Source organism: Brevibacillus sp. JNUCC-41 (assembly GCF_014844095.1).
GTDB classification, from domain to species: Bacteria; Bacillota; Bacilli; order Bacillales; family DSM-1321; genus Peribacillus; species Peribacillus aracenensis.
Genome location: NZ_CP062163.1, coordinates 5,059,706 through 5,117,376 on the forward strand (window position 1 = coordinate 5,059,706; position 57,671 = coordinate 5,117,376).

General features: G+C 39.8%; 50 protein-coding genes (2 of these 50 running past the window's edge). 10 read left to right on the forward strand and 40 right to left on the reverse strand.

The features are described from left to right. The 5 genes from JNUCC41_RS24410 to JNUCC41_RS24430 form a co-directional block, all read right to left on the reverse strand. Window positions 1-916, reverse strand: partial view of a PDR/VanB family oxidoreductase gene (locus tag JNUCC41_RS24410; RefSeq protein WP_228467443.1) — the 5' portion only. Its footprint begins 50 nt before the window's first position; only the first 916 of its 966 coding nucleotides appear in the window; it begins with the start codon at window positions 914-916; its stop codon lies off the left edge, out of view. 5 nt (window positions 917-921) lie between these two features. Continuing rightward, entirely contained in the window at window positions 922-1,440 is a 519-nt protein-coding gene (locus tag JNUCC41_RS24415) for a hypothetical protein (RefSeq protein ID WP_192205241.1), read from the reverse strand. A 16-nt stretch (window positions 1,441-1,456) separates the two neighbouring features. Further along, window positions 1,457-2,443, reverse strand: a complete 987-nt coding sequence (locus JNUCC41_RS24420) for a heme-dependent oxidative N-demethylase family protein (RefSeq protein WP_192205242.1) — start codon at window positions 2,441-2,443, stop codon at window positions 1,457-1,459. A 45-nt stretch (window positions 2,444-2,488) separates the two neighbouring features. Beyond that, window positions 2,489-3,901, reverse strand: coding sequence for a purine-cytosine permease family protein (locus JNUCC41_RS24425; RefSeq protein ID WP_192205243.1), 1,413 nt, complete (start codon window positions 3,899-3,901; stop codon window positions 2,489-2,491). 84 nt (window positions 3,902-3,985) lie between these two features. Then, entirely contained in the window at window positions 3,986-4,189 is a 204-nt protein-coding gene (locus JNUCC41_RS24430; RefSeq protein WP_192205244.1) for a hypothetical protein, read from the reverse strand. Window positions 4,190-4,385: 196 nt separating this feature from the next. On the opposite strand from JNUCC41_RS24430, the gene JNUCC41_RS24435 reads away from it, so the two are divergent. Next, a complete protein-coding gene (locus JNUCC41_RS24435) occupies window positions 4,386-6,218 on the forward strand; it encodes a sigma 54-interacting transcriptional regulator (protein ID WP_192205245.1) in 1,833 nt (610 codons plus the stop codon). Between the two features lie 288 nt (window positions 6,219-6,506). Here JNUCC41_RS24435 and JNUCC41_RS24440 read toward each other — a convergent pair whose 3' ends face one another. From JNUCC41_RS24440 to JNUCC41_RS24470, 7 genes are all read right to left on the reverse strand, one after another. Beyond that, window positions 6,507-6,845 (reverse strand): VOC family protein, encoded by a 339-nt coding sequence (locus JNUCC41_RS24440; protein ID WP_192205246.1) that lies wholly within the window; start codon window positions 6,843-6,845, stop codon window positions 6,507-6,509. A gap of 209 nt (window positions 6,846-7,054) precedes the next feature. Then, window positions 7,055-8,470: an amino acid permease gene (locus JNUCC41_RS24445; protein ID WP_192205247.1), complete on the reverse strand. Its 1,416-nt coding sequence runs from the start codon at window positions 8,468-8,470 to the stop codon at window positions 7,055-7,057. Between the two features lie 50 nt (window positions 8,471-8,520). Continuing rightward, the gene (locus JNUCC41_RS24450; RefSeq protein WP_192205248.1) at window positions 8,521-9,282 is read right to left on the reverse strand and encodes a dimethylarginine dimethylaminohydrolase family protein; all 762 of its coding nucleotides are present in this window, start codon (window positions 9,280-9,282) and stop codon (window positions 8,521-8,523) included. A 452-nt stretch (window positions 9,283-9,734) separates the two neighbouring features. Then, entirely contained in the window at window positions 9,735-10,913 is a 1,179-nt protein-coding gene (locus JNUCC41_RS24455; protein ID WP_228467709.1) for an amidohydrolase, read from the reverse strand. 51 nt (window positions 10,914-10,964) lie between these two features. Continuing rightward, entirely contained in the window at window positions 10,965-12,308 is a 1,344-nt protein-coding gene (locus JNUCC41_RS24460) for a YfcC family protein (protein ID WP_370662590.1), read from the reverse strand. A 166-nt stretch (window positions 12,309-12,474) separates the two neighbouring features. Continuing rightward, window positions 12,475-14,091 carry a M20/M25/M40 family metallo-hydrolase gene (locus JNUCC41_RS24465; RefSeq protein ID WP_192205251.1) on the reverse strand — a complete coding sequence of 539 codons (1,617 nt, stop codon included), beginning with the start codon at window positions 14,089-14,091 and terminating at the stop codon, window positions 12,475-12,477. Further along, window positions 14,088-14,966, reverse strand: coding sequence for a dimethylarginine dimethylaminohydrolase family protein (locus JNUCC41_RS24470; protein WP_192208322.1), 879 nt, complete (start codon window positions 14,964-14,966; stop codon window positions 14,088-14,090). The genes JNUCC41_RS24465 and JNUCC41_RS24470 overlap by 4 nt, the downstream gene beginning before the upstream one ends. Before the next feature lie 175 nt (window positions 14,967-15,141). Here JNUCC41_RS24470 and JNUCC41_RS24475 point away from each other — a divergent pair, with 175 nt between their 5' ends. Continuing rightward, window positions 15,142-15,882, forward strand: coding sequence for an IclR family transcriptional regulator (locus JNUCC41_RS24475; protein WP_192205252.1), 741 nt, complete (start codon window positions 15,142-15,144; stop codon window positions 15,880-15,882). A 76-nt stretch (window positions 15,883-15,958) separates the two neighbouring features. Here the strand turns inward: JNUCC41_RS24475 and JNUCC41_RS24480 are convergent, their stop codons facing one another. The 4 genes from JNUCC41_RS24480 to JNUCC41_RS24495 all read right to left on the reverse strand — a co-directional run bounded on the left by JNUCC41_RS24480 (window position 15,959) and on the right by JNUCC41_RS24495 (window position 19,763). Further along, complete coding sequence (locus tag JNUCC41_RS24480) at window positions 15,959-16,207, reverse strand: biotin/lipoyl attachment domain-containing protein (protein ID WP_192205253.1); 249 nt, start codon at window positions 16,205-16,207, stop codon at window positions 15,959-15,961. Window positions 16,208-16,224: 17 nt separating this feature from the next. Then, window positions 16,225-16,515 (reverse strand): SAV0927 family protein, encoded by a 291-nt coding sequence (locus JNUCC41_RS24485; RefSeq protein WP_192205254.1) that lies wholly within the window; start codon window positions 16,513-16,515, stop codon window positions 16,225-16,227. Window positions 16,516-16,549: 34 nt separating this feature from the next. Beyond that, a complete protein-coding gene (locus JNUCC41_RS24490; protein ID WP_192205255.1) occupies window positions 16,550-17,827 on the reverse strand; it encodes a Glu/Leu/Phe/Val family dehydrogenase in 1,278 nt (425 codons plus the stop codon). 589 nt (window positions 17,828-18,416) lie between these two features. Continuing rightward, window positions 18,417-19,763, reverse strand: a complete 1,347-nt coding sequence (locus tag JNUCC41_RS24495) for an APC family permease (RefSeq protein ID WP_192205256.1) — start codon at window positions 19,761-19,763, stop codon at window positions 18,417-18,419. Window positions 19,764-20,180: 417 nt separating this feature from the next. Between JNUCC41_RS24495 and speB the strand changes: the two genes are divergently transcribed. Further along, on the forward strand, window positions 20,181-21,149 hold the full coding sequence (gene speB, locus JNUCC41_RS24500; RefSeq protein ID WP_192205257.1) for an agmatinase: 969 nt from the start codon (window positions 20,181-20,183) through the stop codon (window positions 21,147-21,149). 191 nt (window positions 21,150-21,340) lie between these two features. On the opposite strand, the gene JNUCC41_RS24505 is transcribed toward speB, so the two are convergent. The 6 genes from JNUCC41_RS24505 to JNUCC41_RS24530 form a co-directional block, all read right to left on the reverse strand. Then, a complete protein-coding gene (locus tag JNUCC41_RS24505; RefSeq protein WP_228467444.1) occupies window positions 21,341-22,405 on the reverse strand; it encodes a M14 family zinc carboxypeptidase in 1,065 nt (354 codons plus the stop codon). A 230-nt stretch (window positions 22,406-22,635) separates the two neighbouring features. Further along, window positions 22,636-23,829, reverse strand: a complete 1,194-nt coding sequence (locus JNUCC41_RS24510; protein WP_192205258.1) for a M14 family zinc carboxypeptidase — start codon at window positions 23,827-23,829, stop codon at window positions 22,636-22,638. Between the two features lie 764 nt (window positions 23,830-24,593). After that, the gene (locus tag JNUCC41_RS24515) at window positions 24,594-25,310 is read right to left on the reverse strand and encodes a FadR/GntR family transcriptional regulator (RefSeq protein ID WP_192205259.1); all 717 of its coding nucleotides are present in this window, start codon (window positions 25,308-25,310) and stop codon (window positions 24,594-24,596) included. Between the two features lie 847 nt (window positions 25,311-26,157). After that, window positions 26,158-27,525: an MFS transporter gene (locus tag JNUCC41_RS24520; protein WP_192205260.1), complete on the reverse strand. Its 1,368-nt coding sequence runs from the start codon at window positions 27,523-27,525 to the stop codon at window positions 26,158-26,160. 402 nt (window positions 27,526-27,927) lie between these two features. Beyond that, window positions 27,928-29,094: a saccharopine dehydrogenase family protein gene (locus JNUCC41_RS24525; protein ID WP_192205261.1), complete on the reverse strand. Its 1,167-nt coding sequence runs from the start codon at window positions 29,092-29,094 to the stop codon at window positions 27,928-27,930. A 23-nt stretch (window positions 29,095-29,117) separates the two neighbouring features. Continuing rightward, the gene (locus JNUCC41_RS24530; RefSeq protein ID WP_192205262.1) at window positions 29,118-30,068 is read right to left on the reverse strand and encodes a 2-hydroxyacid dehydrogenase; all 951 of its coding nucleotides are present in this window, start codon (window positions 30,066-30,068) and stop codon (window positions 29,118-29,120) included. A gap of 2,016 nt (window positions 30,069-32,084) precedes the next feature. On the opposite strand from JNUCC41_RS24530, the gene JNUCC41_RS24535 reads away from it, so the two are divergent. The 3 genes from JNUCC41_RS24535 (at window position 32,085) to JNUCC41_RS24545 (ending at window position 35,126) form a co-directional block, all read left to right on the forward strand. Beyond that, on the forward strand, window positions 32,085-32,654 hold the full coding sequence (locus JNUCC41_RS24535) for a DUF2238 domain-containing protein (protein ID WP_342614078.1): 570 nt from the start codon (window positions 32,085-32,087) through the stop codon (window positions 32,652-32,654). A 20-nt stretch (window positions 32,655-32,674) separates the two neighbouring features. Next, window positions 32,675-33,250 carry a DUF2238 domain-containing protein gene (locus tag JNUCC41_RS24540; protein ID WP_192205264.1) on the forward strand — a complete coding sequence of 192 codons (576 nt, stop codon included), beginning with the start codon at window positions 32,675-32,677 and terminating at the stop codon, window positions 33,248-33,250. Between the two features lie 517 nt (window positions 33,251-33,767). After that, window positions 33,768-35,126, forward strand: coding sequence for an IS1182 family transposase (locus JNUCC41_RS24545; RefSeq protein WP_192205265.1), 1,359 nt, complete (start codon window positions 33,768-33,770; stop codon window positions 35,124-35,126). Window positions 35,127-35,267: 141 nt separating this feature from the next. Here JNUCC41_RS24545 and JNUCC41_RS24550 read toward each other — a convergent pair whose 3' ends face one another. Both JNUCC41_RS24550 and JNUCC41_RS24555 read right to left on the reverse strand, forming a co-directional pair. Further along, window positions 35,268-35,738: an endolytic transglycosylase MltG gene (locus JNUCC41_RS24550; protein WP_192205266.1), complete on the reverse strand. Its 471-nt coding sequence runs from the start codon at window positions 35,736-35,738 to the stop codon at window positions 35,268-35,270. Further along, window positions 35,728-36,108, reverse strand: a complete 381-nt coding sequence (locus JNUCC41_RS24555; RefSeq protein ID WP_228467446.1) for a hypothetical protein — start codon at window positions 36,106-36,108, stop codon at window positions 35,728-35,730. Before JNUCC41_RS24555 ends, JNUCC41_RS24550 begins: the two co-directional genes overlap by 11 nt. Before the next feature lie 508 nt (window positions 36,109-36,616). Between JNUCC41_RS24555 and JNUCC41_RS24560 the strand changes: the two genes are divergently transcribed. Further along, window positions 36,617-37,063 (forward strand): DUF5392 family protein, encoded by a 447-nt coding sequence (locus tag JNUCC41_RS24560; RefSeq protein ID WP_192205267.1) that lies wholly within the window; start codon window positions 36,617-36,619, stop codon window positions 37,061-37,063. A 175-nt stretch (window positions 37,064-37,238) separates the two neighbouring features. On the opposite strand, the gene JNUCC41_RS24565 is transcribed toward JNUCC41_RS24560, so the two are convergent. From JNUCC41_RS24565 to hmpA, 13 genes are all read right to left on the reverse strand, one after another. Beyond that, window positions 37,239-38,270 carry an aromatic ring-hydroxylating oxygenase subunit alpha gene (locus tag JNUCC41_RS24565; protein ID WP_192205268.1) on the reverse strand — a complete coding sequence of 344 codons (1,032 nt, stop codon included), beginning with the start codon at window positions 38,268-38,270 and terminating at the stop codon, window positions 37,239-37,241. Window positions 38,271-38,335: 65 nt separating this feature from the next. Beyond that, window positions 38,336-39,778, reverse strand: a complete 1,443-nt coding sequence (locus JNUCC41_RS24570) for an aldehyde dehydrogenase family protein (RefSeq protein ID WP_192205269.1) — start codon at window positions 39,776-39,778, stop codon at window positions 38,336-38,338. Between the two features lie 99 nt (window positions 39,779-39,877). Beyond that, the gene (locus tag JNUCC41_RS24575) at window positions 39,878-41,311 is read right to left on the reverse strand and encodes an amino acid permease (RefSeq protein WP_192205270.1); all 1,434 of its coding nucleotides are present in this window, start codon (window positions 41,309-41,311) and stop codon (window positions 39,878-39,880) included. A gap of 99 nt (window positions 41,312-41,410) precedes the next feature. Beyond that, window positions 41,411-42,586, reverse strand: a complete 1,176-nt coding sequence (locus JNUCC41_RS24580) for a Glu/Leu/Phe/Val family dehydrogenase (RefSeq protein WP_192205271.1) — start codon at window positions 42,584-42,586, stop codon at window positions 41,411-41,413. A 78-nt stretch (window positions 42,587-42,664) separates the two neighbouring features. Continuing rightward, window positions 42,665-44,329, reverse strand: coding sequence for a thiamine pyrophosphate-dependent enzyme (locus JNUCC41_RS24585; RefSeq protein WP_192205272.1), 1,665 nt, complete (start codon window positions 44,327-44,329; stop codon window positions 42,665-42,667). Between the two features lie 78 nt (window positions 44,330-44,407). Next, on the reverse strand, window positions 44,408-45,904 hold the full coding sequence (locus tag JNUCC41_RS24590; RefSeq protein WP_192205273.1) for a sodium:solute symporter family protein: 1,497 nt from the start codon (window positions 45,902-45,904) through the stop codon (window positions 44,408-44,410). Continuing rightward, window positions 45,904-46,086 (reverse strand): DUF3311 domain-containing protein, encoded by a 183-nt coding sequence (locus tag JNUCC41_RS24595; RefSeq protein WP_370662591.1) that lies wholly within the window; start codon window positions 46,084-46,086, stop codon window positions 45,904-45,906. The genes JNUCC41_RS24590 and JNUCC41_RS24595 overlap by 1 nt, the downstream gene beginning before the upstream one ends. A 95-nt stretch (window positions 46,087-46,181) precedes the next feature. Continuing rightward, the gene (locus JNUCC41_RS24600; RefSeq protein WP_228467448.1) at window positions 46,182-47,144 is read right to left on the reverse strand and encodes a hydroxyacid dehydrogenase; all 963 of its coding nucleotides are present in this window, start codon (window positions 47,142-47,144) and stop codon (window positions 46,182-46,184) included. Between the two features lie 200 nt (window positions 47,145-47,344). Then, on the reverse strand, window positions 47,345-49,279 hold the full coding sequence (locus tag JNUCC41_RS24605; protein WP_192205275.1) for a sigma 54-interacting transcriptional regulator: 1,935 nt from the start codon (window positions 49,277-49,279) through the stop codon (window positions 47,345-47,347). Window positions 49,280-49,950: 671 nt separating this feature from the next. Beyond that, entirely contained in the window at window positions 49,951-50,385 is a 435-nt protein-coding gene (locus JNUCC41_RS24610) for a general stress protein (protein WP_192205276.1), read from the reverse strand. 80 nt (window positions 50,386-50,465) lie between these two features. Further along, complete coding sequence (locus JNUCC41_RS24615; RefSeq protein ID WP_192205277.1) at window positions 50,466-51,713, reverse strand: glutamate-5-semialdehyde dehydrogenase; 1,248 nt, start codon at window positions 51,711-51,713, stop codon at window positions 50,466-50,468. Between the two features lie 36 nt (window positions 51,714-51,749). Beyond that, a complete protein-coding gene (gene proB, locus JNUCC41_RS24620; RefSeq protein WP_192205278.1) occupies window positions 51,750-52,838 on the reverse strand; it encodes a glutamate 5-kinase in 1,089 nt (362 codons plus the stop codon). Window positions 52,839-53,172: 334 nt separating this feature from the next. Further along, a complete protein-coding gene (gene hmpA, locus JNUCC41_RS24625) occupies window positions 53,173-54,381 on the reverse strand; it encodes an NO-inducible flavohemoprotein (RefSeq protein WP_192205279.1) in 1,209 nt (402 codons plus the stop codon). Window positions 54,382-54,552: 171 nt separating this feature from the next. On the opposite strand from hmpA, the gene JNUCC41_RS24630 reads away from it, so the two are divergent. Further along, window positions 54,553-55,017, forward strand: coding sequence for an RrF2 family transcriptional regulator (locus JNUCC41_RS24630; protein WP_076365790.1), 465 nt, complete (start codon window positions 54,553-54,555; stop codon window positions 55,015-55,017). 12 nt (window positions 55,018-55,029) lie between these two features. On the opposite strand, the gene JNUCC41_RS24635 is transcribed toward JNUCC41_RS24630, so the two are convergent. The 3 genes from JNUCC41_RS24635 to JNUCC41_RS24645 form a co-directional block, all read right to left on the reverse strand. Beyond that, window positions 55,030-55,983: an HD-GYP domain-containing protein gene (locus tag JNUCC41_RS24635; RefSeq protein ID WP_192205280.1), complete on the reverse strand. Its 954-nt coding sequence runs from the start codon at window positions 55,981-55,983 to the stop codon at window positions 55,030-55,032. Between the two features lie 84 nt (window positions 55,984-56,067). Beyond that, complete coding sequence (locus JNUCC41_RS24640; protein WP_192205281.1) at window positions 56,068-56,253, reverse strand: zinc-finger domain-containing protein; 186 nt, start codon at window positions 56,251-56,253, stop codon at window positions 56,068-56,070. A 5-nt stretch (window positions 56,254-56,258) separates the two neighbouring features. Further along, window positions 56,259-56,930 carry a reverse transcriptase-like protein gene (locus tag JNUCC41_RS24645; protein WP_228467450.1) on the reverse strand — a complete coding sequence of 224 codons (672 nt, stop codon included), beginning with the start codon at window positions 56,928-56,930 and terminating at the stop codon, window positions 56,259-56,261. 220 nt (window positions 56,931-57,150) lie between these two features. On the opposite strand from JNUCC41_RS24645, the gene JNUCC41_RS24650 reads away from it, so the two are divergent. Together JNUCC41_RS24650 and JNUCC41_RS24655 are read left to right on the forward strand one after the other, a co-directional pair. Next, on the forward strand, window positions 57,151-57,564 hold the full coding sequence (locus JNUCC41_RS24650; RefSeq protein WP_192205282.1) for a reverse transcriptase-like protein: 414 nt from the start codon (window positions 57,151-57,153) through the stop codon (window positions 57,562-57,564). Further along, a protein-coding gene (locus tag JNUCC41_RS24655) for a DMT family transporter (protein WP_192205283.1) crosses the window boundary here: on the forward strand, window positions 57,548-57,671 show its beginning. It continues 785 nt past the right edge of the window; 124 of the gene's 909 nt are visible here — the first part of the coding sequence; its start codon is at window positions 57,548-57,550; the stop codon falls past the right edge of the window. The genes JNUCC41_RS24650 and JNUCC41_RS24655 overlap by 17 nt, the downstream gene beginning before the upstream one ends.

The window sequence follows — 57,671 nt, forward strand, 5'->3', positions numbered from 1 at the left end:
AGATTGACTTACGTGATTGGCGGTTTTGTTCGCTAAGGAAGAAATCCCGGTGATCCACTTCACCTTCTGCAACATCTACCTCACAACTTCCGCACCCTCCCACTTTACAAGAATAAGGTGCATCAATCCCTTCCCTTAATAGCGCATCAAGCAGTGTTTCACCTTCATGAACCTGGATGGAACGATCGCTGTCTGTAAGGTCGACAATGAAAGGATCTTGCGGCCCATCATTTTTTGTCGCAAAAAATTCGAAGTGGATCGCATGTTCCGGATAACCATAGGAACTGGCGGCTTTTCGATATTCTTGAACCATCTCGATTGGTCCGCAAAAATATACATGCGTGCCAATGCGATGATCCTTCATCGTCTCAGGCATCATTCTGCGTTTATCTTCTGCCTGCGAAAAATAAAAGGTGCATTGATCAGGGTATTTGGCTTTCAATAGATCATAAAAAGCACATAATTCCGGTGTGCGCGCTGCATAATGGAGTTCGAAGGTTTGGCCTTCGGCAGCCATGTCTTCCATCATTGCCAGAAATGGGGTGATGCCGATTCCAGCTGCATAAAAAGCATGATGCTTTGCTCGAAAGCTGAGAGGGAAGTTGTTTTTAGGGAAACTGACTTCCAACCTGGAATCTATCTGTACTTGATCATGCCAGAAAGCGGAACCTCCGCGTGACGCCTCATCACGCCGAATGGAAATTGCATATTTTTTACGGTCCCTTGGGTTGCTGATAAGGGAGTATTCCCTTTCGAATATCGTATCCCCGGCCGGCATGAATGTGGTCAAATGCGAACCGCCTGTAAAAGCAGGCAATGGGTTTCCGTCAACTGGAATCAATTCGAACTGTTTTACGAATGGAGTTTCTTGAATGATCTTGTTTACTTTCATTTGAATATTTCCTACTACCCGCATGATGATCAGCTCCCTACTTCTTCTTTTCCGATTGGAATGAATGGGTAACCAATATAACCTTCCCGTACTACGGAATAAAAAGGTCCTATTTCAAGACTTGCTCTGCAATGGTCACATTCGGCAATCTCTGCTTCTTCTTCGACTTCCGACACTTCAAAACATTTCATGCAATATACGTACCGCCGCTTAGGCCCGATAATCACCGTCTGGATCTCAGCTTCAGATAGACCAGCTTCCACCCCGAGCGAGAAGATCATAACAGCATTGTTCCATGCAGCCGCAATATAAAATTGGGTGCCCATCTTTTGTGACAAGATGAATCTCTTAATCTCCTCTTTATCCTCCATTCCGTTAATGGAAATACATTCAAAATGCACTGTACCTGCAAGCTCAGATGTGAAACTTTTCGCCTTTTCATATCCTGCTTGATCAGAAATGACGACAAACTTTCTTCGTTCATTCCGAGGAGTAAATTGATTTACGATTGTAATTGATTTATCAAACAATACTGGACTATTGTACAAGGCCCTATCCTCCTACTTATTGTTTATCTTCGATTTTTTGTTTTTCATCAATACGCCTCAAATATTCGACCGATTGCGGAAGAAACGGGGCTATTCCTTTGTATGCAGCCATAGGTTCCGGAATATCCTGCAGTACGCTATATGTCAGATCAAACCACTCCTGGCGCAATGTCAAATCCTCCAGTGGCAGGAACTGCGTATTCAATACGAATAGAATGGCGTTGCTTCGTGGCATACGATAAAATTTTTGTTCTTCAACACGCAAACGAACAAGTTTACCTGCATTTTCCGGTGTTATCCCTGAACGCTGCGGTCCCCAGACATCCATCGTTTCATAGTTGACATCCCAACGGTCAGCCATCAGGTTCCAGTTGATGCGTGTCCATGGCTTTCCTGGCTCAATGGATAATAAAAACTTACGAACACGATCTGCCAGTTCATCGCCTTTCCGCGATACAAATGGAACGGGTGCATGGATTTCATCAAAGGACATGCCTTTATTCCAGTTAGCTGAGAAGAGTGCGGCGTATGAAACTTGTCCCACTTCCAAATAGAAATTACTATCGCGATGAACCATTAAAACAAAATCATTGTGGAAATGGCGCCCTATATAATCAAGAGGCTCATTCGGAAGCGTGCTGGCATCGCCATACACGAATGAATCGGATTCCCCGAAAATATGGTTCTTGAAAGTCCAGTTGTCTCCATCTTTAATGACCTCGAAATGCTCCGGATAGCGATCAGTTGCCATGTCGATGAGCATTTCCAACACTTCCCATTGCATTTCCATTGTGTGCGAAAAGGATTGAAACCTTATATGCGGCTGTTCTTGAAGGAGACGACGCTTCGTTTCCACTTGGAGTCTGTATTCTGGTGTAACTTCAATACAGTTAATGTTTGAGAGTCTTTTCAAATCGTTTGAATAACGATAGTTACCTGAAGTGAATGGAAATGGAAATGTCTCTAAATCAGTTGTTTTGAAATCTAAACTTTGTGTAAACATTGAACAATCTCCTCTCGTTCCCTAGATTCTTTAAATTGCGTTTTTCTATTTAGCTTCCTTTAATTCAACGGATGGACGCTCCATGTCAACTTCAAAACGGAAAATGTATTTCGATGAAACATAGTAGGTGACTAAAGCGACAAAGTATGTTGGAATTCCGGCAGCTGTATGAAGGAAAAAGTCACTTGCTTCAAAAGTCAATGGATTATAAAGTGCCCAGTAAACGATCGTTCCAATGACCACCGTCAGAACTGCCGACGGGTTAAGGCCTTTCCAATAAGTATAAGAGCCCTGTGTGTCATACAAATCCCTTATTGAAATGCGTTGTCGCTTTACAAAAAAGTAATCTGCAACGACAATTCCGCCAAGAACAGCCATAATAAAGGAAATGACAGCAATGAATGAACCAAATGCATCGTAGAACGTCGAGCTTAGAAGTAAGAATATGGTCGGTACGGTTGTCCCCATCGCAATCATCCATGACTTTTTCGGGAATACGGTTTTAAAGCTGACAGCTTGTGAGTACATAAGGAAAATGGCTGCACCGACATTCCCAACCGAAAGTAAAATCAAGCCAATGAAGCCGCCCCAACTTCCTGCGATGGAAAACATCCAGTCAGAAGGATTAAGTGAACCAGCGACTAATGCAGCAATGGCCCCAACTAAAGCTGCGATACAAACGATGATTCCATAGCTGTAGAATCCTGCTTTAAATGCTCCTCCTTCTGTTTTAGATAAACGGCTGTATTGACCAAGGTATGGCAGCCATGAGAATCCGAGACCGATATTTAATTCCAGGGCCGTCGCGAATGAACGAGAAGTCGTTTCAAATGGCTCGGAAGGAAGTATTTGAGCGATTTTAGTGAATCCCTGGCCAAACAAGACTATTGCGAGAAGACCAAACATGAGAACCATAAAAACCGGAACGGCTACTGCGGTATATTTTTGAATCGCTATCGGTCCCCTCACCGTTACTAGAAATGCACAAATGAAGAGTAAAATCGAGAAAAACGGCGCTCCAGTTGCTTGGCTTGAGAAAATGGCGGGCATCCCCATCCAATTAGCAGCCTCTGCTAACGCCTGGCCGGACATGAAAAGCGCAATGGAAATGTAGCCGAGAGTTAAAATAAGAAAAACAAAGAAAAAGATATTGGATCCTAGATACCCTAGTGAACTTCGAAACCCTACAAAAGTATCTATGCCATAACGCGCAAAATAAAGGGTAATGGGAACAATCAACAGCAAAGGGAAGGCGTTACCGAATAATATCGCTGCAAGTGACTGCTTCACATCAAGCATTGTACCTGTGTATCCACCAGTTAACAGCCCAAAAGATGAGAGGCCAATAACAACCTGAACCAAAATTAAATCCCGAAGATTAAAAATCCGGTCATTTTTACTTGCCGGTAAAAAACCAAAGGCCACATCCTTTGAAATGGAGGCATTATCTTTACTCACACGCTTCTCTCCCAACTATAAAATAATGATTGTATCGCTTGGAAATAAGACTGTCATTGTTTTGGGTGAGCTAAACAAACTACTTTAGACAAGTGTATAGACCAGGTAAAAGATGATTAATATCATGAGAAAAATAGAACCTGTCGCATCCTTCCATTTCATTTTGTCGATTTTCACGGCATCTTCCTGCTCATACGCATTGATCCGCTCATTCAAATCTGAATATAGATTTTTAATAAAGGGATCTTCAGAATCGATATTCTGTTGGAACTGATTCTCTTTACTCAAAATCGCTTCTCCCTCCTTTGCAATCGCGCTTTCCAGTCCCTTCTCTTTACTTTAATGCAATAAACATGCCAATCAGAAAACACCATGCTTACTGGGTTTCCAATAGGAAGAATATTCATTTTTGAAACTATTGAACAATTGTGAAATTTCTGTAATATAAAAACTAGGAAGTTAAATGAAAGGCAGGTAGACATAAATGGATCACTTCACCTCTGCACTCTTGTCTATTTACGATCAGCTTATTGTGACAGATAAAAATGGCACCATACTGAAATCGACCGGAACAGGAAACCCCTTATTCCAAACAGTCAAATCCGCTAATGTCGGCGGTTCCATCAAGGATGTTGAACAAGATTTGTTTTCCATAAGCGTGGCAGAAGAGATAATGGGCAAAAATGAAAAAAGATCTTTCATGCAGTCCTCATGGCAGGGGCCGGAAATGCTGATGACGGCATACCCGATTGAATCTGGGGCATGGGTGTGGGCCTACAAAGAAATTAAAGACTCGTATCCAGATACATCAAGGGGGCAATCGGGGCCTTTGTTGGAATCGAAGAAGCCATCTTTTCCATTTGTGATCCGCAGTAAACCGATGCTTGATGTTCTGCATAAAATGCAAATGGTTTCCGATGTTAGCGCAACAGTCCTTTTATTGGGGGAATCCGGTGTAGGAAAGGAAATGGCCGCCAGGGCCATACATAATATGAGTAACAGAAGCGACGGTCCGTTCATACCTGTCAATTGCGGTGCAATCCCGGAAAACCTGATTGAAAGCGAACTTTTTGGCTACGTAGAAGGGGCTTTTACCAACGCACGGAAAGACGGCGCCAAAGGGAAATTCACACTCGCCCATAAAGGTATCTTATTCTTGGATGAGGTTGGCGAGTTACCGCCTAACGTACAGGTAAAACTGCTTCGCGTCCTTCAGGAACGCGATGTCACACCAATTGGGAGTACGACATCACACCCTGTTGATATTCAAGTGATTGCCGCAACAAATAAATCGCTCGAAAAAATGGTGAAAAAAGGTGAATTTCGAGAAGACTTATATTATCGCCTTCATGTCGTACCTATCCATCTTCCGCCGCTTAGGAATCGTGTAGATGAAATCCCCCACCTGGTTCAGTTTTTTCTACAAAAGTACAATGCACTATACAATCGAAATGTGGCTTTCACCCCGGATGCAATCGACTTGCTATGTATCTATCAATGGCCTGGTAATGTGCGCGAACTTGAAAATACAGTTGAAAGGCTTGTGATTACTAGCGGAATGCCGGAAGTAGATGTTGCGTTGGTTAAAGAGGTCCTTCCTTTTAAAGGGCCCAAACCCGCTTCAATACCTGTTATCGATTTTCTGATGCCTATGCAGGAAGCAGTCGAGCTTGTGGAGGAACAGCTCATCAATATGGCGATGGAACAATACAAATCATTAAAACTAGCAGCGAAGGTATTGGAAGTCAGCCAGCCTACGATGAGCAGGAAATATAAAAAATTACGTAATAAAATTGAGGAGGCACGCTTTTCACCAGTGGATAAACGGGCCATTTTAGAAGAACAAATAAATCAACGGCTTCGTTCCATTGCCGTTGTAACTGCAGCTATCATTCCAGCTGAAGAGGTTATCAGTCTGCAAAAAAATATGAACCGGCAAACTTCCTATTCCCAGAAATTAAAACAAAAACTTACCATGATTCAAGAAAAGGAAGGCGTAATTGAATGGGTCTTTATATTTATCATGACGGAGGATGGACGTCTGATTCACCTCGTTGCAGACAAAGGCTTTGTAATTGAACCAGGGGAAGAATATATTGGTCCCCCTGAAATGGTTAATGTCGCATACCAGGCGTTTAATGGTAAGGCTGGTGTGACTCCGATATATGAAGACAGGTACGGTGAGTGGAAAACAAGCTTTGCGCCTATTATTGATGATGACGGCAATATCGTTGCTATTGTAGGTTGTGATTACAGCAAAGCCTATTTCAATTCGGAAATGCAACGTCTCCGTAAACAACTCAATATACATGTTTGATTTCAGGATGCAGTCATGCAGGATCAAAACGTTTGGGGAATAAAGCAAAAAAATAAAAGCTGATGACAGGAGCCTTCTTGAACAGGCTTTTGCATTCAGCTTTTTCGGTATTATCAAACCATATATACATCATGAACATAATGCAGGAGTTAAAATGGCATTAACGCCACCCATTTTTCGGATCTAACTGGTTTTTCCCATATTGACCATACTTATAGGCAATAGTATATCTTGTTCTTCCACTATTCTCTTTTATAGTAGTTTTACGATTTATCTCCAAGTAATTCTTTAACATAGTACTTCTACGTTAAATCCTCCAGGCGCTTCTACATAGAACGTATATCTGTGTAAGCGTTGTGGAGGTTTCACCATGAATCCATCATCCTTCAACCGTTGATTGATCCTGTTAACTTGCTCTTCATTTTCTTGTATGAATCCAACATGAAAAGTCTTCGGGTATCGTACATCGCTTCCTTTCATTAGAGTCAATATGGAACCATCATCATCTTTCATTGCAGCGAACCCATCTCCCCGGCTTCCTGCACATGACAATCCAAAGTATCTTTCTAAAAACTCCCTTGATGCTGTAACATCATTAACTGTTAAATTTATATGATTGATTTTCATTACTTCCCCCCATTTTAATATTATTGTTTTCTTTCCGTCTCTCGGTAAAAAAGTTAATTTTCCCTTCCTATTTTGTAAGGTATGCCTTCTTTTTCGTTAAAATGTTAGTATTTCCCTTCCGATTCAGTGTATAATCATCCAAGCTACCGCATTTACAAGATTTAAAAAGGCCAACCAGTAAAAACTGGCTAGCCTTTGGTGCAACTCAATTACAATATTTTTTCATTTTCAAGGCTGGTGTTTGACTCCACTTTCTTAGCCAATTTAAATTTATAGAATAATATACAGGCTATCAAAAATCCTATCCCATAAAACAGTCCGACTCGTTGAGTAGGATCAAAGACAAGGAATACTAGAATCAGCAAACAAAAGCCTAAACAAAACAACGGGACAAATGGGTAAAAGGGTACTATGTATTGTAAATCTTCCGTTTTACCACCCGCTTTTATAAATTTCCTTCTAAACATATATTGCGATAAAGCAATTCCCATCCATGATATCGTGACGGAAATACCAGCTATGGACATAAGTATCACGAACACGGTATCGGCCGCAATGAAGCTAGTCAATAACGATAGAAGCGAAAAACAGATTGTAAAAAGAAGGGCATTCAATGGCACTTTCCGCTTGGATAATAGACCAAACACCTTGGGTGCCATTCCGTCATGAGCCATCGACCAAAGCAACCTTGTGGATGCATAAAGACATGAATTCCCCACAGAAAGAATGGCTGTCAAAATAATGAAATTCATGATACCTGCTGCATAAGGAATCCCGGCTATCTTCATCAAAGTTACAAAAGGGCTTTCCAATAAGCCTAATTCCGAAGAAGGGAATATGGCGGAAAGGATGATGATGGACGAAATGTAGAAAACAATGATTCTAAATAGTACGTTTCGAATGGCTTTAGGGATATTCACTTCGGGTTTTTCACTTTCCCCTGCCGCTATTCCTATTAGTTCTGAGCCTTGATAAGAAAATATTACATTCATCATTGTCACAAAGATAATGGTAATCCCCCCTGCTGGAAATAGACCAGAAGGAGCCAAATTCTCAAAGAATGGGGTTGGACGATCAGATAAAGAGACAAAACCAAAGATGCCTGCGATTCCAATCAAGATAAACAAAATCACTGCAACGATTTTTATTCCAGCGAACCAATATTCCGCCTCTGCAAAACCTCTTGTCGTTAATGCATTCAAAGTAAATAAAAGCACTATGAACACAGCACACCAAATCCAGGTAGGACTATGGGGGAACCACTGTTTCATCAATATCCCTGCAGCCGTGAACTCAACTCCTGCAGTGGCGGCTGAACCTACGAAATACATCCATCCTAGAGAGAAACCAGCGGAAGGCCCTATATATTCGGTAGCATATTTCTGGAATGAACCTGTAACCGGCATATGAACGGCCAGCTCGCCTAGGCAGACCATTACCATATACAAAATAAGACCGCCGGCTAGATAACCGACAAGGGCCCCTCCTGCCCCTGCTTGGTTAATGGTATAGCCTGCATTTAAAAAAAGGCCTGTACCGATTACGCCGCCAAGTGAAAGCATAAATAAATGGCGTCTTTTCATCGAGCGTTGCAGCTGATCATTATTCTCCAGTCCATACCCCATATAATCACTTCCTTATCTTATCTATTAGCCTATCCTTCTCCTAAACTATCTTAGAACCTCAAAGAGAGACAACTAAGTCCGCCATCTTGTTTTTGAAATTCAGTCACCTCCACATCAATCACTGTGTATCCCAAATCTTCAATTTTTTTCTTTGTACCCTCAAACCCTTTAGGGACAATAACGCAGTCGTTCATTCTTACGCAGTTACCCGAATATTCCTCTTCCTGTTTTACGATTATTTGATTGAAGCCAGAAAAAGCCTCGTGATTAATGAATTCCCCGGCTACTAATAAATTATTGTCTCCCAGGTAATTGACACCCGTTTTTAAATGAAAGAACTTCTTAAGGGGAATGATCGTCGTATCATAACCATATTTAGCCATAATATCTTTGAACTGAAGAGCACCTGTTTCATTTGTTCTAGTTGAAAGACCAATATAGAAGTGATCTTCAACTTGCATTACATCTCCGCCATCCAACATACCTGGAGATTGAATATATTCGATTGTGTCATAAAAGTTCTTTAAAACTTCTCTCATTTCATTAATTTCACCATTCCGGCTTTCTGCACCAGGATTCGTTACAAGGGCACATTTTGGCGTCAACACGGCTGTATCTTCCACAAACGTGGAATCAGGGTATCTCTCATCGGGTTCGAGAACGGTCACTTTCACACCGCAGCGTTTTAATGCTTCTACATAAGCATCGTGTTGTATAAGAGCTTTCTCATAATCCGGGTTTCCTAAATCCGATGTTGTTAAGCCATTTACATAACTTTTTCCAATCTTTCTTACAATCGCGTGTTTAAACATATATAATCCTCCTAAATAGGTAGTTTATTTTTTTGGCTGTTTTCGCATACTTTGTTGCTATTTACCAAGTAAAGCGGTGTGGTTGATTTCCCCTCCAGATGCTCGCTTTCCCCGGGGCGGGCGGTGAACCTCCTCGGCGTAAACGCCTGTGGGGTCTCACCTGTCCCGCTGCTCCCGCAGGAGTCTCGCACTTGCGCTCCAATCAACCGTAAAGCGTTTTGTTTTAAAAACAACAATCTTTACGAAAAGAGCCATTTTTTTAAATGTAGGCTATTAACCTTTTTGAACCAGAAGTTCTTTAAATGAAATTTCTTTTCATCACTTTGCTGCACTTAACTATTCCAGAAGCGGAAACCATGGAAAAACCAGTCATGATAGGGAGAAAAGACACCGTAAGTTTTCTTTTAAACTATAACGGGTGTCTACACCAGCCCAATGCTTGCTCAATTATTTTAATGACCGCATAATTTATCCGCTATACCTACAAAATATCTTACTCCGTACCCTAAAGCCTTCTCATCGATTTTAAATTTAGGATGGTGTAAAGGGTAAGCTTTTCCAAACTCATCATTATGAACGCCTAGAAATTGCATGGAAGAGGGTACGATTTCGGAAAAAGCCGAAAAATCTTCTGTCCCGAACATAGGATCATCAACCTGGATGATATTATCTCCTTCAAAAATACCTTCCATGACCGTTCTTGAAATATCGACAGCTGCTTTATCATTTACCACGGCTGGATACCCTAAGTACCAAGTAATTTCACATTTTGCCCCATGCGTTTCTGAAATCCCCTTAACGATCTGCTCTAGATACTCCCTTGCTTTCAATCGGCTATCAGGGTCTAAGGAACGAATGGTACCACCGATTTCCGCATATTCAGGTATGATATTGAGCGCACTACCTGAATGGAACTGAGTGACTGAAATGACGGGTGTCCTAAGAGCCGAAATTTTTCTCGAAACGATATGTTGAAGATTCGTCGTAATTTCTGCACCAATGAGCAGCGGATCTACCGTTAATTCCGGAGTCGACGCATGACCGCCCTGCCCAATGATTTTAATTTCAAAATCATCGGCTGCTGCACAGAATACCCCTTCCCTTAAACATATCATCCCTGTTCGTTCATAAGGAGTAACATGCAGTGCAAATGCATAATCCACCCCTTCCATGACCCCTTTTTTCACCAATTCCTGAGCTCCCCCTGGCAGAACCTCTTCGGCGTGTTGGAAAATAAACCTGATTTCTCCATCGATCGCATCTTTTTTCCCAGAGAGGACTTTAGCAGCACCTAATAACATCGCAGCATGTGCATCATGTCCGCATGCATGCATAATCCCAGGATTTCTTGATTGATAATCAATTTCTGCTTCTTCTTGAATCGGGAGTGCATCAATATCGGCACGAAAGGTGATGGTATTCGGTTTTCGGGCAGATTTTTTTGCTCCTTTGAGAACCGCTAAAACGCTCGTTTCTGTAGGTCTCGTCACTTCTAATCCTGTAAAGGTTTTTAATTTCCTATAGATGAATTCAGAAGTCTGGTACTCCTGATATGAGAGCTCCGGATTTTCGTGAAAATGACGTCGCCATGAAATCACTTCATCGACAACTGTCTCCTGTATTGTCTTCATCATAAATGCCTCCTCAATCATTTAGTGCCAATATTCAGACTTTTAAAGTCTCTAAAAAGGGCCATACTGTATGCTTTGAGCAATGATCAAAAAGATAATTGCTACCGCAACCTGAATCAAAAGATACGGAAACACCCATTTTACCCATTTCGTAAATGATATGCCTGCCACTGCCAGTCCAGCCAATAGCACTCCAGAAGTCGGAAATATCATATTCGAAATCCCATCCCCTAATTGAAAAGCTAACACTGCGGTTTGTCTTGTCACACCCATCAAATCCGCCAATGGAGCCATTATCGGCATCGTCAATGCGGCCTGTCCACTTCCGGATGGAACAATGAAGTTAAGAAACAATTGGACAATGAACATTCCGATTGCATTTATGGCGGGAGGAAGCTGCTCAACCAATCCTGCAGCATAATATAAAATCGTATCCAGCATTCCACCACTTGTAATGATGACCAAGATTGTCTGCGCAATTCCTATTATCAATGCCCCGGAAACCATGTCGCCCGCTCCTGAAATAAAACCATTAGCCATCTTGGATGGAGTCAAGCCACCAATCAGGCCCATTATGATCCCGCTTAATAAAAACAAGCCGCCAATTTCACTTATATACCATCCTAATTTAATAACTCCATATACTAATAGGATGAAATTCACCAATAAAATTATTAAAGCAGCGCTATGTCTTTTACTCATCCTAAAGTTTTTATCAATATGTGCATGTTCTTCACGCCTGAATTTCCCATACTCCCCCTGTTCAGGATCTCTTTTAACCTTCATTGCATGGAAATAGATGTACAATACTGTAACGACATAAAACACTGCAAGAAGAGCGATCCGCAATCCCATTCCCGAATACATGGGCAGTTCTGCAATGCTTTGGGCAACCCCTACATTAAAAGGGTTCGTAATGCCCGAGATGAATCCAGTCGCCAATGTTCCAAGGATGACGATCGCAAAACCTGTAAGGGCGTCAAAGCCCAATGCAATCGTCATCGGAACAATGATTGCGATATAAACCAATGAATCTTCAGCAGAGCCGATCAGTGTCCCTAATGATGCGAAGATTAATACCATCAACGGAATAAGCAATCTCTCTTTTTTTCCGAATCGGACAGCCACAAACTTAATGAAAGAATCCAGTGCTCCTGTTGCCTGCATGATTCCCAGTGCTCCGCCAAACAAAAAGACGAACAAGATAATTGACGCTCCTTCAATCATCCCTGCGTGAATGCTGCTGAACATTTCCAATAATCCCACTGGTGTTGATTCAACGAATTCAAAAGAAGTGGGATCGACTACACTTCGGCCATCCTTTTCAATTCTTTCATATTGGCCCGCGGGTAAGATATAGGTTAAAACCGTCACGATTACAATTACGATAAACATTAATACAAAAGGATTAATCCCTTTTTCCGGTAGCTCCGTCAGTTGGTTAAGCGGCTTATTTTTCTGATTAAGCGGCTCGGAAGTGATTTGACCATTAGGCAGGTCATTCATTTAAATTCCCCCAGTTAAAGTTTTATACTTTTAATCCAGTTCTCCTGACGGACCATCACTTCTTAACCAAACACTTAAACATACTCTTAATTAACTTCTCCAGCATGACGGGCGTATGGACGAAGGCGCTATCGATGTGAAGGCGCTCTGTACGCTGGTGGGCATCCTTGCCGAAAGGACCCACATTAAGTACGGGTGCCTGGAGTTTTTGCATATCCGCGAAAGGAATGCTGTAAGTATCGCCCCAGACTGGTGTATTTTTTTCAAAAGCTGTCCAGCCATCAGACTCATCATTATAATGAACATAGCTTAAATCGCAAAGGCCATTAAAATAATGAATTTGGCTGACTTCCTCACCAAGCATGCTGGCAGTTTCCTTCATTACTTTCACAGATTCCATGATAAGCGTATCATCGGACGTATTGACGGCTGGATAATATGGCGGTGCGAACAGCAATACAATGGCGGGTGAAAGCTCCTGACATTGTATCATCAATTTTTCAACGATCCGCACTGATTTTTCCCGCTCATCCAATTCCATGTTTCCTTTAACTTCACTCTTTATTTGCTCAACAAAACTCCCGCCAAATTTGCCCTCGGCATATGAAAGTAACTTTTCGTAACGCAATACTTGTACTTCACCTACACCTTCAATTTGTTCACGAAGGCAAAGCCCTTTATAAGATTCATTGCATTTCATCGCTGCTTCGTTAGCAACCTGTTCGAATAGGTCCATTATTTCTGCAGCTGTCCTTTTCATAATGAACACATTATAAAGCGCGGCTGCCCGATAAGGTGTCTGTGTTGAATATTGTAGTTTTAGATCTTTTTGCTGAAGCGATACCGGTAAAGGTGTTTCCTCACCAAGATCACTTTCTTGAAAAAGAGTGTTCCACTCCATGAGCTGCGTGAGGAACGAGGCTATATAGTTAGCCGTCATGCCCTTTAATGGCTCACCTACATGAGTTTCTTTCCCATAAAAAAGTGCAGCGGGCATGATTTTCCCCAAAGTTCCGGAATAAATATAATGGCTATTATCGCCCGGTTTCTGTGAAAAGGACGGTTCACTATTAAAAAACATTTTATAGGAAAGGCCATATTTATCACGTAAAGTCACAAGTTCTTTAACTGCAGCCCTCATTCCCGCGGAATTCACTTCTTCATCAGGAACTGTTAACAGCAGGAGATTGATCGGCCATTGTTCGATGCTTGCCTTTTCGATGATAGCCATATGAAGGGCAAGACCCATTTTCATATCCATCGTTCCTCTACCAAACAAGTACTTTCCTGATTCAAGATCAATACGCGCTTCTTCCGGTAGTTCATCTTTCCTCTCATGAAGTTTTTTCGTGAGCTCCTCTGGTTGAAATGCAAGAGTCTCAAGATCACCGTATTCTTCAGTATGAACCGTATCAAAATGGCTAATTAATACAACAGTCTCCTTGCTATCGGGATGTTTATAAAAGGCATTGACAAAGTTCCTCCCTAAATCAGCTTCGTGAAGCGATAAGTGCGCCGGATTCCTTTTAAAATAATCAAGCTCCCTCAATTTCTCTTGCACTTTATACGGAAACAATTGTTCTCCTTGTGTAAGAGTACGACTATCCCAGCTAACAAGTTCACATAACAAAGCACGGAGCGTTTCTGGAGTCCCCCATAGTAATTGACTCATTCCAATCCCCCTTCATTGATATTTGTACGCACCACCGGGCAGGTTAAACAAGTTGGACCGCCAGTGCCTTTGAAACTGATCTCAGTTCCTTTGTATTCATAAACCGTTGCTCCCGCATCAATAAGCTTTTGTTTTGTGTAAGCGTTACCAGAAGATATCACGCAAACCCGCGGAGCAATGGCAAGAACATTACAGCCCAAGGTCAAGTACTCATCAACAGGCACTTCGATAAGCTGTATGCCTCGTTCAATCAGCATTTTTCTGAAAAAGACAGGCATAAGGCGGGAGTGAACCACTGCTAAATCCTGGTCGACCATACTGATTAAAGACATAAGATGGAGACACTCTCCCTCTCCTTGATCATGCGGAAGCTGAACTACGATGAATTCTTCCACAAGATGAGCGGTCATTTCTTTTATTTGCCGAATGGCTTCAGCGTTTGTACGATAACCATGTCCGACAACTAGGGTCTTATCATCAAGCCAAACGATATCACCGCCATCCGCAACCGCATCACCCGTTAAATACCCAATAATCGGGATGTTCTTTTCCCTACAAAATTCTTTGTATACATTAGCTTCAGGCTGTCTCAATTCTTTCCCGGACTTTAAAATAATGGCTCCTTGGCTAGTGAATTTGACCGGATCATGAGCATATAAGGAGTCAATGCCGACTACCGAAGATGCTGGCAAATAATCGATGTTTGGAACATATTTCTCCAAAATGGAAATAAAATCACCATACTCTTTTAAAGCTTCGTTGAAATCTGGCTCTTCCGCATAATTGAAGTTCCGCCATGCTTGGCTTAAATGCTCTTGACTAATAAAAGCTTCTCTCGGATGTTTTACAATGACACGTTCCAATGGATTGTACATGGACGAACAATATGTCACTGCCTCCCCCTCCTTTTCCGCATAGCGGAAAACGTTTCCGCTAATAGGAATTTTTCTTTTATTATAAAATCAACTTTGGTATAATGTCAATATGTTTTAAATTTTCAAATAACTTAAGGTTTTATTCAACTTGTAATGAAAGATAGGTGGTTTGTTTATGCAGTCGATCGACCGTGCCATGAACGTTATAAAGGTGCTGGTTTCCAATTCATCGGAAAACTGGCTGTCAATTACGGAACTTTCCCAAGAATGTGATCTTCCTGTCAGCTCCATGCATCGTTTGTTAAAATCGATGTCCTTGCATGGATTGATCCAACAGGACGGGCAATCCAAACAATATGGTTTGGGGAATATTTGGCTCGAATATGGTTTACGTATGTATGACAAAATGGATTACATCAGCCAAATAAGGCCTGAACTGGAAAGGCTGATGAACAAAGTCGATGAAAGCGTCTATCTTAGCCAGCCAATAGGGATGGAATCACTCGTTATCGAACGAATCGACAGTGAAAAAAGCCAAATCCGGGTTTATGACCAGCTTGGCTCACGAGTACCTATGCATATTGGGGCTGCCAATAAAGTGATGCTTGCCTATATGCCATATAATCAAGCCAAAATAATCGTGGATGCTCTTGTGCCAATTCAAGAAAGAGCAGCTTTTTGGGATATATTGCAAGAGACTAAAATGAAGGGACATGGAATCAGCCACAGTGAAAGGACAGAGGGAACATGTTCTGTTGCCGTGCCGATACTGAACCATTTTGGGGAAGTTCACGGTGCAGTGAGCATAGGTTTTGTCAGCTTTAACCTGACAGATGAAAGACTTGATTTCCTCATTAAGAATGTTATGGAAACTGGCAATCGGGTTTCTGCAAAATTGGGGTATAGGGGAATATGAATAAGAGAGCAGTGGAGGATTATCGGTTAAGCCGAAAAAGAAGATGAGTCATTTCATCTTCTTTTTCGTTTTTATATTAATCGCTGCCGGTCACAAATAAATCTTCTTTAAAATAGGCGAGCACCTCTCCGGCCACCACTGGTTCACCCTCCAATACCTCCAATGATTCTATTTTCCCGCTGACACCCATATCTATGATTTCCACATGTCCATCTGCCTTCTTAATCTGAAATAATTGTTCCCATTCGTAAAATCTCGAATTTTTGGATATTGAAATTTTTTCAACCCTGCCTTCACATGGGCTAAGAATCACATCAACGTACATTTACATCATTCCTTCCTTCAGTATTCTTCAAAATGAAATGGGGTTTGTAATACCAACTTGAGAAAGTTTTGGAACTCATGTATATCTTCTTGTTCAATCCCAAGGGTCGGAGCCCAGTATTGATCTAAATTAATATCATTTGCACAAAGCAGGATCATTCTTCCGCTTTGCATGGAAGTAACCATTGCTTTACCGAAAAACTGGGCCGAATATACAATGGTCACATCATATCTATAATCTTGTGACAATAAGCAATAATGATGAATAGCCTGGTTTTCTTTATTTTCGGAAAGAATATCAAAATTCAACGGATTGCCTCCTTTCTTGTAAGCCCTAATTCGCTCAGAACCTGACCCAACCTCGGAGCTGAGATGCTTCTGCTATTTTGCGAATCCCTTCAATATATGCAGCCACTTTCATGTTCACGGAATATTTTTTTGAAGTATGGTAGACATTCAAAAAGCTGGCCGTTATCTTTTCCTTCAATCGTTCATCCACAAGCTCTTCCGTCCAGTAATAACCTTGGTTGTTCTGGCACCATTCAAAATAAGAGACTATCACCCCTCCTGAATTCGCCAAAATATCCGGGACTAGCACTATACCTTTATCATCGAGGATCTTGATCGCTTCCTTTGTTGTCGGCCCATTTGCCGCTTCGATCAGGATTTCACATTTTAATCGTTTTGCATTTTCATTATTCACCACTCCGCTAATAGCTGCGGGAATCAGCACATCACACTCTTTTTCCAACAATTCTTGATTGGATAATGAATCTTTGTATAAGTTCGAAACGACCCCAAAAGAGTCCCTGTTCTCCAAAAGGTAAGGAATATCCAAGCCATCCGGATTATATAAGCCTCCAAGCTCATCCGCAATTCCGACAACCTTAGCCCCCATTTCATGTAAATACAACGCTAAATGACTGCCAACATTCCCGAATCCCTGAATGATTACCCGCATGCCTTCAATAGGAATCCCCTTTAAATCACATATCATTTGAAGTGTATATAATACTCCCTTGGAAGTGGCCTTTTCCCTGCCCTTCGACCCTCCTAATCTCAGAGGCTTTCCCGTAATGAACCCGGGAGAATCGAATTCCCTGATGTGATCGTATTCATCCAGCATCCAGGCCATGATTTGTGAATTCGTATACATATCAGGTGCCGGGATATCTTTAGTAGGGCCCACTATTTGACTTACTGCCCTGACATACCCTCTGCTTAATCGTTCTAACTCAGATGAACTCATCTGTCTGGGATCACACACAATGCCACCTTTTGCCCCTCCATATGGAAGATCGGTTATTCCGCATTTCAAGCTCATCCATCCGGCCAATGCCTTAACTTCTTCAGGAGTTACATCCGGGTGAAACCGAATCCCCCCTTTCGTTGGACCGGCTGCATCATTATGTTGAGCACGATACCCTTGAAACATCCTTGTCTCCCCATTATCCATTTGAATAGGAATACTGACTTCCAGAAAACGCATTGGCGCTTTCAAAAAATCAAAAACCTGATCTGGATAGCCCAAAACATGAATCGCTTCTTCTAAGATATCCTGGAATTCTTGCAATGGATTATCCAATTGCCGTTTTTCAATCACCTTAATTTCCCCTGTCATTTTAGCACCTCACTTTTATTCTTATATCTTACTTAAGCAACTTTCATGCCAGCTTTGAAGATTTCGTGTGGATAGCCATATACCGCCATTTGCAATCATCACTATCACACATACCATCATCAGGAAATATGTATGAATTCATAATCAATTCAGGTTTGCATATGTAAACAGCGATGATTAAATAGATAAAAAAACGCATCCCTTATAAGATGTGTCAGTCGGTGACCATCAAGTTTGTCTACAGTCATTTAAGGGATTGTACAATTTGAACGTTGCCTCCAGTCACCCACGGGCGGTCCGCCCTCTGCGTTTTGCGCCTGCTGGGTCTCCCCCGGAGTTTCCGAATGCTTTCAACCCGGACAACAAGTAGACGTAAAATATTGTTGATTGCTGCGATGCCTGCTTTCTCTGCGATGAATGCAAAGAAGGAGGCCACATGGACTTGGTAAGGGGGCCGTGGTCAACTATTCTCAATACATGCTTCATTCAAATAAAAAAAACCAAAAAGGTTTTGGAATGAAACTATTCCAAAACCTTTTTGGCTACAAACTGACTCATCCTTATCGGATCAGTTTTTACTGTCAAAGTCTCATAGCTGAATTTCTTCAACCTGGTATTGGGGCGGAGCCTTCCGAAATGCCTTTGTGATATATAATAGATAACAAAAACCAATAATGAACCAACTTATCCCCATTATTAGGGAACTTGTCTCAAGATTGATCCAAAGAATTCCAATTGCTATAGCTCCAATTAAAGGCATTATTAAGTATTGAATACACCCCTTTATCGTTCGATGTTTCTTTTCCCGAATGATAAAATGGCTGATCACTGAAAGGTTTACAAAGGTAAATGCCATTAATGCACCAAAATTGATCAGTGAAGTCGCTGTCACTAAATCGAAGAATAAAGCAGACAATGAAATGACTCCAACTATGAGTACATTAATGGCTGGAGTCTTCCACTTAGGGTGAATAAACCCAATCCATTTTTCCGGAAACACTTTATCACGTCCCATAACATACAAAAGACGGGAAACGCTGGCATGCGATGCTAGTCCCGAGGCTAGCGTATTGACGAAAGTCGTACAAAGAAAAATGGATTGAAATAGCTTCCCACCTACATAAAGGGCGATTTCCGGTAATGCAGCATCCGGTTCCTTAAAACGGGATATATCCGGAAAAAAGAGCTGAATAAAGAAAGATGCGGTAATGAAGATGATTCCACCCCAAAGTGCAGTTAAAAAAATCGCTTTTGGAATCGTTTTTTTCGGATCTGGCGTTTCCTCAGATAGGGTCGTTACCGCATCGAATCCCAAAAAGGAAAAGCATAGGATCGTGGCCCCGGTTATTATTGCCGAAACTTCCATTCCTTCATTTACGAAAGGCTTTATCGTAAACACTTCTCCTGTACCTTCTCCAGCATTTAAACCTTTGACAACAAGAATGATGAACACTACCATGATGGCAATCTGAATTAAAACAAAAAGCGCATTAAAGTTAGCAAGTACATTGACACTCCGGAGATTGAAAATGGTGACGATTGCTACGAATAATACTACCCAAATCCATGTAGGAACCCCTGGAAATAATGCTGTGAGATAAATTTTGGTCAACAATGCATTGACCATAGGTAAAAACAAATAGTCTAACAACGAAGACCATCCCACCAGGAATCCTAAATGCGGATTTATGGCCTTTTGCGTATAAGTATAGGCAGAACCTGCAGCAGGAAATACCTTTACAAGTTTTCCATAGCTTGCAGCTGTAAAAAGCATCCCCACCAATGCAAAGATATAGGCAGTCGGCACATGGCCGCCCGTAATCCCAGATACAATTCCAAATGTATCAAATACAACCATGGGGGTCATATATGCTAACCCCATCATAACGATTTGCCATAATTTCAGTGATCTTTTCAATGTAACCTCATTTTCCATCTATCATTCCTCCTTGAAACCGCTTTCAAATCAGTGGGTCAATTTTTTAAAATAGATAAATCTTCATGCCTCCCTCTTTTAAAAGTTTTACCTGTATACCTTAATGCAAATTCTGTGCCACATGATTTCGGATTACTCGACCAGCGAAAAACGCCAAAAATGCTACTTAATTCCTGTATTCTTACCGGCATATGATTGATTTAAAGAAATGAAGTCTTGGAGCATCTCTTCATCGGCGATTCAATTCCCCATAAATTATTCGCCTTTGCATAACGCAAGCCAATGATATGCGTAAAAATCCTCATTAAATCACTTACTGTGAACTGGCATGATAATTGCATAATTAATCATCCATAGGAATTCAATTATATGAGTTTCAAAACTATTATCTTTATAAGAAAATGGAGGAATAGAAAAATGAAATATCCTTTATCCCCTGATGTTAAACCAGAGTTTTGTACCACCGGATCATTTATGCGCTTACCTTCTACAAGAGAAAATGCCAAATTGGCAGTGGTAGGTATGCCCTTTGATACAGCTGCTTCATTCAGGGTAGGAGCCCGGTTTGCTCCGCAGGCAGTCCGCCAGGCATCCATGACGTTGTTTCCTTACCATCCGATTCACAATGTATTTCCGTTTGACGAATGTAATGCAATTGATATTGGGGACGTTTCGGTGATTCCCCATAATATACATCGAAGCTATGAGTTAATTGAAAAGGCTATGGCAGACTTGATGAAAAACGGTATCATTCCAATAGGCATCGGAGGAGATCATTCAGTAACATTGGCTAATCTAAGAGCTGCCGCCAAAATACACGGTCCTGTTGCTCTTCTTCATTTTGATTCACATACAGATACCTGGGATACTTATTATGATGAAAAATACTGGCATGGTTCCCCGTTTATCCGTGCATATGAGGAAGGCTTGCTCCAAACGGATAAAGTTTTCCAGATTGGCATCAGGGGTACGCTCAATCATCCAGGAGATATAGATTCAAGTACAGATCTAGGTTACAATGTGATAACTACGCCTGAACTGAAGAAAAGAGGAATCGAAGATGTCGTGAAGGAAGTCAAGAAAACCATAGGGGATACACCATGTTTCTTGACCTTTGATATTGATTTTGTAGATCCATCATGTGCTCCTGGAACTGGCACATTGGAGGTCGGCGGTCTAAATAGCTTTGAAACCCTAGAGATGATACGCTCTCTGCAAGGATTCAACTTTATTGGATTCGACCTGGTGGAAGTCCTCCCGCCATACGATCCAACACAAATTACATCACTATTGGCAGCCACCATCATTCATGACTTTGCCAGTTTAGTAGCCTTACAGCTAAAAGAAGAACAAAAGGAGGAGAATTCAGCCGAAAAAAGTTTATAGAAGCAAACAGTATCGTTTAAAAGGCATCTGCATGTAGTGAGAGCAGATGCCTTTTTTCTCTATCACCTTTTATCTTGTCCTGGATTTCCTCTATAAATCATTTCATATAAACTGATGAACAAGTTCGAGCTATCGGTGTGGGAAAAATAAAAAAACACATCCCCTCTGAAAGAATGGGATGTGTCATCATTTTATTCGTCTGATTCTGCCCCAGGACGATTGGATTGTGTTGGCAGGGTATTCCAAAAGCTTGCATCAACAGTTTCTATTGAATCATCGGCGATAGCTCTGACAGCTGCATCCAAAGTGGTTATTGTTTGCTTTATTAGATAGCCATTACTTTTTTGTCCAAGCGCCACTGACTCGATATTGTGGTCCGACATACCTCGCATCTCAAAGAGCAGTGTGGCAATATCATAACGAACGGCTGCACCATTACGGCCTATATTTTCTCCAGAACCGCCATCATACTTACCAATATGCCCCCAACCAGTTGGTTCAATGGAGTTATATACAACAGCACCCAGTTTTTTTGACGCTTCTAAAACTTCAGGCTTTACGTTAGCATTTGTAGGATAAAGAATTGAACCTGAAACAAGTTCACCATCTGTTTCGCTTAGCGTCCCTTGATGATGTAGATCTATCATGTAATCTATATCGTATTTCGCAAATACATTTTCGTGTAAAGCCTTTACCTCCACTTGCATGGAATCAGTTTTTTTATCATGCTCACGGTTTAAGTCTACCCCATTTGCATTTGCCCGTGTTAAATGCCGATCTCCTTTTGCTAAATAGTCATCAAGAGGGAAATTAACATCTCCCATTGCCCCATCTGCATTTAACATGGGAATGATCAGTATATTAACATTTTCCAATAAACCTTTAGTCTTATTAGTGCCTAGATGTTTAATGAATTCCAGTGCACCTTCAGTAGTCAGTTGTTCATTTCCGTGCTGTTGAGTTAAAAATAGTATAGTAGGATTCTTAGGATTTGAAATATATTTCGCTAAGTAAATATCCCTCCCTTTTACCGTTTCGCCGATTACTTCCAGTGCCAGCCTTTCTTGTTTAGCATCCTGCGTTTTAAGATAGCTTACCAGGCTTTCATATGTATGAAGTTTTGAAGTTGTCACTTGACCATTTCCAGCACTGGGACCATTTCCAACCGCTCCGACTGGCAGCGCAACAGCTGTAACTGCGCTTAATGTCATTAAACTAGATAATGAAACTGTTAGGACCTTCTTTTTAAAATTCAATAAAAACCCTCCTTAAAATTTAATTACAAAAAAATAACCATTAATAATATTCTGACATTTTTAACACTTTGTGTTAATAGTGGAAAATACCTATGTTCCAAATCATTTTCTTCTGATCTACAATGGCGATATTCAAAAAGCATTTTCTGGTTGCCGAAACCGATCAGGAAGAAAAACCAGGCGGGTACCCGTCTGGTTACTAATTAATTTGATGAAACTATCAATTTTTATTATTGCCTGCCCTCCGTCAGTGGAATTGACTCGTATTGTTCCGGATTGATTTTATATACTGAGCCATCAGTAACTCCATCAATTATTCCATATAACCCTCTTTCCACTGCTTGAATAAGCATGCCTTTTTTCTTTTGGCCAAAAGACTGTGTCTGGCCTCTAACTTCAAAGAGCACTGTCCCACTTCCGTTTAAAGCAAAGGCTCCTAAAGCCGTTCCAGGAAGATTTTGGTTTTGCGGATATAAAGATATATTTCCATATGGAGAATTACCTTGTTCTTTCATAGCATTATATACCGCTACATTCAATTGTCTGGAAAAATCGTAATTATAGTTTTTGGCATATTTGGCATACTCTTGTCCTGAAGGCGAGCTTGGATCAGGAACAAATTGAGCGGAAAGCGAGTATGTGACTAAATCATCCGTTCCATCAATTTCATAATAGGGAGCTTGGTGGTGCAAGTCCACAAAAACCTCCACCTTTCCATATTGCTTCAGGAGAGACTTGTAAACATCACGCGTAGTTTGTGATTCAGGTGTTATGAACCAACCAGGGGTGGATGATTTTCCAGGGAAGTCTTTAGCTTGAGGAGTATAATTTAAATCAGGATTAAAGTCACGATTGACATCGAAACCAGGATTGGACTCATAATCGAATGATTCATTTTTGTATGTATAATAGTTCCAAGATGGATTCGCTCCTGCTAACTGTGGAAACTGTTCCACGACCTCTGACCAGGTCATATCATTTCCCCGGCGGTTCAATTCAGCACCATCCGGATTCATTTTAGGCAAAGCCACCAAGGTAATTTCTTTACGAATTTTCTCCGCTTCAGGAGAATTGGTCCCCAAAAACTTCAAGACATTCAAGATGGCATCCGTACCAGTTTTCTCATTTCCATGAATCTCACTTTGAATTAAAACGACTTTGTCACCTGTTCCCACGGTTGCTTTATAGATTTCTCTATTTCTATTGGAATATCCAGCTACATCCACTTTCACCTTACCTTGGCTAGCACTCGCAATTTGTTTTAGCTTTTTCCCTAATTCAGCATGATCTGTAAAACCTGAAACCGAAAAAGTTTGTTGAATGGGTGTTCCTGGGGACGTTTCATTAGCTGCAAATGTTGGTGCCGCAATACTCGCCGATAAAACGGCAACTCCTAGAGTTGAAACAATTTTCCTATTTTTCATATTACAACAATCACTCCCTAAAAATATTATTCTATCTCATTATACAAAAGGGCAAAGTAGAAATATGTTGGAATTTGATGTCGTATTATGGATTTTAATGATCGGCCTAGTGGCCTTGGATATAGCCTGCTCAGTTATATACATAATTGGGCAAAAGAAACAGGGTGCTGAATATATTACATTGAAGTAAGTAGTACTAATTTTAAACTACTTTCGTATTGCTTCATTAAAGTTCGTCTTTTTAACGCCTAACTCCCTAATGTTCCCAAAAAAAGAGTAACCATTTAGGTTACTCTTTCTAAGGTTAATTGCTATTATTTTTATCGGATCATTCATGAAAGACCCTTTTTATGGCTGTGATTCCGGCTACTAGACTAAAATGTCAAGATAGTAAACATAGTTCAAATTGCTGAATAAAAGAGTTCAAATTCTGACATGCTTAAATAAGATTGGCCAAGAATTATCACCCTTTATTTCTTCTTTCCGCTAGGAATATCTAAAAGTAAAATTTCCCGTTCTTCGCTTACCCAATGATTCTCAACCGGGTCTATTATATCACCACTAAATTCCTTCCCTTGCTCAGAATCCTGCTTTGCGAAAAAAACTTCTGGAAATTCGCTCATATTGCTTTTATAAGAGCCCACAATAATAGATAATTTATTGATAATACAGTTCTCCGACGTTTGCAGCACTGGAGTTAGAAAGATAGTAGCAGTAAAAATGCATATTATGAAAAGCACAAAATTAGAATTATTTATAAAGATTTAAAGATCATCTAAATCATCTTCATCTATTCTTGGAAGTTCTGGTTCGATACCTTGGAAAATCATTTTCAATTCACTTTCTAATGAATCTAAGTGTTCTGTCATGATTTTCTCTGCATATTCAACATCTTGATCTTTAATTGCTTTAAAGATTGAAAAATGTTGGGCATAAATTGCCTTATCCATTCCACTGTATTGACCTAATTTTTCTCTTGTGATAAATAAGACCTCTCTAAATAAATCGGATGCCGCTTCCATCATTATTGAGAGAACCTTATTTTGACTGGATTTTACTATATAAGAATGAAATTTATGATCTGCAGCTACACTCTTCTGAAAATCATTTTCAATGAATGCCTTTTTCATTTCTTCTAATATTTCAGATATGATCGCCAGGTCATTACTTGTTCTCCGGATTGATGCTAATTTTATTGCTTGAACCTCAATGATTTTCCTAGTTTCTAACAAATCAAATATAGTGACACTATCCAAAGCCATTGTATAGGATAGGGTATGATATATCCCTTTCAACTCAGGTTCCTTAATAAAGGTACCACCAGCCTTCACTTCAACCATACCAAGCATTTCTAATGACTTTAAAGCTTCTCTTATCACTGTCCGGCTAACCTTTAACTGTGTAGACAATTCGCGTTCAGATAGCAATCTATCTCCTGGTGATAACCCACCTTCAAGAATTAAGTGTCTAATTTCCTCCATTATTTTTACGTACGACTTTACTGGAGACTCTTTACTTAGTTTAATTTTCAGTACCCCCTTTTGCTCTATTAATAAAATATCTCTCTATAGTTTTTAGCTATAAACAAATTGAACTTTCGGTCAGACCAGGGAGTTACTCCCAATTATTATACGAGACATCTAGTGATATTTCAAAGTATTTCATATTATTCAAACTATTTCTAGATTTTTTAATGAAATAACTTTTATATTATATTTGCCTGTTTTCCTTGATTATTTTAATCCTCTGATCAAGTATTGCCGCCAAAGATTTGCTCATTCGTTATTTCACCCACCAATAAAAAAAGCAAGAAATTGCAGTAAAGGTAGAAAATTAAAATCAAAAGAAACTCCTGACTCATTTAGTCCGATTCCGATTTCTCAAACTGATATATTCCGTAATAAATAAGAAAATGCACACGGGAAATAATCATATAGCTAATTCCAATTATTTTGCCACTGATTAGGCAGATTCAAACTCTAATATTCCACACAAATATCATATCCTAACATAAAGAGGAGTATCTCAATGGTTTTGGGGTTGGTCATCTCAATAATAGGAGTATTAGAATATTGATACAGGGAAACTTGTCTGAGTTTTTTATACTAAGTATCTTTCCGAATCAAAATTTTCATATAAAAAGGAGTCATCCTAAACTTATAAAATAGCTTTGTATGGCAACTATGTTAAAAAGACTCCTAATGTTTTTGAATAATGATAAAGTGTCTATCTTTATAAAAAGAGAGAAAGCAGACTTCTTTTATAGTCTGCCATGTAACTTCATTTTCCATTTTTTACTTTCAAAAATATTTTTAAGTTACGTTTCTTTTAATAGTTTGATACATCCTCTTTTTCATCCATTTTGTTCGCTTCATCATGGCTCGCTTCTTCTAAGCTAAGGTTCTTTGTTTCAGGTGCCATAAAGACGGATACAAGTAATCCGATAACGTTCAATCCTGCTGCCAATAGCATCGTGGGTCCAACTCCATATGTTGCTAAAGCAATTGGTAAACCGAATGTTCCGACTGAGGCACCGATTCTAGTTACTGTTGTAGCAAAGCCAACTGCAGTTCCTCTAATATCTGTCGGGAATAGTTCATTTGGATAAGCCCATTCAAGGATAGCAGGAGCTCCTGCGAAAAATGCATACATAAAGAATAAACTAACGATGATCCAACCGCTTGCTTCAGGTGCTAGCCCCAGACCTAGCAGGGCGATTGTGGTAAAAAAGAAGCCCCCGATACAGAGTGATCTCCGTCCAATGCGATCAATAAAGAACATAGAGACCGTACACCCAATTAAAAACATGAATGAAATTAATGCCGATCCAATATGGGATAAATCCCCCTTATTTAAATTAAAGGTTTCTAACAAAGTTGGTGCAAATGTATAAATCGCAAACATCGGGATTAATTGAAAATTCCAGAATAGCATGACAAAAATCGTACGTTTTCGATAGGCGGGCGAAAAGAGTTTCATGAGACTTGGTTTTTGAACTGGTCCTGAAGGAATATCTTCTAGTGTCGTGGATTCCCCATAGATATTTTTCATGATTCGTAATGCCTTTTCTTTCTGTCCTTTGCTTAAAAGCCATCTTGGTGATTCAGGAGTATTTAAACGCATGAATATAACAATTAATGTAGGTATAGCACTTGATCCTAACATCCATTTCCAAGCATCTGGTCCTAAGTTTAATAAAAAGTAGCCTGCAAAGTAAGCGACAGTTGCACCCAAATACCAAGATATAGTAAGGAATCCGATCATTTTCCCTCGATATTTCTTAGGTGCAAATTCCGTTAACAATGAGGTGGCAATTGGATAATCCGCCCCAATGGCTATACCTAACAACACTCGGATAATAAATAGCTGTTCGACATTTGTTGCAAATATTTGAAGTATGGATAAAACAAGAAATGCTATTAAATCCAAACGATACATGCTTTCTCGGCCAATCCTATCCGTTAGATAGCCGAATATTATTCCACCAATGAATATTCCAATTAAAGCAGAAGAACCCAGTAGCCCGTTCCATAAACCGTTGATTTCAAATGATTGATTTAATGGGATCAAAGCCATTGCGACGATGCTAAGTATATAACCATCAAGAAAAGGACCACCTGCAGTAAATATTGTTAATTTCATGTGGAATTTCGTTAATGGTGAATCATCAACAATATTACGCGCTTTGGTTGACATTACTATTTCCCCCTTTGAATAAAAGGTTTCTTTTTTTCTTCATAATAATTTGCGCTTCATTTCTTCTTTGTCCCCATTTTTCAAAAGTCTGTCCGGATGAAAGGTGGGCAAAATCAATTTCGCAAATAATCAAAAAATTATAACATTCTCAATAGCTTGTATGATTAAGAAATACATTATGAAGAACTTAGAAGGAAAAGTAATGCTTTACTCGATTAAGGATTTTCGTTATTAAATTGACAAACAAAATCGCATTTTTAACGAAAACCCATAAAATATCAACGAATTATTGGTAAAATACTAAACTGGGCCCCCACAAATAATTATTACATGATATTAACCAAAGCAAGCTTTTCAGGACATTAGATTAAATACGTTGTCTGCCGGTAAATCATTTTATATTTACAAAGTATGTTCAACCTTATTCGAGTATACTTCCATACCTCTTAACGCTAATTCTTTAAAGAATGCAGCGGTTTCAATACATTTTTCTGGAGGATATACACCTTTTCGTTTAACTTGGCCCTTTGCAAGCATTTGAGCCACAATGGAAGGAGGTACAGATGTTTTCAATGCTCCAGCAGGAATATTCCATTTCTTTTCACTCCCAACATATACCTCAACTACAACCTTCTCTTTCCGACCATTTTTTTCACCTGTTACGTCAACACGAGTTACACTATACTGATCTTTATCCACTTTTGGTTGTATAAGTTGATTAGCAACAGTTAGTAATGCTTGCCTTGGAGATACCTCAGCCCCACCCATATTAATAGGTTCCTTACTACCAAACCCAAGCTGAACTAAAAACTCCACTTTCTCATGGAACTCCTTTGGAAGAGCAATGCTGAAGGTAGTATTTTTACAACCCTGGTCTTTAAATGAATCATAGAGTGTAACGGGTTCAGGATGAATTGTATATATAGGATTTGCAAGGCCAATCGGTTCCTTAAATTCAACAGGTCTAGAAATAAGTGGGTCAATTTTCGTTATTTCACCATCTTTAACAACTACCGGATTTATAGTATACTCGTCGATAATAGTATCTAGCATATATGGTGTAACTAACGGAGAAGAGTATTCTGTAAAATCCTTCATGGCAATTGTAATATCAATATCAGATACTGTATCTAACTGTTCTACCCCAGCTAATGCCATCATATTTGAAATTCCAGGACCACTCCCCATTCCAAGGACGGCTGTGATTCCGTTTGCCTCAAATTCTTCTGTCAATTCTAGCTGTTCTGCAGTTTCTTTTGGCCAAGCGCCAAGGTCTACATAATTGACTCCCGCCTTTAATGCCGCCCTGGTTACATTTGGACATAGAAAAGCTGGACCGCTATTGATAATAACATCAAAGCCTTTAATGACATTGGCAGTTTCTTCTTCGTTAAGAACATTAATCTGCTTGGCTGTTAAACGTGGATCTCCGATTTGCTTAGCTCTTTCTTCTGCTTTTTCTATTAAAATGTCAGCAATCATAACCTCTGTAACTTCATCATTTTCTAACAAATCATAAATTGTCCCTAATGCTTGGATTCCTGCTCCACCAATAACTATAATTTTCATCTTAATTCCCCTCTCTTAATAAATTAAATAACAACATTTTGATTGATTCCATTAAAAAATTGAACTAGATTATTTATTGCTATAATAAAGATTTCTTTTGAAGCCTCGGGTGTATTAAATGCAATATGCGGACTAAGAACTACATTTGATGTTGATAGCAGAGGGTTATTTTCCAAAATGGGTTCTTCATCAAAAACATCAATACCAGCGCCTGCAATTCGTGATGAAGAAAGAAATTCAACTAATGAAATTGTATCGATTAATTCTGCTCTTGATGTGTTAATTAGATATGACTCTCGTTTCATCAGTGAAAGTTCCCTTTCGCCTAATAGTTTCCTCGTTTCTTCCGTTAACGGCAGATGAAGTGAAACAAAATCTGATTGTTCTAGAAGCATTTCCAAACTAGTAAATGTTACACCTAATTTTAGGGCTCTTTCTTTATTTGGGTTAAAAGTCCAACAAATGACATTCATGCCAAGTACCTTACATAATTCAGCCATTCTCTGCCCTATTCCACCCAATCCAATCAAACCGATTGTTTTTCCCTTTATCTCCATGATCATATTGGACTGATCCCAAATCCCTCTTGTTACATTTTGGTGATTCCGGTTAATATTTTTTGCTAGCGAAAACATTAATGCTAATGCATGTTCTGCAACTGAATTATCTGCATATCCAGGGGTATTTGTAACTGTAATACCTCGAGACGCTGCAAATTTCAAATCAATGAAATTAGAAGCACCAATCCCGGTAAATGAAATGATTTTCAATTTAGGGCATTTAGCAATAACTTCATTCGGTATTGACCATCCCAGAAGTATCCCATCGGCATCCTTTACCCTGTTTACAAACTCTTCTTGAGTTTCAGGTCTTCCTTCATAAACACGAATTTCGGCAAATTGTAATGGATTGAGAAGTTCATCCGTTAGTAATTTTTTAAATTGAGGATCCGCATCTGGATATACTATTAACACCTTTATCACCCCCTTACCAACTTCTCTATTAATTTAGGAAACTTTAATTAGCAGATATGACTGAAATGGCAGTCTTTAAGTACTTGTTTTCAGGATTTCTTTTTAGATATAGTACAATATCCTTTTCTTCTTTTTTTACATCGTAGGTTAGAAGGGAAACCTGATTAGGTGAAAAAATGGACTTTCCCGTTTTCTTTAATATATCAACCCCTCTCAAGGTGGAAATTTAAAATGATAACGTTTACATTAAGCCGCAATTTACACTGTTTTTTTGGTCTGACCATGGAATACCGTAATTATATAACAGAAAATTACATTAGTCAAAATATTTTAAATTTTTGTTCAACTGATATAATTAACATAAAAATTGTCCTTTAGACTACCAATATAGGGAACGCATATTTGATACAAAACGAGAAGTCGCTGGGGCTGCATCGTGAAGATGCTATATTTCAAGGAAGGAGAAATCATTAATACATGGAGGGTAATCTAACAATCCAATAGGGCAATCGACTGGAAAGCATATTAATAGAAATGAAACAAATTTGTAACGCAGGCATTTTATTTACAAAGGCAAAAGTTAAATATAAAAAGTAGTCATAGAATTGGCATTGACAAGAGCCTTTAACCCTTTACTACTGTGCCTTGTCAATACCGGTTTATTTTTCCCCATTCAATAAATGATTTATTAGAGGACGATACGACTGTTTTCATATTGTAGTAGAGAATCTGTTCCGGCAGCCCATTTAAAGTAGGGAAAGGCATTCATATGGCAATTCATCAGTGTTTCTAATTTCATATCCGTTGAAAACTCCACATATTTCATTTGGAATAACTTAAAATCACGATGAATGAATACAATTTTTGGAGCTTTCCATTCACCTCATACATTCCTACTTCCGCCCAATCCATCTGAGCTTGCTTTCCCGGTGGAGTTTCAAATCTTACTGTAGCTTGTTTTTTCGGCTGAGCCCGATGGGGGTTTAACAAATTCTCTAAGAGTCGTTGTTTTCCCCTCATAACCCAAAGTCTGAATTTCTTCAAAAAGGTCCATACTATTTTTCGTTCCTTCTTGAATTCTTTGCAAAGCATAAGGCTCTTAAATGTTCCGAAATTTACTCTCCCTACCCTTTCGCATAGTTGATTGAAGTACTTGATTTTCCTTTATGTATTTACTGACTGTTTTGCGACCATACCCCGTTTCCTCGGCAATAGCTGTTTTTGTTCATCCTTTTTGATGTAATTCTCTAATCATAAAAAATTCCCTAGTTTTCAGCATCGTCTCAAACGCTCCAACTCTATTAAGTGAAGAAATGATTATCTGTTATTTTTGGGGAACTTTAAACCGTTGATAATGGGCATTTTAACACCAATGATGACAGTGACCATTCAAATTAATTTATCTATATGAATAACTTGAACATGAATGGCCAAAAATAGGAAGTATTAAGAAAGCAAAAAGGTGAATGCCTGAACGCTTCAACATTTAATCATTTTTATTTAGTTGGAACGGTTATTTTACATTCCCCTTCTTCTTTAGCTGTTTTTGTTAGCTGTAGTGTTTTCTTGAACGTTCGCTTTGGTATTGAAACTGTTACACGAACGTTGGAAATTTTCTACATATCCGTTTTAATATTACTTACTAATTTAAAAAAATCTTTCATTCCTCAAGTAATATACAAAACACCTAGTTAACATTGGAAGGTTTCAACAAAATCATTAAATTTTTTAATGATTTTCCCTTCAAAGTTCACTAAAAGAATAGAAGTAGAAAAAGCTTTTTATACTGGACATTGATCAGAGGAATCATTTTAATTCTGGATATCTTGGTTTTTGGGCCACTATTAAGCCAATAAACGCTTAGGTAGCCAAAATGATTAAAATAATGCGAGTTTGGCGGCATATAAAGATCATCATAAAAATATGCTAGAACTTCGATATAAAATCCATATTCACGGTTGAATTTGGGTTGAATACAATAAGATATGATCCAATGAATGTTATGAATGGGGTGGGATGGTGAAACATAAAATAATCATTATTCTTAGTTTAGTCTTTGTAGTATTCATGACTGTTTTACTTATCTTTTACCTCATTAAAGATGATACTTCCCGATGGATGGTAGCTCTTGGGGGAATATTGGTAAGTGCCTTGCCCATTTCATTATTATTTGTTAAACATAATCCCTTTAACATTCCGATCATTATTGGTTATTATGTTTTTGTTTTCTGTACGACATTTTTAGGGTCAATCGCAAATTTTTATGTGGATTTTAAGTGGTGGGACTCTACCCTTCACTTTTATAAAGGTATCTTCGTAGGTTTTGTTGGGATTGCTCTTTATAAACTATACATCCCTCAATCGGCGAGAAAAGATATTTCAAGGTGGGTCATCTTTCTATTTGTTCTTTCGCTTTCAGTCACTGCCTCTGTTCTTTGGGAAATCTATGAGTTCGCAGGAGACCAGACTTTTACTCAAACCATGCAGCGAGGCGGTAATAAAGATACTATGTACGATCTAATTTTCGGTCTTATTGGTGGTCTTCTTATTTCCATTTATTCTAGTGTACAAAAAATAAAATTATGATAATTTGTTGAGGTAATCATATGAATCGTAAGCTAGTTATTTCATTAAGTTTAGTGTATGTCCTTTTCATGGCTGCTTTATCTATTTTTTTCTATTCAGCCGATGAAACTTTCAAATCACTGGTTTCGATAGGCGGTGTGGTATGTGGGGCAATTCCCCTTTTACTGGCCTTATTTACCAAGCTTCAATTCAATCTGCCCATTATCATTTCCTATTTAATCTTCTTATTCGGTTCACAATTTTTAGGTTCTATTTTAGGTTGGTATGGACTGGGGTGGTGGGACACATTATTACATTTACTAAGCGGTTCCCTTCTAGCTTTTACGGGTATTGCTTTATATGAACGACTGGTATTCAGAAATGCAGGCAAAGAGATTTCCCCTTGGTTTGTCTTTTTGTTTACCCTCTCTTTCTCAGCACTTGGTGGTGTCATATGGGAGATCTACGAATTCAGTTCTGATCAATTATTCGGAATGACACTACAAGGCGGAGGGAATAAAGATACAATGATAGATTTAATCGCGGATACTATTGGAGGACTTATCATTGCAGTGTGGGCCGGAGTGCGGACAAAGATTAAGTTAAAGAAAACATGAAAAAACGTTCCAGTTGAGTTCAGAAATCCGCTCCCTTACCGCCGACTGCCTGCCAAGACAACTCGCCGTAAGCATCTAGCGGGGTCACGGCTAGCCAGTTATTCGGCAGGAGTGCCGCAAATTTCTTCAATCTAATGAGATTTCATTCCATATAAAATGAAAAGGGTTCGGGATGCAACCATTCCTGACATCCTTTGTAGACAAACAAAAACGACCATCTTATCGATGGTCGTTTCAGACTGTAGACAAACTCGATGAAAATCGAGTTTGTCTACAGTTTTTTTTGGCTTGTACAAATTTGGACGTTGATTTCCACTCCAGGCACTCGCTTTCCGCGGGCGGTCCGGGAGCCTCCTCGGCGCCTTTGCGCCTGTGGGGTCTCCCTTGGACGCGCTTTTCCCGCAGGAGTCTCGCACACCCGCTCCAATCAACTTTGTTTTAACAATTAGATATAACCGCTTTTGCCTACAGTCTTTTTTGTTTTAAAATAGGAGTATTAAAACTTGAGGTGATGACGATGCTTTCGAAACATAATTCTATTCAGCGAGATCAACTTGAAATGATTACTTTGGATCAACTGGTGCCAGCGAACCATTTGGTTCGTAAAATTGAGGCGGCCATTGACTTCACTTTCATTTATGACTTGGTGAAAGATATGTATTCAGAGATAGGGCGCCCAAGTATTGATCCAGTTATTTTAGTTAAATTGACATTCATTCAATATACCTTCGGTATTCGTTCGATGCGTAAAACAATTGAAGAAGTTGAAACGAATATGGCTTACCGTTGGTTTTTAGGTTACGGTTTCCATGATAAAGTGCCTCACTTCTCAACGTTCGGGAAAAATTACGAGCGACGCTTTAAAGATACTGACCTGTTTGAACAGATTTTCTATCGCATCTTAATGACAGCTTCCGAAAGAAAGTTAATAAGTGCTGAGCATGTATTCGTTGATTCCACTCATGTGAAATCCAGTGCAAATAAGCGAAAGTTCGCAAAGAAAGTCGTTTGCAAGGAAACACGAGCGTATCAAGAACGCCTTCAAGAAGAAATAAATCAAGATCGTGAAAACCATGGAAAGAAACCTTTTCCACCAGATAAATTTGATAAGGAAGAAACCAAAGAGATTAAAGAAAGTACAACAGATCCTGAGAGTGGTTACTATGTGAAAGATGAACGGACAAAACAGTTTGCCTATTCATTTCACACGGCTGCAGACCGCAATGGTTTTGTGCTAGGGACGATTGTAACACCTGGAAATACGCATGATAGCCATATGTTAGAGCCACTAGTTGAACAAGTGATCGAGAAAGTTGGGAAGCCTGAAGCCGTTGCCGCAGATGCAGCTTATAAAACACCAGCCATTACAAGCTACCTTTTTGGCAAAGAAATCACACCGGCTTTACCCTATACACGGCCTCGAACAAAAGAAGGATTCTTCCGCAAACATGAGTATGTTTACGATGAACATTTTGACTGTTACCTTTGCCCATCGGGCGAGATTTTAAAGTACTCAACAACAAATAAAGAGGGATATCGCGAGTACAAATCTCCCAAACTCATTTGTAAGACATGTTCATTTTTATCACAGTGTACAGAAAGCAAAGACCATCAAAAGGTGGTGACGCGCCATATCTGGCAAGAAAATATGGAAGAAGCAGATCACCTGCGTCATCATCTAGATGTAAAACCTATCTATGCGAAACGCAAGGAAACGATTGAGCGTGTATTCGCAGATGCAAAAGAAAAGCATGGTATGCGCTGGACTACTTTAAGGGGACTTAAAAAATTGTCGATGCAGGCGATGCTTACTTTCGCTGCCATGAATTTAAAGAAGATGGCCAATTGGACATGGCAAAGTCCAAAAATGGCCTAACATAGGGGCTCGTAGAGACCCAAGCTCTTAATCTTGAGCAAAATTCCAAGAAAATATCAAAAGGGGTTCGGAATTAAAACATTCCGAACCCCTTTTGTCTACAAACTGAAACGACCATCTTATCGATGGTCGTTTTTATGTTCATTTAAATATAATGGAAATTATTTTTTCCGTAGTCATCGCACTATCTACCACATACGTTCCAGGTCGTAATCCGTTGGCCTTGCCTTTCTTTTCAACCGCGTTAGAAAAATCATTGGCATTCTTAATGACTTTTGCTTTTTGAAGGGTTTTACCAACATCGATGCTTGTCGAGCCTTTAGACACTTTCAGAACTGTACGGTATATGACTTTCTCTGTTGGTTCTTTTACATTTTCTTTTTCAGCTTCCGCTTTATCTTTAATCGACTTTGCTTCAGCAATCTGATCTTCCCATTCTTGTTCTGAATGTATGACATACCCTTCAGAAACCAGAGATTCTTTCATCTCATCTTCTGATAGTTTCTCCGATGTGCCGGTCGCTTCACTTGGACCAAAGAAGTACACTGCACCGCACAATCCTGCCGCAACAACAATGCCTCCGGCAAAGCTGCGCATTGATTTAGATGTCATTGGCCACAGTTCTCCTTTCATTCTTCGTTTTTATGTAAGGAGTAAGCATGCGTTCTATTTCATCTTCCGGCTGTTTTGTCTTCAGTGCGATGCTTTCAAATGAATAGCCTCGCTTATGTAGGTCGAGCACTTCACGCAACAAGATCCGCGTTTCGGAAGACATTGCTAGAACGCCTGCCTCTTGCACCGTAATTTCAGCATCTATCTCGATGTTCCTGATTTTTTCCTGTAATACATTCATTTCATCTCCAAAAGTGATAGCAACCTGTTCCAATTGACTGTCCACTTTTACAGAATCCTTTTTAATAAACGATAAAATGAACAGTAATACTGCTGCAGCAAACAAAATGATCAGAGCCCATTCCATCATTCTATGTCCCTCCTTAATCTTTGAATCTACTATCTCGCTTTCTAATTATATATTGATTCGTTCCAAAACTCGATTTAAATGAACAAAATACCACAATAGTCACGTATTTATGACAAAAAAAGGCGCAGGGTGGCCATCCATAACGATTAATGATGAAAAAACGAAAAATACGACTTCCATTTGAGGACCATTTTACCATATTCCATTCATCATTGATACCTTTGCTAATATATTTAGGCTAATGATCTTTATTTGGCACCCTCATACTGCGAGAACGCTGTCTATCTGAGTTAGTTCAACACATATAATTAGGCATTTCATTCATCACCCACATACATCAATTTCGTTTACTTTCCCCAAGAAAGTTCATGGGGTATATTAAATGACAAACACGTTTCCAAACGATAAGATATATATTATCAGGTTCCTTTTCCTGTTTCATTAAATAGGTACATTTTTTTTAGTGAATATACTTATTGGGTTCATGCAAGATAATAAGGAGGAAACAATGAATATCAAAATAAATAATATACCGGGCTTCATGCAAGCCGAACTCGAACAACTTCAATCAACATTGTCCCCCTTGTTGAAGAAAAATATGAAATACGGTTTTTTTTCGACGGTAATGATAGGCTTTTCCATCATTAATCTTTTTTTTCTTTTATTTAAGAACGAATCGTTACCCATCTCGAAAATCGCACTTGGAATCTATGCATTGGCGGGAGCTGTAGGATTTGCCTTATTAAAAGAAAACAAACACAACCAAAGAGAAATAGTGAAAATGAGTCAAAAATATATGTTGGAAAGAATCAAAAAAAGTGGTTATTTAACAGATGCCAGAAAAAGTAACTACTTTAAGAGAGTAAATGAGCATCCGCTTACTGCCATGAATGTTTTTTTTGAATTTCTTGCTGAAGAACAACAATGGAAGAACCAATCCTCACACCCGGAATGAATTAAGGGCATTTCGCAAATTTCATAACTTTATCGGTCGTCCAAAAAAGTCATCACAAATAAAACAACCAACCAGTATGCTTCGGTATACTGGTTGGTTGTTTAAGAGCTAATACATTAACAATTTCACTATGAACGATTCTTCTTTAAGTGGATCCCAATTGCCAGCTCAGTAGTTAGTTCTGGAGGTTCTTATTAATAAGTTCATGAAAATAAACTGCAGCATGTTCAGTTGGAGAAAAGATACCATTTGTAAATGCCTCGGAACTTAATCCTTTTTGCAATTTTTCCACCAGTTCAAAATCTTCCTGCCGTACTTGATCAACAAATTTAAAATATTCTTCTTTTTCTATGGTTGTTTTTTCATCGAGGGAGTAATCACGATAAATACCTAACGACGACTCAGCATCAACAGGAATTACTTGAATGGTATTCACATTCCCATCTCCTGGATAAACGTTAATCATCATATTTGGCCAAACCCAATAAAAACGTGCTTGGTCACCCTCACCATTCTTGCTTACCGACATATATTGATGGGTGAATTTGTCGTGTGTCGTTGTGCAAAAGTTTGATAAATCAAAAGATTTCGCAAAGCCAGGATGGGCAATGGAACAATGATCACATTCAAGGTAATTGTCAACAACAGCTTTCCAATTAGCTTTAACTACACGGCGGGTTTCCCTAACTAGTTTCAGTGAATCAAAGAAGGGATACTCTTTCATTTCCTCTAAAAATTCCTGATATGCTTCTGCCATGGAAGGTGCATTTTTGTCTAGATTGACAAAAATCATAGCATTCTGAACTTCTAAGCGTATGGATTTCATACAGCTGTGTATGCCCAATTCATTCGTTTTAAAATTAGGTGCTCTATATACACTTCCATCTAATTTGAACGTCCATCCATGATATCCGCATTGTAAAACTTTTTTATTTCCTTTATCGGAGTTTTCTACTTTCATTCCGCGATGAGGGCAAATATTATAGAAAGCACGCAGTTCACCATCGGTACCGTGAGAAACGATAATCGGCTCTCCGGCGATATCCAATGTCATGAAATCGCCCACTTTTTCAACTTGGCTTGCATGTCCTGCTAAAATCCAGCTCTTTCTAAAAATTTTTTTCCGTTCTTCATTGAATACCTCTGGATCGACATACCGTGAATAAGGGAGTGTCGGGCTGAACTGTACATTTTCTTTAGTGGACATATTGAAAACCCTCCTGAATTATGTTCTAATTTAAAAGTTTAAAAACCTCATGGTGCAATATGTTGTTATATCCGATCCATATAAACTGTCTTAACTTCTGTATAGAATTCAACGGCACTCTTCCCTTGTTCACGGCTGCCTGCACTTGAATTTTTACATCCGCCAAATGGCATTTGCGGTTCAGTTCCTGCTGTTTCCGAATTGACATGGACAATACCCACTTCGACGTCTTCAATAAACCTTTGAGCCGTCGTTAAATTATTCGTGCAAATTGCTGCGCTCAATCCATACTCTGTATCATTCGCCATCTTAACTGCTTCCTCATAATTTCCTGCCTTAAAAAGTGCGATGACTGGTCCAAAGATTTCTTCACGTGCAATGCGAGCATGTTGAGGAACATTTTCAAAGATAGCCGGTCGGACATAAAAACCGTTCGCCAATTCCTCTTCAGTCGGAATCTCTCCTCCACACAATAGCGTTGCTTCTGATTTCCCAGTATCAATCATCTCAAGCACGCCATCGCGTTGTGATTTAGATACAGCCGGACCAATAAATGTTTCTTCGTTGAGCGGGTCGCCCACTTTTAATTCTTTCGTCCGGGCGACAAGACGGTCACGGAATGCTTTATATATTCCTTCTTCGACAATCACCCTGCTAGTGGCTGTGCATTTTTGCCCTGTGGACTTAAAGGCTCCGCCTACAGCAATTTCTACTGCTTTTTCAAGATCAGCATCAGCGAGAACTATGAGCGGGTTTTTCCCTCCCATTTCCGTTTGCACTTTCTTCCCATGTTCAATCGCTTGTTTTTGAATTTGCTGACCTACTTGATTCGAACCTGTAAAAGATATAGCCTTCACATCCGGATGTTCCACTAACTCAGCACCAATGACCGAACCCCTTCCGAATACACAATTAATGACTCCAGCAGGAAGACCAGCTTCATCAAATGCTTTTATCACATGATAGACCGACTTAGGTGTAAGATCAGCCGGTTTAATCACGACTGTATTCCCGTAAATCAGGGCAGGCGCCAATTTCCACACGGGGATAGCTATTGGAAAGTTCCATGGTGTAATCAACCCCACCGGACCGAGCGGAGTACGGGTGGTGTACAAAAATGTATTGGCATTCGCTGAAGGAATTACTTCTCCAAGTGGCTGCCGAGCTTCAGCGGCATAATATTCAAGTATGCTAGCAGCACGCTTGGCTTCCCCCATCCCTTCCAGAAATGTTTTTCCTTCTTCCTTTATCAAATCCCGCCCCACTTCCTGCATATTCTTTTTCAAAATATCAGCTGCTTGCTGCAAGTATGAAGCTCGTTGCTGAAACGACAGTTTTTTCCAATCAGGAAATGAATTTTTTGCGGCAGCCACTGCATCATGCAAATCTGCGGCAGCACTGGATGGAAATTCCCCTAAATTTTCTCCATTATGGGGACTAAGATTTTCCCTATACTCCCCTGTAGTTGGTTCTTTCCATTTCCCATTAATATAATTTAAGTAACGCATACGATTTCCTCCGTATTCTATTATTCTACTTCTAAATTATAGTTTTGCTTATAACTGGGAACTTCTAAATGGATCCTTCAACGCTACCTACTAGAACCTCTATTGAACAAAATCATTGGTCTGATCATTTGTTAAGGCTGGCACCTCCACTTTTACTTTTCTTCTCGCATATCTAAAATAGTAAAATATATAACAAGCAACGACGAAACCTCCCCCCCAATACAACGAATTACGCTGTGTCGAATCATAAGCGGTGAACACGAAAATACCTAGGCACATAAGGATGCAGAGAATCGGGACAAATGGGAAGAAAGGTACTCTAAACTTCAGATTTTCAACCTTTCCTCCTTCTCTGATATACTGCTTACGGAATCTGTACTGGGCGAACGCAATCGCCATCCAGGTAAGTACCCCTCCAACCCCGCTTATGGAAAGTAACACAACAAATAGCGTTTCTTCTGCTACTACACTTGTAAGTAACGACAGTAAGGCAAAGACCAAGGTGATGAGCAAGGCATTAATAGGTACACCGCGCCGGTTTAGCTTTCCAAATAAAGGGGGCGCCATTCCGGTTTGAGAAAGGGAGAAAAGGATCCTGGTACAAGCAAACAGACCCGTGTTCCCAACAGAGAGTACCGCAGTCAAAATTACAAAATTCATAATGTCAGCTGCATAAGGAATACCTACCATTTCAAACACGGTAACAAATGGGCTTTCCAGCACCCCAGCTTCTTGCCACGGAACGATAGCCGACAAGACAAAGATTGCTAGAACATAGAAAAGCAGGACACGTATTACGATGCTTCGAATCGCTCTCGGAATACTTTGTTGCGGGTTTTCCGTCTCGCCTGCTGCAACCCCCATGATTTCTGATCCCTGAAATGCATATACGACCGTCATCATCGATATAAACACACCCGTGAATCCTGTAGGAAATAGTCCATCACCCATAAAATTAGATAAAAACGGAGCAGGTTGTGCATCCATATGAATCAATCCAAACATCGCTGCCGCACCGATAATGATGAACAGAATAACAGTAAGTACTTTAATCCCTGCGAACCAGTACTCAGTCTCCGCGAAACTTCTCGTTGTTAAGGCATTTATAGTGAACAATAGTACGGTAAATATCATACACCATACCCATACTGGTATATTAGGGAACCATCTAGCCATAAGCAATCCAGCCGCTACAAATTCTAAGCCTACGTAAAGAGCCCAACTTAGCCAGTAAATCCAACCAATGACAAACCCAGTGGCGGGTCCAATAAATTTTGTTGCATGGACCTGAAAGGAACCGGACACCGGCATCACTACCGATAATTCACCGAGACAAATCATCGCCAAGTACATTAATAAACCACCGAACAAATAGGCAACAATCGCTCCTGCGGGTCCGGCTTCACCGATCGCATAACCTGATCCCAGGAAAAGACCTGTTCCAATGATCCCACCTAAGGAGAGCATGAATAAATGTCTGCTCTTCATCGAACGCTGTAATTCTTTTGGCTGATTTTCATGTACTGTTTGCATGAATTCCCCCCCGTTTCTAATCGATAAACTGCTCTATACATTTTTATGATTAACACAAGATAACGAGAGTTCCCATTATTCTGAAATTAAACCACATTATTATTGTGCAGATAACGCTTCGGAAGGCTCAGCATACTCTAACATGTCACTAATTGTCGGTTTGAATATTTCATAAGCTACTTCTCTTTGATATTTATTTTGGTTTTTTGCTTCTGTAAACAACTTAAATGTATTTTTCCTGCATAGTTTTTCGATATCATCAACGACAGCTTGCGGATCTGGTTTAACTAGTCCGAAAATAATTACATCATAAAACCTTATCGCCCCCAGGTTGGCAACGAAATCATTGACAACATCAATTCCTCTTTGTTTTATGATTTCGTCTCCCTCAGAAGAAATGGGAATGTTTGCCGCTTCCACAATTAAGCTTGCTTTTACGCTTTTAGCATTGGATATGTGGATAACATCCTCTAGTGCGCACGGAATTAAAATGTCGCAATCTATATCGAGCCATTCCGTGTTTGACCTTACATTATAATGTGGTTCAAAAAAGGCTTTATCCATTTCTCCGTACACATTCTTATGATCAATAAGTTCTTGGACATCTAATCCTTCTTCACACGTTACCAAAAGGGTTGCATCAGAAATTCCCACGACTTTATAACCTAACTGGGACATTTTCAATGCACAGCTTGCTCCTACACAGCCGAATCCTTGAATGACAACTCTCGCTCCACCCTTTCCGCTTTTAAATTTCCATGCTTCATCTGCGGAAAATGCCACACCATAGCCTGTTACGACATCGTTTAAAAACAACCCGTCAATTTTTGTTTTCAACAGTGCATCAAAATCCTTTATCCCTTGTAGAACATTTGGATTCTGCTTCATTGATTTCGTAAGAGGGATATCAATACCAAATTCATTAAATATTTTGAGCACATCTTCATATTTGGTACCTAAATCACTGCCTAAAGATACTCCGATGTCTATATAAGGCATCATCGCAATTAGAAATCTTCTTAATACTGCATACGCGTCTGGCGCTTTATAGTCATAGGCAATGCCCGCTTTACATGCGCCAGTCGTCTCAGATTCACCGGCTACATACTTATAAGCCATCGCCTCAGCTAACCTTTCGACCTCTTCTTTTGTGACCGTTGGGTGCATTCTTGTACCGCCACCTGTGTAGCCTTTGACAAAGTTATGCACGACCAACCAACCTTTTGCATCTGTTTCCGTATCATTCCATTCCACAACTAAATATGGTTTGAACATCTGTGAAACCTCCCCAAAATTTTATTATTCCTACTACCTTCTAATGCAAAAACATGCCACAGCATATTTGCCCCGCAACTATTTGTTGGACAATAGCTTTTGGTGCACTTCCTTCTTGTCTTGGCCAACAGATAGAATCTTTGGATTGACTGCAACTTCGATTACAGCCGGAAGCCCTGAAGCAATCGCCCTTTGCAGTGCTGGCGCAAAATCACTATTTCTTTCAACCTTTTCACCATGCGCTCCAAATAAGCGGGCCAATTCGGCAAAATCAGGATTGGACAAGTCAGTTCCAACTACCCGATTTGGAAAATGCCTTTCTTGATGTACTCGGATTGTTCCGTAAATATTGTTGTTGACAACAATTGATATGGTCGGGATTTTATACCGTACAGCGGTTTCAATCTCTTGGAGAGTCATCATAAAGCCGCCATCTCCTGAAATGGATACAACATGTTTGTGAGGCTGCGCCAGCTTTGCCCCAATAGCAGCAGGCAGTCCATATCCCATCGCACCCGACGTTGGCCCTACGTATGTGTTTTCTTGCTCGAAACGATAATATCTGGATAGCCATCCGAAAAAGTTGCCGGCATCATTTGTAATGATAGTATCCTTCGGAAGACAGACGGCAATGTCATGCATTAATCCGTCCATATCTACGAAATCTTCTGTGTAGTCGGCCTTCGGTTCAGAAAATTCCAAATATTTATCATGCAATTCTTTCAAATGGTCTTCGCTTGAAATAATAGATCCTGGTTCTGGCGCTTGCAGTGCTTGTTCCAAGAAGCTCTTTGCATCTGCTTCAATGGCAAGTGAAGGTGGATACACTTTACCAAAAATATCGGGACAAATATCCACATGGATCAGTTTTGAATTTTCAGAAATCAGTGTGTAGTCTTGTGTTCCTACTTGAGAGAATCGTGTCCCTAATGCCAAAACTACATCTGCATCGCGGATTGCATCAAGTAAATATTGTGGTGTCCCAAACCCAAGCCATCCTGCATAGCAAGGATGTGAGTTCGGAAACGCGTCAAATCGACGGAAAGCGGTAACAACAGGGAGTTTCATCGCCTCAGCAAACTGTACAAGCAGCCTGCTGGCCTTAGCATGAATCACACCTCCACCAGCAATCAATACGGGACGCTCCGCATTTCGTATCAAATCCATCGCCTGCTTCACATCTTCCATATGTGGTTGGGGAGGAAGCGAGCGATAAGAATGATTGATGTTCAACTCTGCCTCATCTTCCAACATGTCATGCGGCAAAGCCACCAATACAGGGCCCGGACGCCCCGATCGCGCAATATGGAACGCCCGTTGCAATAATTCCGGGATCCTTTCCACACGATCGATCTCTACCGTCCATTTACATAAATGACTGAAAAAACCCGTCAAATTCACTTCCTGGAATGCTTCCTTTTCTTTAAAAGGGCGTTCGACTTGGCCAATAAGTGCAACCAAAGGGGTTGAGTCTTGAGCGGCAGTATGAATGCCGATAGCTAAGTTTGTAGCACCCACTCCACGCGTTGCCATACAAACTCCTACCTTTCCCGAAGCCTTGGCATACCCCTCCGCCATAAAAGAGGCACCTCCTTCATGCCTTGCGGAAATAAGTTCTATTTCAGGATGTTGATATAGTGCATCCATTACACTTAGATAACTTTCACCTGGTACACAAAAAGCTTTTTTCACCCCTTCTTTAGCCATTACTTCTACGATTGCCCTTCCTCCACTGACTTTCATAATCAAGCCTCCCGCTTTCAAGCACGTATTTTTGTTCTAGTAATTTATGATTATATGAATATTGACTCATCTTCAATATCATTTAACAAGTTTCCCCATTCCAGAAACAAGTTTATTATCTTCTTCCATCTCAATAGGAGGTTTTCTTGTAACGGCACTCACTCCCAAAGTTACTGTAATGTTGATGAGTAATACGGCTAACCCTACATCAAGATCTTGTATGACTTGCGGCAGGGATGGAAATAAAGTAGCAAGTGTCGTACCTGAAGTAGTCGTGTATATGACAATTAGAATTCCAACAATCATTCCGGCAAAAGCTCCTTGGACGGTAACAGGATTCTTTTTCCACAAACTAAAAAATAATGCGGGAAATAACTGTGCCATGAAGCTATATGCCATTAGATACAACGTAAAAATCGACTCCCCACCATTAAACGTAAAATATAGAGTCACTATGGAAATGGCAGGTACTAACATCCTGCTCAGTCTTTGAAGCTGTTCATCTGATGTATTCGGCTTCCACACCTTATATACATTTTTGGAAAGTATCGTGGCAGTTGCCGTCAACACGAGTGAACTGGGAATAAGGGCGGCCATCGCCCCTGATGCTCCAATAACCCCAACAAACCAGGGATCAAATGACATTTTCGCCATTTTAAATAAAGCTAAGTCTGCTTCTGCCCCCTGTAGATTCGGAACTTGGAGAATCGCAGAAAAACCAATAAATAACGAAAAAATGATGATTACTTGATAAATTGGCATAACCCCGGCATTCCAACGAAGTGATTTTGGACTTTTTGCAGAGAATACTCCCGCCAACATATGAGGAAACATATAAAATGCCAGTGCTGTCATGATTGTAGCTGAAATAAACCAAGAGATACTCAAACCTTGTTCCGGGAAAATCAAAAAACCTTGTTTAGCCGTATCGATTGCTTCAAACATCGGCTGTAAACCACCGTAATAATGAAGAGGAAAATAAATCCCCATGAAGACGACTACAGTCAGAATCATGATATCTTTAATGACTGCGGTCCACGCTACCCCATGCATCCCTGAAGCAGTTACATAAATTGTGATCGCAATGACACTTACAACTATGGCCACATTTGGCGAAATGGACCCATAGGAGGCTTCCGATACGATAATTCCTAACCCTTTCAACTGCATGATCAGATATGGAATAATTGATATGACGCTAATTACCGCTACAAGAACTCCTAAAGCCGGACTATTGTACTTTTTATCATAAAAATCAGATTGAGATATGACTTTATTTTTCTTGGCATATCTCCAAATAGGCGGCAACAGCCAATAGGCGATTACAAAATAGAAGCAATTGAAAGCGTATAAGGCAGGAGGCATACCTGATCTATACGCTCCGCCGCTTGCCCCCAAAAACGTATATGTCGTAAACATTTCACCTGCTATCAAGAAGAAGAGCAAAAAGCTGCCGAAACCCCTTCCGCCAATAGCCCATTGTTCCAAACTCATATTCTTACCTTTTCGAGCTTGAAGCCCTAACCAAATGCACAGAACCAAAAAGAAAAGGATAACAAGCAGGGCTTCATTCATCAGTCTTCTTCCTCCTCGGTTGCCGGATCAAGTTTATTGGCAATTATTAAAAACACTGATGTAAGACAAACCCATAATATGGCCCAAAAAAGAACAAATGGCATCCCTAAAACATAAGGTTCAATCCGATTGATCACCACAAGCGAGCCAAGTGCCGGTATTGCACTTATCACATAGATCATTTTCTTCATTTGTTCACCATCCTTACCAACAAATGCCCAACTTGAATCATCCAATCCTTCACTTTTCTGAAAAAACAGATATTTTTTCTGTATTATTACATTGACAGCCCTTTAGTTAAGGGCTCATTTACAGCCCAATTCGGTTGCATGCCTGTAAGGACTTGTTCCACTTGCATTGCTGCATGTATAGCCATGCGTATCGAGCCTTCCTTCGTCAATGCCGCATTATGAGGACTGACAATCACATTATCCAATTTAAAAAGGGGATTCCCTTTATCAGGAGGCTCAACTTCAAATACGTCTATTCCAGCACCGGCAATCTGGCCCGCTTGCAAAGCATTTACTAAATCACTTTCCCTCACCACACCGCCCCTGGAAGCGTTTACAAAATAAGAAGAAGGTTTCATCCAGGAAAACTCACGGCTACCTATTATCCCTTTTGTTGTTTTCGTTAACGGCAGATGCAGGGTAATAACATCAGAGTTTCTGAATAACCATTCTAAATCTGTTACTATCTCCAACTCCGAATTCGTTTTGGCTGCAACATACGGGTCGTAGCCAATCACTTTCATATCAAAGCCTTGGTAAGCCTTTTTTGCCAGTATTTTACCGATTCTCCCCAGTCCGATAATCCCCAAAGTCTTGCCTTCCAAGTCCATGCCAAAAAGTTGATTACGAATAGCAAAATTCCCGCTGCGCAGTTCTTTATCAGCCAAGCTTAAGTTTTTGGACAATGATAAAATTAATGCCATTACATGTTCAGCTACAGAATTCGCATTTGCCTCTGGGGTATTTGTTACATAAATGCCACGCTCTGTAGCAGTTTCGATATCAATATTGTCCAAGCCCACACCATACTTGGCAATCACTTTGAGGTTTTCAGCTGCTTGAATGACTTCTTTATTTATTACAGCCGTTGATCTCGTTAGTACTGCATCACAACCCTTGATTTCTTCCATAAGAATTTCTTGCGACAGATCAGACCCTACTTTAATCTTATAGCCTTTTTCTACTAAATAACTTTTCCCCTCTTTCTCAATATCTTGAGGAATATACACTACATGACTCACCTTCACACCAACCCTTTCATGTTAACCTTGAAGGAAATATCTTTCCTACTGCATGGTTATATATACAATTATTGTGCCAACATAAAAAACATCAGTTTATTCAAGAAAGAAGCCAATCAGTCCTTATATCAAGACATAAATAAATGTAACAAATTGTTTCAAAATGATTTATTTAGTTTCATTACGTTTCAATCTGTTTCAATATTCAAGTTTTTCATCTTTCTCCATAAAGTCGTGCGACTCATCCCTAACTCAAAGGCAGCTTTTCCTTTATTAAAATTAACCTTAATTAACATTTGAACAATTCTTTCACGTTCGGATAAATGCATCCCAGGGGACATGTCCATCTCTTCGTCTTGTTTCGATAGCTGTATTTTCTTTTTACTTCTATTGGGAAAATACATTTCAATATCGTACACATCAACTAACTTGTCTTTATAAAGAGCGCATAATCGCTCACAAAAATTTTGCAATTGGCGAATATTCCCTTCCCAATTCTCTTCGCTCAGCTTTTTCATGGCAGTATCCGTAATCTTAATTTGTTTTTGATCCGAATGACCTTTCTGAATAAAAGCATTCACCAATAACGGAATATCTTCTCTGCGTTCCCTAAGTGGAGGCAATACAAGGTCCAGTACACTCAAGCGATAATACAGATCCTCCCGAAAGTCATTACCTTTCACCATTTGCATGAGGTCTTTGTTCGTTGCAGACACAATTCTCACATCAACGGGAATTACTTTATCATCACCGATACGCATGATTTCCCGCTCTTGGAGGACACGTAGCAGCCGGCTTTGCATTTTTGGGGAGATTTCCCCTATTTCATCTAAAAAAATCGTACCTCTATGAGCCAGTTCAAAAAATCCTAGCTTTCCGCCTTTCATGGCTCCCGTGAAAGCTCCTTCTGCATATCCGAAAAGCTCACTTTCCAATAGATTTTCGGGAAGCGCCGCGCAATTAATGGCTACAAACGGGTTATTTTTCCGGTTGCTATGATTATGTATGCTTTGGGCGAATATTTCCTTGCCCGTTCCAGTTTCTCCAATTATAAGAATATTTGAATCTACTTCACTATAACGTTGAGCTGTTTCAATCGTCCTCTTAATTTCGGGACTTCGATACAATATATCATCAAATGTGTACTTAGCCACATGTCCGCGTGAATGAAGTTTTCTGAAGAACTTCCCTTCCATCTCTTGAATGCGGGTAACATCTTGAAAGGCTACCATATCCCCCACTTTTTTACCCTTTAAAAATATCGCAACTTTTTTTACCGATAATTGAATCGTTTGGTAAGCAACGGTATCTTTTTCGTATTCACCGTCGCTTAAAAGCATATTTCGAAATCTCCCGGGCTTTATTATATCGTATATGGAATTTCCAATTAAGCTCCCCTTGGAAATCGATAATATCTCCTGAGCCGCCGTATTAAATACAGATATTTGCCCTTTTAAATCTATAGCAATAACCCCTTCATAGGCATAATTAAGAATCGTTTGGTAACGCTTGGTCTTCTCCTGTTCCCTTCTGCTGACAAGAGCTACTCTTTTCGCCTCAATCAACGCCTGGCGAAATGATTCCTTTCCCGTGTCAACCAGAATGGCTCCCAACCCTATCTCTTCAGCATATTTACAGGTACTTAAACCACTTAACACCACCTCACAACCTTCTCTGGCTGCCAAATCCACTAAACTGACTGAGGACTCGATATCATTTAATATATAGGACTGAATTGGCAAATCAACAATATCCGAAAGGTTTTCCACCCCATAAATCATGTTTAACGCTCCTATAACGGCCACTTTTTTACTGCCAAAACGTGCCTTGCAATCATATAGGGAACGAATGAGGTCAATCCCTTGGACAGGTATATCGACGATTGGAATGAATTCATTGCTTTCTTTTAATAGTTTCGTGATCAATCCCCTTGAAATGATTACATCAGCATCCAGCTTCAACTTCCCAATCTTATCGGCATCCTCAACCACCTCCTCTAAAACAAACTTCACTGAACCGTTATCATTGTTGTCCGATTCTTCCAACTTGTTGAATTCCTCAAATCTTTCAAAAGCATCCGTAATATACCCTTTTCGAGGAACAACGAGTTTTATTTTTATCAAAACACCCACCTCCAACGTAAATCATTTTGGTTTATTGGATATTAGCTAAAAGCAATCTGTAATTTATTCCAGACCTTGTTATACAAGGACTTGATATAACCTGGTAAGCTAAGAATGCCTCAAAGGTTTTCATTTAAAGCCACAATAAGTAAAGCAATGTGAGACTTCTAAAATAGTAATTCTACATTTTTTTAGATAGTAGATATTTCACTTTATTAATGACTTTGAAAAATAAAAAACCCTGTTATCGTGGGTTTTTTCATCATAAGGATTTCGATTGGTATTTAATATGGTCATTCAGGTCATCACATTAAAACTTTCTCTTCATCACTGGAATACACTTTTTAACATTAACATCAGTATAATGATTCTTAAGGTGAAAATCACCATGAAAAATCCTTTTTAATTTCTTAAAGTGGCATGATCATCTACTTTATTTTCTAATTCCCCTTTCTTTCTCGGTAATAGGACTATATTGCTTTTATTCTTCAAACAAATGTGAAATTCCTTTTGATTTTATCGGTACAGACAATAAAATTAGTCTACAAACATATTAACCCCGTTCAAGAAATCCTGAACGGGGTTTTTTAATAAATTTTTATTTTGAGTTTTTGCGGGCATTCTAGCGGTTATCAAACTTTATAACATTCAAGGTGTTTTTACTTACGGACTTAAAAAGGATCGGCGATGACAAGGATTTTCCCTGCTTTGATATCCTCCACATATTGATCGACTTCGGATTCCTCCAGTCCAATATCCAATAATGGCTTTCTCAATCCGCCTGCTCCCGATGCTGCCCCGGCAGCGGCTCCGCCAAAAGTGGCGAAAATAGGTCCTGCTGCCAATATCGGACCAATTCCTGGTACGGCCAATGCACTCATTCCAATAAGCAGGCCTGTTAATCCGACAGCTCCGCCGGCTGCTGCGCCAGCTACTAATCCATCAGTCTTTGCCGGGGCGACTTCCTCGGCTTCACTGGGTAATTGATCAATGTTTTTTGCCACTACTGATATTTGATTGGATGTATATCCTTGTGTCTTTAAGTTTTCTACTGCTGAAATCGCTTCATTTGCATTTTCATATATTGCTATAAACCTCTTGTCCATGGTATCTGCTCCTTTAAAAGTAATGTATTATACAGTACCCTTAATTGAGTTTTAATAACCTTCCATGAAGGAAATGAATTTCATTCCCGGATTTGCCCCTGGCCGTAAATGAAGTACTTGCTTGATGTTAAGGCAGGTAAACCCATTGGTCCACGTGCATGCAGCTTTTGTGTCGAAATGCCGATTTCTGCACCATAACCAAATTCAAAGCCATCGGTAAAACGGGTGGAAGCATTATGATAAACTGCTGCTGCATCTACTTTATTCAAAAATGCGGAAGCGTTTTGTTCATCCCTCGTCAGGATTGCTTCAGAATGCTTGGTACCGTATCGGTTAATATGTTCAATCGCATCGAATACACCTTTGACAGTTTTCACGCTGATTTTTAAAGCCAGGTACTCCGTTGACCAATCTTCCTCCGTAGCCGTTTTGGCTCTTGGAAAGGAGCTGCAAACCGCTTCATCCCCATATATTTCAATACCCTTTTCGTCCAGGAGTTCCAAAATACGCACTCCGTTTTCTTCAAACCATTTTTCATGAATCAGAAGCCCCTCGATAGCATTGCATACGGATGGACGCTGAGTTTTACCGTTTAAGACAATTTTCTCGACAATCGTGATATCTGCGGTCTCATCGATGAAGATATGGCAATTGCCTGCTCCTGTTTCAAGAACCGGAACAGTGGACTCCTTAATGACCGTTTCAATTAAATTCTTTCCGCCTCGTGGAATCAAAACATCTAAATACTCATTAAGATGAAAAAGTTCCTTAGCGGTTTCTCGACTCGTATCCTCGATCAACTGAACAGCTTCTACAGGAATTTCCGTATTCTCCAATGCCTTATGAATGGATGAGACTAGTGCCATATTGGAGTTTTTGGCTGACGAGCTGCCTCTTAATATGACGGCATTCCCCGTTTTCAAGGACAATGTAGCTGCATCGATGGTCACGTTAGGCCTGGCTTCATAAATCATCCCGATTACACCGATCGGCACCCGTAACTTTTTAATCAATAAACCATTCTCTTTTTCGATCGTCTCCAATTGTTCCCCAACTGGATCATTTAATTCGATTAAAAGCATAATGGCCTCAGCCATGTCATCAATACGGTTAGCATTTAACATAATTCGATCCAATGTAGACTCACTGAAGCCTTTTTTCCTGCCTTCTTCCAGATCCTTTTGGTTTTCTTTCATCAAAATATCTTTATCGATAATAAGTTGCTTAGCAATGTTTCCAAGTGCCTCGTTCTTTTGTTCGGTACTCAATCCTATTAACTGATAACTGGCTTCTTTGGCAGCCTTTCCTTTCGCCTTCACTTCACTCATTTTCAAATGCCCCCTTTTCCTTCACAAAATTGATTTTTATGCTTTCACCCATTTATCGCGATGAATCACTTCTATGGAAGTGATCACAAGCTCGGATGTCCTCTTTCCCATCGCCTGTTTTAATTCTTCGTCTGAGTATAGGACCTCACCCCGCCCCAATAATCCGTTTGCACCATAGACTTCGACAACATCACCCTTATTGAAGACTCCTTTAATTTCGTAAATTCCAGCTGGCAGCAGACTGCTGCCATTTGAAACTAAAGCCCTCTCGGCGCCTTCATCAACGAAAATTTTCCCGGATACTTGTGAATGAAGGGATATCCATTGTTTGTTTTTCGTTACCGTCGTCAAGACATCATTCCCAATATACGTGCCATCACCTTTGCCTTCGAGGATTGTTAGAAGTTTATCACTCCCATAACCAGAACCAATGAATACTTTCACCCCTAGAGACAATGCAGTTTGGGCTGCAATCAACTTAGATTTCATCCCCCCGGTTCCAACATTGGATCCTGTACCTTCTGCCATTTGCAATAAATCCGCTGTTACTTCGGTTAGCTTTTCAAATCGTTTCGCCCCTGGATTTGTCTGTGGATTGGAATCATAGAGCCCATTAATATCCGTTAATATGATCAAGTTGGTGGCGTGGACCAGTCCGCTTACTAAGGCGGATAGCATATCATTATCACCAAAAGTCAACTCCTCGACCGATACTGTATCATTTTCATTAATAATCGGAAGGATGCCGCGTTCAAGCAATTCCATCAATGTCGCATATGCATTTTTATATCTATCCTTTTTCGAGAAATCTTTCCTTGTTAACAAAATCTGCGCAGGTACGATTCCAAAATGACCCAACTGTTCCATATATGATTGAATCAATAGGCTTTGCCCAACCGCTGCAGCAGCTTGTTTTCCCTTAAGAGTGACAGGTCTCGTAGGATAGCCGAGCTTACGAAAACCTGTTGCTACAGCACCTGATGAAACAAGGACAACTTCATGTCCCGCTTTCCTTAAAGCTGCAACTGCCTGGATATGATCGGAAAATTTATTTTGGTCGATTTCACCTTTTGTGTTGGTCAAAGAACTACTTCCTATTTTTACAACGATGCGTTTCTTTTCCATCGATTACTTCCTCCAATAAATATCTAAGACATGAAAAAAAGCCCTCTTCATCCTCGAAATAAGGACGAAAAGGGCTGCTCTCCGTGGTACCACCTTCATTGAATGCAAGTTCATGCATTCCACTTTGCCTGATAACGCCAGGATTTGCGCCTATGTTTTGCATAGGACTCAAGAAGCAGGTTCTGCGTTTTCCTGTCGCGGGTCTTCCAGCAATTGACGCCGCTCTCTGTCACAGTGATTCTCGCATACTAATCTTCTCTCAACGTTCATTGTTTTAATATAGTATGCAAAATTATATGCTTGATGTCAATAACATTCCTACGATGTATGAACCTTATAACGCGATTGCCGGGCCGAAGAACTCATAGTGGATTTTATCCGCATCTATCCCCAGCTCTTTTAGATAAGTAATGATCGCCTTCATGAAAGGAACAGGGCCACACACATAATAATCAGCTTCAGGTTTAACAAAACCGCTCAATAATTCCTTATCGATATACCCTTCCTTTTCAAAATTCGGCAGGTTCTTATCATCCTGGCCCGGATTTTTAAAGACAAAGGATAATTGATAGCTGGTAAGCTTGTGTGCCAGTTCTGTCAGTTCCATTCTGAACGGCTGTAACCGGCCATTATCGGAAGCATGAATGAATTGTACATGACGCTCGGGTGTTTGTTCAGCTATCGCATGGACCATACTCATGAAAGGTGTTATGCCAACGCCTCCGCTCAAGAATACTGCCGGTGTTCGTTTTTCCAAATCGATGGTGAAATCACCTGCAGGAGCCGTTACGTCAATACTGTCACCCACCTGAATGGATTCATGCAAGTAGTTGGAGACCCTTCCATCAGGAGAGATTCCCGGCTTTTCTTTTTTAACGGAAATCCGGAAATAATCTTTTCCCGGAACATCAGACAAACTATATTGACGGTTGAATAGATAACGTTCACCCGGTATCTCGATCCGGATGGTAATATATTGTCCAGGAAGAAATGATGGAACCTTCTCTCCATCTGACGGTTTTAAATAAAAGGATGTGATTACGTCACTTTCCCGTACTTTTTCCGCCACTGTGAATCGTTTGAAATCAGACCATCCGCCGACCTGATTGGAAGCTTCGTCGTACATTTCCTTTTCGATGCTAATAAAAGCATCGGCAATGACTCCATAGGCCTCTCCCCAAGCTTGGAGGATCTCTTCTGTAGCTGAATCTTGTAACACTTCCTTGATTGCACCTAATAGAAATTCTCCTACAATGGGATAATGTTCGGCTTTAACGGCAAGACTTCTGTGTTTTTGTGCTATTTGCTTCACGGCAGGTAATATCGTTTCGAGTTGATCTATATATTTAGCTGCTGCCAAAACTGTGTTGGCCAGTGCATTTTGCTGGCGTCCCTTTTTTTGATTGGCGTGATTAAAAACATTTAATAATTCAGGATGTGCTTCGAAAAGATTTTTATAGAATACAGTTGTAATTGTTGTACCATGCACTTCTAATACAGGTACAGTTGATTTGATAACATCAATAGTTTTTTGGGATAGCATAGGTAAACCCCTCTTCATAAACAAGTATTTTAAATACATGTTTATGATAGAACGTAAATGCATTAAAAGCAATATATTTTATACATCTTTTCCAAAAAATAAGCTTTCATGTTTATAAAATGTTCACATTTATGATATAGTCAAATGGGGATAGAATGTGAGGCGATAAACATGAGGTTGACGAGTTATTCCGATTACTCACTTAGAGTGTTGATTTACCTGGCTTCCCACGACCAAAGCAAATTATCAAATATTAAAGAGATTTCTGAAGTCTATCAACTGTCTAAAAATCATTTGATGAAGATTGTTCATAATCTTGGAAAATTAGGCTATATCGAGACGATTCGCGGAAGAAATGGCGGATTTCGGCTTGCAAAATCACCCGCTGAAATAAATGTAGGGGAACTTGTACGACGAACCGAGGAGGATTTTTATCTGGTGGAATGTTTTAAAGATCACGATAACTGTGTGATTTCCCCCGTTTGTTCATTGAAATTTGTTCTTAATAATGCCTTGGATGCTTTTCTAAAGGTCCTTGATCAATATACGATTGCAGACTTCAGCGAAAATAAAGTGATGCTCAAAACCTATTTCGATTCGGTAAAAAAGAATGACGAAGAGCCCGATTTTTTATGATCGGGCTCTTTTTCAATAACCGATGATTCGTTCGATCTGCCATTCCTTTTCCATTCGCAAATCCATGATCCCCGTACTGGTTTTCAATAAAGCTTTAAGGGGATCGTATGGATTGATCATAACGATCGTCCCGATTCGTTCATTAGTAAGCATGACTTCTTTTCCGACCAATGTGGACATTAAACGCTTTACAAATTCCAGCAGGATTTCCGGATTGAATTTACCGAACATATCGCTGTTCATTTGTTCAATCACCTTATAAAACGGCATGGCCTGATGATATACACGATTTGAGGACATCGCATGGAAAACATCAGCTATTGCTACGATTTTCGCATGATGATCGATATCATTCCCCTTCAGCCCAAGTGGATAGCCTTGCCCATCTTCACGTTCATGGTGCTGTAGGGCTGTTAATGCAATCGATGGAAGGATTCCAGGGATATTTTTAAGTAATTCATACCCATAAATGGTATGGAGCTTCATTTCTTCATATTCTGCCGCAGTCAGTTTACCCGGTCTTTCCAATATACTATCCGAAATCCTTATTTTACCCACGTCATGCAGCGTGGCTGCCAATGTTAGGGCTGAGAGGTTTTCTTTCGATAATCCAAGCTTCATCCCCAGATAAGTGGCAATGATTCCGACACCGATATTATGACTATACATGTACTCGTTTTTTGCTTGCATCTCATCGAAAAGGTAATAAATATCAGGATTCTTTGCAGCTTCTGTAATGACAGGTGCTACTTCGGCTTTAATCAATTCAATATTATCAAGCTGTATTTTTCCTTCTTTACGTATATCTTGAAAGATGTTTTTCATTTGAAGAGAAGCTTCGTTGATTCTTTCATGAATCATTACGTTAGGCTGTACATGATTTTCCGTTAATGAATATCCACCTTTTTTAGGGATGGTAAGAGGCGTATTCGCTTTATTATTCATCTTCCCTCTTCTATTTTTCATTGCTCTCACACTTTTCTCTATTTTTTACCTATGATACCATATCCTTCATGGCCTTGTGTCATAATGAAAGCAATTTTGGGGGACTTAAGATCGGTCACTAAGTTCATTGCCCAGCTGTTTTAATTTTTCACCAACCGTACATTCTGAAATACAGAACTGATGGGCATACGTCCGCCCCTTCTCTTTCCGAAAATGCTTCCTTAAAAAACAATCTTGACAAAACGAAGCGAGAACATCTTCCACTTCTTCATATATTTTTTTCCTGTTCATTGTTATTATGGCTCCTTTGACTCAGCAATTTCCATTTTGCTGAAAATGGCTTTTCCCTGCAGTGCAAGTGTTGCCAGGCGATCGGCTTCCTGGTTTTCCTTTCGAGAAATTGGCTTGAAGACCGGAATGATCTTTAATTTATCCAGTTTCGCTTCAATGCGGTCAAGCCATTTATTTAAGTTTTCTTCCATGCAAGGCCATTCACCGGAAAGTTGATTTAAAACAACTAGGGAATCCCCTTTAAAGACACAACTTTGATGGTGGATTCCAAGTTCGTCCATCTGTCTGACCGCTTCATGAAAGGCCGCATATTCCGCTTCATTATTGGATTCAAATTGCTCCAATTTCAAGTTGGTGCGTAACCGCCAGAATTTCTTACCTTGGCGAAAATAAATGGCAACACCGATTCCTGCCACCTTTTCATCTTTTTGAAAACCGCCATCAAAAAAAACAGTCACATCCTGCGGTTCTTCCTCCACTTCCGTCAGGAGCTTCTTTAGTTCCTTCTTGGTCCAGGTTGTATCGAATTCATCCTTGAACTCCACTTCTTTCAGCCTTCCTGCCTTTTCAAGATCTTCCGTAATGACCAGAGCATTCCCGGCATCAAGCCAATCCGAAACGAAATCGGCAGATGGTTTTTTTGATGCTTGATATGTCCATTGCATAATTACCTTCAAAGATTTCCAGCTCCTTATCCATTCACCATTCATGCAGAACAGCTTACAATTTTCATACCTTTTTTTCGTCTTACCCTTTATAATATATTGTAAGCATTTGTATCGCTTTTTTAATTATAGTTCCCATATCAGCCTGAAATTCTCATGTTTCAATCTTATTTTATATGAAACGTTTTTTTATAATAGCATATTGACAGTTAAACTCGAGGAGGAGCACATCTTGATCGAAGTGTATATTGATGGTGCCAGTGCAGGCAATCCAGGGCCGAGCGGCGCAGGTGTTTTCATAAATAATAATGGTGTGGTCGAGAGGCATGCCTTTCCGCTTGGAAATATGGAAAACCATGAAGCGGAGTACCATGCTTTAATCAAAGGATTGGAAATTTGTGTAGCCAATAAGTATCAAATCGTTTCTTTTCGTACTGACTCACAAGCCATCAACCGGGCCATTGAAAAAAGATTTGCAAAGAATAAGTATGCCATTTTGTTGGAACGGGCGCTAAAGCTTTCCGATGAGCTTGAATTATTTTTCATGAAATGGATTCCAAATCTCGAAAACAAGTCCGCGGATGAGTTGGCGAGACGGGCCATTCGAATGAATAATTCCGAGGAAATTCATGAACAAGACAGCTGATTTTTCATTACTATTCGTTGTATTCATTTGGGGCGTCACTTTTGTCATGGTTCAAAATGCCCTATCTTTTCTAGACCCCTTCACGTTTAATGCGGTCCGTTTCTTCA

Excerpts from the sequence above, each read along its gene's own strand:
- JNUCC41_RS24420 (WP_192205242.1), bottom strand. The coding sequence starts at position 2,443 with ATGTTTACACAAAGTTTAGATTTCAAAACAACTGATTTAGAGACATTT.
- JNUCC41_RS24435 (WP_192205245.1), top strand. The coding sequence starts at position 4,386 with ATGGATCACTTCACCTCTGCACTCTTGTCTATTTACGATCAGCTTATT.
- JNUCC41_RS24440 (WP_192205246.1), bottom strand. The coding sequence starts at position 6,845 with ATGAAAATCAATCATATAAATTTAACAGTTAATGATGTTACAGCATCA.
- JNUCC41_RS24445 (WP_192205247.1), bottom strand. The coding sequence starts at position 8,470 with ATGGGGTATGGACTGGAGAATAATGATCAGCTGCAACGCTCGATGAAA.
- JNUCC41_RS24450 (WP_192205248.1), bottom strand. The coding sequence starts at position 9,282 with ATGTTTAAACACGCGATTGTAAGAAAGATTGGAAAAAGTTATGTAAAT.
- JNUCC41_RS24455 (WP_228467709.1), bottom strand. The coding sequence starts at position 10,913 with ATGAAGACAATACAGGAGACAGTTGTCGATGAAGTGATTTCATGGCGA.
- JNUCC41_RS24460 (WP_370662590.1), bottom strand. The coding sequence starts at position 12,308 with ATGTTTATCGTAATTGTAATCGTGACGGTTTTAACCTATATCTTACCC.
- JNUCC41_RS24465 (WP_192205251.1), bottom strand. The coding sequence starts at position 14,091 with ATGAGTCAATTACTATGGGGGACTCCAGAAACGCTCCGTGCTTTGTTA.
- JNUCC41_RS24470 (WP_192208322.1), bottom strand. The coding sequence starts at position 14,966 with ATGTACAATCCATTGGAACGTGTCATTGTAAAACATCCGAGAGAAGCT.
- JNUCC41_RS24475 (WP_192205252.1), top strand. The coding sequence starts at position 15,142 with ATGCAGTCGATCGACCGTGCCATGAACGTTATAAAGGTGCTGGTTTCC.
- JNUCC41_RS24480 (WP_192205253.1), bottom strand. The coding sequence starts at position 16,207 with ATGTACGTTGATGTGATTCTTAGCCCATGTGAAGGCAGGGTTGAAAAA.
- JNUCC41_RS24490 (WP_192205255.1), bottom strand. The coding sequence starts at position 17,827 with ATGACAGGGGAAATTAAGGTGATTGAAAAACGGCAATTGGATAATCCA.
- JNUCC41_RS24495 (WP_192205256.1), bottom strand. The coding sequence starts at position 19,763 with ATGGAAAATGAGGTTACATTGAAAAGATCACTGAAATTATGGCAAATC.
- speB (WP_192205257.1), top strand. The coding sequence starts at position 20,181 with ATGAAATATCCTTTATCCCCTGATGTTAAACCAGAGTTTTGTACCACC.
- JNUCC41_RS24510 (WP_192205258.1), bottom strand. The coding sequence starts at position 23,829 with ATGAAAAATAGGAAAATTGTTTCAACTCTAGGAGTTGCCGTTTTATCG.
- JNUCC41_RS24515 (WP_192205259.1), bottom strand. The coding sequence starts at position 25,310 with ATGGAGGAAATTAGACACTTAATTCTTGAAGGTGGGTTATCACCAGGA.
- JNUCC41_RS24520 (WP_192205260.1), bottom strand. The coding sequence starts at position 27,525 with ATGTCAACCAAAGCGCGTAATATTGTTGATGATTCACCATTAACGAAA.
- JNUCC41_RS24525 (WP_192205261.1), bottom strand. The coding sequence starts at position 29,094 with ATGAAAATTATAGTTATTGGTGGAGCAGGAATCCAAGCATTAGGGACA.
- JNUCC41_RS24535 (WP_342614078.1), top strand. The coding sequence starts at position 32,085 with ATGGTGAAACATAAAATAATCATTATTCTTAGTTTAGTCTTTGTAGTA.
- JNUCC41_RS24540 (WP_192205264.1), top strand. The coding sequence starts at position 32,675 with ATGAATCGTAAGCTAGTTATTTCATTAAGTTTAGTGTATGTCCTTTTC.
- JNUCC41_RS24545 (WP_192205265.1), top strand. The coding sequence starts at position 33,768 with ATGCTTTCGAAACATAATTCTATTCAGCGAGATCAACTTGAAATGATT.
- JNUCC41_RS24550 (WP_192205266.1), bottom strand. The coding sequence starts at position 35,738 with ATGACATCTAAATCAATGCGCAGCTTTGCCGGAGGCATTGTTGTTGCG.
- JNUCC41_RS24555 (WP_228467446.1), bottom strand. The coding sequence starts at position 36,108 with ATGATGGAATGGGCTCTGATCATTTTGTTTGCTGCAGCAGTATTACTG.
- JNUCC41_RS24560 (WP_192205267.1), top strand. The coding sequence starts at position 36,617 with ATGAATATCAAAATAAATAATATACCGGGCTTCATGCAAGCCGAACTC.
- JNUCC41_RS24565 (WP_192205268.1), bottom strand. The coding sequence starts at position 38,270 with ATGTCCACTAAAGAAAATGTACAGTTCAGCCCGACACTCCCTTATTCA.
- JNUCC41_RS24570 (WP_192205269.1), bottom strand. The coding sequence starts at position 39,778 with ATGCGTTACTTAAATTATATTAATGGGAAATGGAAAGAACCAACTACA.
- JNUCC41_RS24575 (WP_192205270.1), bottom strand. The coding sequence starts at position 41,311 with ATGCAAACAGTACATGAAAATCAGCCAAAAGAATTACAGCGTTCGATG.
- JNUCC41_RS24580 (WP_192205271.1), bottom strand. The coding sequence starts at position 42,586 with ATGTTCAAACCATATTTAGTTGTGGAATGGAATGATACGGAAACAGAT.
- JNUCC41_RS24585 (WP_192205272.1), bottom strand. The coding sequence starts at position 44,329 with ATGAAAGTCAGTGGAGGAAGGGCAATCGTAGAAGTAATGGCTAAAGAA.
- JNUCC41_RS24590 (WP_192205273.1), bottom strand. The coding sequence starts at position 45,904 with ATGAATGAAGCCCTGCTTGTTATCCTTTTCTTTTTGGTTCTGTGCATT.
- JNUCC41_RS24595 (WP_370662591.1), bottom strand. The coding sequence starts at position 46,086 with ATGATCTATGTGATAAGTGCAATACCGGCACTTGGCTCGCTTGTGGTG.
- JNUCC41_RS24610 (WP_192205276.1), bottom strand. The coding sequence starts at position 50,385 with ATGGACAAGAGGTTTATAGCAATATATGAAAATGCAAATGAAGCGATT.
- JNUCC41_RS24615 (WP_192205277.1), bottom strand. The coding sequence starts at position 51,713 with ATGAGTGAAGTGAAGGCGAAAGGAAAGGCTGCCAAAGAAGCCAGTTAT.
- proB (WP_192205278.1), bottom strand. The coding sequence starts at position 52,838 with ATGGAAAAGAAACGCATCGTTGTAAAAATAGGAAGTAGTTCTTTGACC.
- hmpA (WP_192205279.1), bottom strand. The coding sequence starts at position 54,381 with ATGCTATCCCAAAAAACTATTGATGTTATCAAATCAACTGTACCTGTA.
- JNUCC41_RS24630 (WP_076365790.1), top strand. The coding sequence starts at position 54,553 with ATGAGGTTGACGAGTTATTCCGATTACTCACTTAGAGTGTTGATTTAC.
- JNUCC41_RS24635 (WP_192205280.1), bottom strand. The coding sequence starts at position 55,983 with ATGAAAAATAGAAGAGGGAAGATGAATAATAAAGCGAATACGCCTCTT.
- JNUCC41_RS24640 (WP_192205281.1), bottom strand. The coding sequence starts at position 56,253 with ATGAACAGGAAAAAAATATATGAAGAAGTGGAAGATGTTCTCGCTTCG.